Source organism: Castellaniella defragrans (assembly GCF_014203015.1).
Classification (GTDB): domain Bacteria; phylum Pseudomonadota; class Gammaproteobacteria; order Burkholderiales; family Burkholderiaceae_B; genus Castellaniella; species Castellaniella defragrans.
In genome coordinates, this window is the sequence record NZ_JACHIB010000018.1 from 57172 (window position 1) to 112276 (window position 55105).

Here is a 55105-nt window from a genome sequence, read left to right on the forward strand (position 1 = left end):
CAGGCCCGAGCCCAGCGTCAGGCCCGAGAGCCCCAGCATCAGGCGGTTGAACAGGCGCCGGCGCCGGTAGACCGGATTGTCGAGGGCGATGGGGGAGTCGGGGGCGGACATCAGTGTTTGGCGCCTTCCTTGCGCGACAGTTGCAGCAGCATGAACTTCGACAGGGCCAGCACCACGGTGGTGATCAGGAACAGGATCAGGCCCAGCTCCAGCAGGGCCGATTTCTGCAGGCCGCCGGCCTCGTTGAATTCATTGGCCAGGGCGGAGGCGATGGAATTGGACGGCGAGAAGATCGAGGAAGGCAGGTTGAAGGCGTTGCCGATCACGAAGGTGACCGCCATGGTCTCGCCCAGCGCCCGGCCCAGGCCCAGCATGATGCCGCCGATGACGCCGTGCTTGGTGTAGGGCAGCATGATCTTCCAGACGACTTCCCAGGTGGTGCTGCCCAGGCCGTAGGCGGATTCCTTCAGCATGGGCGGCACCTGCTCGAACACGTCGCGCATCACCGCCGCGATGAAGGGGATGATCATGATGGACAGGATCAGGCCCGCCGTGAACAGGCCGATGCCCATGGGCGGCCCGCCGAACAGGTGCTCCAGCACCGGCACGCCCTCGAAGAAGTCGACCACGTACGGCTGGACGTACTCCTGGAACAGCGGCACGAACACGAACAGGCCCCACATGCCGTAGATGATGGACGGGATCGCGGCCAGCATCTCGATCGCCACGCCCAGCGGGCGGCGCAGCCAGACGGGCGCGAGTTCGGTCAGGAACATGGCGATGCCGAAGGACACCGGCACCGCGATCAGCAGCGCGAGAAAGGCGCTGATCACCGTGCCCAGCATCGGCACCAGCGCGCCGTAGCTGTGGCGCACGGGATCCCAGTCGTTGGTCCAGAGGAACGGCAGGCCGTACCGGGCCAGGGATTCCCGGCTGCCGTAGATCAGGGAGACCATGATCGCGGCCAGCAGGATGAAGACGAAGAACGCAAACAGACGGGTCAGATACCGGAAGCCGGCATCCGCCAGGAGGCTGCGCTGCGTAGGGGCCATGAGGGACTCGTCCGTGGCGACGGGACCCCCGGCCGCGCCGGGGATCCGCATCGGAATGTGGGATTCGGAAACCGCCATTTTCCCACAGGCGGCGCGCGGCGGCGCCGCCCTGCCGGGGAAGCGGCGGCCGGGCTTACTTCCAGACCGCCGAGCCGTCCTCGCCGCGCACCTGCTCGGCCCAGACGCCGCGGATCCGGGCGGTCACGTCGTCGGGCAGCGGCACGTAGTCCAGTTCGCTGGCCATGGCGCCGCCTTCGCGCCAGGCCCAGTCGAAGAAGGCCAGGACTTCGCGGGCGCGCTTGGGGTCGGCCTGCTTGCCGTGCACCAGGATGAAGGTCGCCGCCGTGACCGGCCACGAATCCGCGCCCGGCTCGTTGTTCAGGACCAGGCCCATGCCCGGCGCCGAGTTCCAGTCGGCGTGCGAAGCCGCCGCGGCGAACGCCTGCTGCGAGGGCTGCACGAACCGGCCCTCGCGGTTCTGCAGCTGCGCCCAGGCCAGGCCGTTCTGGTGCGCGTAGGCGTATTCCACGTAGCCGATGGAATTGGCCAGCTGGCGCACGTAGGCGGCCACGCCTTCGTTGCCCTTGCCGCCCTGCCCGGTGGGCCACTTGACCGCCTTGCCCTGGCCGACCTGCTCCTTCCAGGCGGGCGATACCTGGGACAGGTAGTTGGTCCAGCCGAAGGTCGTGCCCGAGCCGTCCGAACGGTGCACCACCACGATGCCCTTGGCGGGCAGCTTCAGGTCCTTGTTCAGGTCGGCGATCGCCGGGTCGTTCCACTTCTTGATCTTGCCGAGGAAGATGTCCGCCAGCACCGGACCGGTGAGCTTGAGCTGGCCTTCCTTGATGCCTTCGACGTTGACGACCGGCACGGTGCCGCCGATGACGGCGGGAAACTGGACCAGGCCGTGCTTGGCCAGGTCCTCCGGCTTCATCGGGTCGTCCGAGGCGCCGAAATCGACCGTCCTGGCGATGATCTGCTGCTGGCCGCCGCCCGAGCCGATGGACTGGTAGTTGACGCGGTTGCCGGTGACTTCCTGGTACTTGGCCGCCCACTTGGCGTAGATCGGATAGGGGAAGGAGGCGCCCGCCCCCGTCAGGTCGGCGGCGTGCGCCGCGACGCCCGCGGCGGCCATCATCGCCAGACCGGCGGCGCATTGCGTCAGAATCCGTTTGAGCATGTCGTAAACCCTTTGTGGTTTGCACTATTCGGCGGCCCGGAAGAATTCGCCGGACCGTCAGGACGACATGGTAGAGGGTTGAAGTGACAGTTTAATGACAGATCCCTCCACCTCGCGGCTTGCACGCCGCTCGGTCTGGGCGTCTCTCCCCCACCTCGCGGCTTGCACGCCGCTCGGATTCGACAGGCAAGAAATAGTCCGCAGGGACTATTTCGTGTCCTGTCTCATCCCAACCTCGCCATCAGGTGCTGGTGCAGGTTGAAGGCGGCGCGGCGGTTGCGCACGCGCAGGTAGCGGCCGTCGGGCTGGGCCGCCCAGGCGAGCTGGTTGTCCCGCCAGGCGAAGGTGAAGGCCTCGTCGATGACGCGGCGGCGCAGGGTCTTGTCCAGCACCGGGAAGGCGAGCTCGACCCGCCGCAGGAAATTGCGGTCCATCCAGTCGGCGGAGGACAGGTACAGGGGCTCGGCGCCGTCCTGGTAGAAATAGAACACCCGCGAATGCTCCAGGAAGCGGCCGATGATGGAGCGCACCCGGATATGCTCGGACAGCCCCGGCACGCCGGCCTGCAGCGCGCAGGCACCGCGCACGATCAGGTCGATGCGCACCCCCGCCTGGCTGGCCTCGTACAGCGCCCGGATCACCTCGGGCTCCAGCAGCGAATTCATCTTGGCGCGGATGCGCGCGCGCTTGCCCGCGCGGGCGAACTCGGTTTCCGAGCGGATCAGGCGCAGCACCGTCTCGTGCAGGGTGAAGGGCGACTGCAGCAGCAGCTTGAGCTCGCGGCGCGCGCCCAGGCCGGTCAGCAGGGAGAACACCTGGTCCATGTCCTCGCACATCTGCTGGTTGGCCGTCAGCAGGCCGAAATCGGTGTACAGCCGCGCCGTGCGCGGGTGGTAGTTGCCCGTGCCCAGGTGCCCGTAGCGGCGGATGCGGCCGTCCTCGCGGCGCAGCACCAGGGCCATCTTGGCGTGGGTCTTGTGGCCCACCACGCCGTAGCTGACGTGGGCGCCGACCTCTTCCAGGCGCGCGGCCCAGTTGATGTTGGTCTGCTCGTCGAAGCGCGCCATCAGCTCGACCACCACCGTGACTTCCTTGCCCGCCCGGGCCGCCGACAGCAGCAGCCCCATCAGCTCGGAGTCCTCGCCGGTGCGGTAGATGGTCTGCTTGATGGCCACGACCTGCGGGTCCAGCGCCGCGCTGCGCAGGAACATCAGCACGGGCTGGAAGGACTGGTAGGGATGGTGCAGCAGGTGGTCGCGCGCCGCGATGGCCGCGAACAGTTCCTCGGGCCGCTCCAGGCCGCCGTCGAAGGGCGCCGGCATGCGCGGCCGGAAGACCGGATATTCCAGGTCGGGGCGGTTGACCCGGTTGCACAGCTGCATCAGCCGGGCCAGGTTGACCGGACCGTTGACGCGGTAGGTGTCGGCCGCCCCCAGGCTGAATTCGCGCTGCAGGAACAGCTCCAGGTCGGGCGGCATGGCGTGCGCGATTTCCAGGCGCACCGAGGCGCCGAAATTGCGCTGGGAAAGTTCGCCCTGCAGGGCCTGGCGCAGGTTGGTGATTTCTTCCTCGTCCACGAACAGGTCGCTGTTGCGCGTCACCCGCCACTGGTAGCAGCCCTGGACGTTCATGCCCGGGAACAGGTCGCCGACGAAGGCGTTGATCAGGGTGGTGAGCAGCATGAAGCCGTCCGGGATGCCGGCGATCTCGGCGGGCACCTTGATCATGCGCGGCAGCGCGCGCGGCGCCTGGACGATGGCGATGTGGCCCTCGCGGCCGAAGGCGTCCTCGCCGCTGAGCGCGACGATGAAGTTCAGGCTCTTGTTGTAGACGCGCGGAAAGGGGTGCGCCGGATCCAGGCCGATGGGGGTGAGCAGCGGCATCACGTCGCGGCGGAAGAGGCCGTAGGCCCATTCGCGCTGCAGGTCGGTCCAGCCCGTCGAATAGATCAGGCCCACCCCGTGTTCCATCAGCTTGGGCATGACCTCGCCGGTCAGCAGGCGGTTCTGCCGGTCCACCAGGGCGTGCGCGGCGCGCTGCACGCGGTCGAAGGCCTCGTCGGGCGTCATGCCGTCCACGCCGCGCAGTTCCGGCGTCTGGCGCTGCTGTTCCTTGAGGCTGGCCATGCGGATCTCGAAGAACTCGTCCAGGTTCGAGCCGACGATGCACAGGTAGCGCAGGCGCTCCAGCGGCGGCACGTCCGTGCGCTCGGCCATGGAGAGCACCCGCTCGTTGAATTTCAGCACCGACAATTCCCGGTTCAGGAGAACCGGCATTTCCTCGACGGCCCGCATGCGCGCCTCACAATCCTGTCATGAACCGGCCACTATAATCGCACAGTGTGACATTTCCTGGTAAGGCCATGGACAACCGGCTCGCTTCGATCGACCTGGGCTCGAACACCTTCCGGCTATCCATCGGCCGCGTCGTGCGCCACGGCGGCAGCGCCCAGATCTACGCCGAAGACAAGCTGCGCGAGCTGGTCGCCCTGGCCAACGGCCTGGACGAGCACAAGCGCATCGACGCCGCCACGGTGGAGCAGGCCCTGGCGGCGCTGCGGCGCTTCGGCGAGCGGCTGCGCGGGTTCTCCCCCGCCAACGTCCGCGCCGTGGCCACCAACACCTTCCGGGTGGCGCGCAACGCGGCCGAGATCCTGCCGGCGGCGGAGCGCGCCCTGGGCTTCCCGATCGAAATCATCTCCGGCCAGGAAGAAGCCCGCCTGATCTACCTGGGCGTGATCCAGGACCTGCCGCCCTCGGACCACCGCAGGCTGGTGATCGACATCGGCGGCGGCTCCACCGAATTCATCATCGGGCGGCGCGACCAGCCCCTGGAGCTGGCCTCGCTGGAGCTGGGCTGTACCACCTGGACGCGGCAGTTCTTCCCCCAGGGCCGCGTCACCGAAGCCCGCATGAGCCAGGCGGTGCTGGCGGCGCGCGGCGCCATCGAAACCATCGCCAGCCGCTACCGCGGCACGGGCTGGCAGGAAGCCTACGGCTCCTCGGGCACCGCCAAGGGCCTGCTGGCCGTCCTGGTCGAAAACGGCCTCAGTCCGCGCGACATCACCCTGGACGGCATGGAACGGCTGAGCGCCGCCCTGGCGCGCGCCGGCGAGGTCCGCCTGCAGGACTGGGCCGGCCTGAAGCCCGAGCGCGTGCCGGTGCTGCCCGGCGGCCTGGCCATCATGATCGCCGCGTTCCGGGAACTGGGCATCGAGCGGATGCGGGCGGGCGACGGCGCCCTGCGCATCGGCGTGCTGCACGACCTGCTGGGCCGCGATTCGCACCAGGACCGGCGCGACGAGACCGTGCGCCAGATGCGCGGCCGCTACCAGCTCGACACGGCCCAGGCCGGCTTCGTGCGCAGCCTGGCGCTGCAGCTGTTCGACCAGCTCGGACTGGGCGACGAGCCCGACACGGCCGAGCTGCGGCGCGCGCTGGGCTGGACGGCCGAACTGCACGAAATCGGCCTGGCGATCGCCCGCAACGATTATCACAAGCACAGCGCCTACATCCTGGAACACGCCGACATGCCGGGCTTTTCGCACGACGACCAGCGGCTGCTGGCCTTTCTCGCGCTGGGCCACCAGGGGCGCCTGGCCAAGGTCCGCCGCTACGCGCCCGACCGCGCGCGCTGGCTGGCCCTGTGCTGCCTGCGCCTGGCGGTCCTGCTGCTGCGCCGCCGCGAGGCCCTGGGTCCCCTGGCGCTGCGCCTGCAGGCCCAGGACCTGCGCATCGCCCTGCGCATCCCGGCGGGCTGGCTGGCCGCCCGCCCCCTGAGCGGCTTCCAGTTGAAGAAGGAAGCGGCGATCTGGCGCAAGGCCGGTTTCGCGCTGGACATCATCGAAAGCTGAACGCGCCGGGCGCCGGAAAGCCGGGCCGGTCGCCCTGGCCGGGCGGGCAGCCGGCGCGCCGGTCTCGCCCGATCGGTCCCGAAATGCCTAATCGATCCCGAAATGCCGCCGGTAGCGGGCGTCCAGCCGTTCCAGATCCAGCAGGATCGGGAAATCGGCGGTGTGGAAATCCGGATCCCAGGCGGGCGCGCCGCAGATCGTCGCGCCCAGGGCCAGATAGCCCTTGATGAGCGGCGGCACCCGCGCCGGCAGGGCGCTGTCCAGCCGGTCCACCGGATAGGGATGCAGCGGGCGGATGCGCGGCACGTCGGGATTGCGCGCCATCAGGGCGCGCGCCCGGCGCCAGACCTCCGAGGCCGTGGCGCCGCCGTCGCGCAGGCTGACGCTGGCGCAGCCCAGCATGTAGCGGTAGCCCCCCCGCTTCATCACCTGGGCCAGTCCCGACCACAGCAGCATGATGGCCGTGCCGTGCCGGAATCCGGCATCGATGCAGGAGCGGCCGACCTCGACCAGCCACGGACGCAGCGCCGCCAGCGGCTCCAGGTCGAATTCGGACTCGGAGTAATAGCCGCCCGCCTGGCGCGCGGCTTCGGGCGTGAGCAGCCGGTAGGTGCCCACCACCCGGCCGGTGCCCAGTTCGCGCACCATGAAATGCACGCACCAGGGATCGAAGCGGTCCACGTCGCGGTCGCCCACGGCCTGGGGGAACACCGCGCCCATGTCCTCCGTGAACACCCGGAAGCGCAGGCGCTGCAGGGCTTCCAGGTCCGCCTGCGTGCGCGCGACGGTCAGGGCCAGTCCGCCGGCCTCGGCCCCGGGCCAGTCTATGCGTTTCATCGATCCCGCGTGCAGGGAAGAAGCGAGGGCGAGCATGGCGGATTCCCGGAAGTCACGATATCGGGGATATTCTGCCGATGCTCTGTGTGAATCATGTGACAGCGGCGTTCAGGCCAGCTTGACCGCCACGAGCCGGCGCACGCCTTCCTCGGCCAGGGCCTCGTCGTCGGCCTCGACCATGAGGCGCAGCTTGGGTTCGGTGCCCGAGGCGCGGATCAGCACCCGGCCGCGCTCGCCGAGCGACGCGCGCACCGCGTCCGAGGCTTCCTTCAGGCCCGCGTGCGTCTGCCAGTCCAGCCCCGGCGCGAGCGGCACGTTGACCATCTTCTGGGCGTACATGGACAGGTCGGCCACCAGGTCCGCCAGCGAGGCGCCGGCGTGCCGCATGGCCGCCAGCACCTGCAGGGCGGCCACGATGCCGTCGCCCGTGGTGTGGCGGTCCAGGCACAGCAGGTGGCCGGAGCTTTCGCCGCCGTACAGCCAGCCGCGCTGGCGCAGAACTTCCAGCACGTAGCGATCGCCGACCTTGGCGCGCTCGAACGGGATGCCGAGCTCGCGCATGCGGCGCTCGAAGCCGAAGTTGGTCATCAGCGTGCCGACCACCCCCTGGATGGGCTGCGTGCGGGCGCGGTCGCGCACGATGGCGTAGAGCAGCTCGTCGCCGTTGAACAGGCGCCCGGTGGCGTCCACCATCTGCAGGCGGTCGGCGTCGCCGTCCAGGGCGACGCCCAGGTCCGCCCCCTGGGCCGCCACGGCGGCGACCAGGGTCTCGGGATGAGTGGCGCCGACCTTTTCATTGATGTTGAAGCCGTCGGGCTCGCAGCCGATCACGGAGACCTCGGCCCCCAGCTCGCGGAACACGTGCGGCGCAATGTGGTAGGCGGCGCCGTTGGCCGCGTCCACCACGATCTTCAGGCCCTGCAGGTCCAGTTCGCTGGGGAAGGTGCTCTTGCAGAATTCGATGTAGCGGCCGGCCGCGTCGCTGATGCGCCGCGCGCGCCCCAGGCCGGCCGAATCGGCGCAGCCCAGCGGCTCGTCCAGCAGGGCCTCGATGGCGGCCTCGGTCTCGTCGGGCAGCTTGGTGCCGGCCGCGGAGAAGAACTTGATGCCATTGTCGTAGTGCGGATTGTGGGACGCGCTGATGACGATGCCGGCCGCCAGGCGCCAGGCGCGGGTCAGGTAGGCCACCGCCGGCGTGGGGATCGGGCCGGCCAGCATCACGTCCACCCCGGCGGCCGACAGGCCGGCCTCCAGCGCGGATTCCAGCATGTAGCCGGAGATGCGGGTGTCCTTGCCGATGACCACGGTCGGCCGCCCGGCCGACACGGCCCCGCGCGCCAGCACGCGGCCGGCCGCATAGCCCAGCCGCAGGGCGAATTCGGCGTTGATCCGATCGCCGCCGACGATGCCGCGCACCCCGTCGGTCCCGAAATACTTGCGTGCGCTCATGCACGGACTCCTCGTTCGACGGCCGACCATACCCGCAGGGCATCCACGGTGTCGGCCACATCATGGACGCGCAGGATGTGCGCGCCCCGCACCGCGCCAGCCAGGGCCGCCGCCACGCTGCCGCCCAGGCGCCGGGACGCGGGACGCCCCGTGACGGCGCCGATCATGGACTTGCGCGACAGGCCCAGCAGGCTGGGGTAATCCTGCCCCACGGCCTGCGGCAACTGCCGCAGCAGGGTGTAATTGTGCGCCGCGGTCTTGCCGAAGCCGAAGCCGGGATCGAGCACGATGCGGTCGGCCGCGATGCCGGCCTGGCGCAGGCGCCGCGCGCCCTGGTCCAGGTAGGCGCGGACTTCCGTGACCACGTCCTGGTAGGACGGCGCGTCCTGCATGGTGCGCGGCTCGCCGCGCATGTGCATCAGGCACAGCGCGCAATCGGCATCGGCCACGGCCTCGACCGCCCCGGGCGCCGCAAAGCCGCCGATGTCGTTGATCATGTCGGCCCCCGCCTCCAGGGCGGCCCGCATCACGGAGGGCTTGCAGGTGTCCACGGACAGCGGCACGCCGCAGTCGCGCAGGGCCTCGATCACGGGCAGGATGCGGCGCAGTTCCTCGTCGGCGGGGACCGCCTGGGCGCCGGGCCGGGTGGACTCGCCGCCGATGTCGAGCAGGTCGGCGCCTTCCTCGACCAGGAGGCGCCCATGGGCGATGGCCTCGTCAGCCCGGAAGTGGGCATTGCCGTCGGAAAACGAATCCGGCGTGACGTTGACGATCCCCATGACCAGCGGGCGTTCCAGGGACAAGCGGAAACGCCCGCACTGAAGGTGGTCATGCATAGGAGGCCGGCGGTCGGATCAAACCGGCGTCGCGGCGGCGCCCTTGTCGTTGCTGGCGGCCGGCAGGCCGGCCGACGGGGCCTGCGGCGGCGTGTCGCCCCCCGAGGACGGCGGCTGCGGCGCGCGCGGCGGACGGCCGGCCATGATGTCGTCGATCTGCTCGGCGTCGATGGTTTCCCATTCGAGCAGGGCCTTGGCCATGGCGTGCATCTTGTCCTGGTTGGACTCGATCAGGGTGCGCGCCACGCTGTACTGCTCGTCGATGATGCGGCGGATCTCGGAATCGACCTTCTGCATGGTGGCTTCGGACACGTGCGTGGTCTTGGTCACGCTGCGGCCCAGGAAGACCTCGCCCTCGTTCTCGGCGTACACCACGGGCCCGAGGGAGTCGGTCATGCCGTAGCGCGTGACGATGTCGCGCGCGATGGCGGTGGCGCGCTCGAAGTCGTTGGAGGCGCCGGTGGTCATCTGGCCCATGAAGACTTCTTCCGCGATGCGGCCGCCGAACAGCACCGCGATGGTGTTCAGCAGGCGTTCCTTGTCCATGCTGTAGCGGTCGCCCTCGGGCAGCTGCATCGTCACCCCCAGCGCGCGGCCGCGCGGGATGATGGTGACCTTGTGCACCGGATCGGTCTTGGGCAGAAGGCGCGCCACCAGCGCGTGGCCGGATTCGTGGTAGGCCGTGTTGCGGCGTTCTTCTTCCGGCATGATCAGGGAGCGGCGCTCCGCGCCCATGATGATCTTGTCCTTGGCCTTTTCCAGGTCGGACATGTCCACGGTGCGGCCGTTGCGGCGCGCGGCGAACAGCGCGGCCTCGTTGATCAGGTTGGCCAGGTCGGCGCCGGAAAAGCCCGGGGTGCCGCGCGCCAGCACGTTCGGATCGACGTTCTGGGCGATGGGGACCTTGCGCATGTGCACCTTCAGGATCTGCTCGCGGCCGCGGATGTCGGGCAGCGACACGACCACCTGGCGGTCGAAGCGGCCCGGGCGCAGCAGCGCCGGGTCCAGCACGTCGGGCCGGTTGGTGGCGGCGATCACCAGCACGCCCTGGCCGGTCTCGAAGCCGTCCATTTCGACCAGCAGCTGGTTCAGGGTCTGCTCGCGTTCGTCGTTGCCCCCGCCCAGGCCGGCGCCGCGCTGGCGGCCCACGGCGTCGATTTCATCGATGAAGATGATGCAGGGGGACTGCTTTTTCGCGTTCTCGAACATGTCGCGCACGCGGGCCGCGCCCACGCCGACGAACATCTCGACGAAATCCGAGCCCGAGATGCTGAAGAACGGCACCTTGGCCTCGCCGGCGATGGCCTTGGCGAGCAGGGTCTTGCCGGTGCCCGGAGGGCCGACCATCAGCACGCCGCGCGGAATGCGGCCGCCCAGGCGCTGGAACTTGGTGGGATCGCGCAGGAAATCGACCAGTTCCTGGACGTCTTCCTTGGCCTCGTCGCAGCCGGCGACGTCGGCGAAGGTGATGTTGTTGTTGTTTTCGTCCAGCATGCGCGCGCGCGACTTGCCGAAGCTGAAGGCCCCGCCCTTGCCGCCGCCCTGCATCTGGCGCATGAAGAAGATCCAGACCCCGATCAGCAGCAGCATCGGGAACCAGGAGATGAACAGGCTGGTGAGGAAGGAAGGCTCTTCGCGGGCCTTGCCGGAGACCTGCACGCCGTTCTTCACCAGTTCGGGGACCATCCAGAGGTCGCCCGGCGAGGTCAGGCTGTAGGAACGGCCGGATTCCGGCGACACGTAGATCGTGTCGCCCTGGATGTCGACCTTGTTGATGCGGCCGGCGCGGGCATCGTTCATGAATTGCGTGTAGCTGACCGAATCCCCGCTCGTGACCGGATGTCCGTCGAACTGCTTGAACACCGTGAAGAGCACGAGCGCGATCACCAGCCAGACCGCAACCTTGGAAAACGAGTTGTTCAAAGCCAACCTCCTGGGTATGTACCGCTGCCCGCCCATCGCCCGCGCGCGGCGTCCGGCGGCGCGCAATTACAACAAGCTGACAAATACGTCAATGCTTCATTCTACCTGAATCCGCCGCACGGACGCAGTGGACGGGCCCGCTCAGGAATCGGTCCGCGGGGACCGGTCCGCGTCCGGCGCATCGGGGCGGCCCGCAAGCCGCGACGCGGCGGTTTCCTTCAAGCCGCGGCCGATGAGGAAGGTCTCGGAGGATTCGTCCCGCGACGCCTTGGGCTTGCGCTCGACCACGCGGACGAAATGCTGCTTGAACATCTGCACGATCTGGGAAAACCCGCTGCCGTGAAAGGCCTTGACGATCAGGGCGCCGTCCGGCTTGAGATGGGCGCAGGCGAATTCCAGCGCCAGTTCGCAGACGTGGGCGATGCGGGCGGAATCCGCCGAGGCCACACCCGATAGATTGGGGGCCATGTCGGAAATCACAAGGTCCACGGGCCGGCCTGCCAGACGCGCGTGCAATTGCGCCAGGATGGCGTCCTCGCGGAAGTCGCCCTGGATGAACTCGACCCCGGCGACGGGCTCCATGGGCAGCAGGTCGAGCGCCAGCACGCGGCCGTCGATCGCGCCGCCCGCGGCCAGCAGGCGCTCGCGCACCACCTGCGACCAGCTGCCCGGGGCCGAGCCCAGGTCCACGACCACGTCGCCGCGCCGCAGCAGCTTTTCCGTGTCCAGGATCTCGGTCAGCTTGAAGGCGGCGCGGGCGCGGTAGCCCTTCTGTTGCGCCATTTTGACGTAAGGGTCTTGAATATGCCGCTGGACCCAGGCTTTGGAGAATTTTTTCTTGGCCATTCTCGTACAATTCCACTATGCCGAAACTCGAACTGACCTCTCAGCAGCGCAGCGCCCTGCGCGCCGCCGCTCATCCCCTGCATCCCGTCGTCCTGATCGGCGACCGCGGCCTGACCGCCGCCGTGCTGGAAGAAATCGACCGCACCCTGGCGGCCCATGAACTGATCAAGATCCGCGTCGCCGGCGCCGAGCGCGACGCACGCGACGCGATGCTGGCGGAAATCTGCGAAACGCTGTCTTGCGCCGCAGTGCATCATCTCGGCAAAACGCTGATTATCTATCGGCCCGATCCGCTCGCGCAACAAGCCGCCCAGGCGGCCGAAAACGCCACCCGGGCCGTGCGCCGGAAATCCGAACCCTACGTGCCCAAGAAACAGGCGGCGCAGCCGCGCGCCGCCCGCCCCGCCGCATCCAGGCGCGCCGCCGGCGCGGACAGGGACGACACGCCCGCGCGCGGAGAAAACCGCCCCGGCGGGCGATCCGCCGCCGACACGGGCCGGCCGGCCCGCCCGGCCGACGCCCGGGGCGCCGGCAAGCCGGCGCGGGGCGGCCGCGCGGACGCGGGCCACGGCATCCCGCGCCGCACCGGCAGCGGCAGCGCGCTTTCGCTGCGTGCGGGCGCGCGCCGCGGCGGCCGCACGGGCCGGGGCTGATTATCCGCAGCTGACTATTCGTAGCTGACGGAACAGACCTCGTATTCGCGCACGCCGGCCGGCGCGCGCACTTCGACCACGTCGCCCTCGCTCTTGCCGATCAGCGCCCGCGCCACGGGGCTGGACACGGAGATCATGTTGGCGCGGATGTCGGCTTCCAGGTCGCCGACGATCTGGTAGGTGAGGCGTTCGCCCGATTCCAGGTCCTCGATCTCGACGGTCGCGCCGAACACGGCCTGGCCGGACACGTCCAGTTCGGCCGGATTGATGATCTGGGCGTTGGAGAGGGTGCTTTCCAGTTCCTGGATGCGGCCCTCGATGAAGCCCTGGCGCTCGCGCGCGGCATCGTATTCGGCGTTTTCGGACAAATCACCCTGGGCCCGCGCTTCGGCGATGGCGTTGATGACTTCGGGGCGCTCGACTGTCTTCAGACGATGCAATTCAGCTTGTAAGCGCTCTGCCCCGCGAGCGGTCAAAGGGATCGCAGCCATAGTTCCTGACTCAAAAGTAAAAGACGCCCCATGCGCGGGGCGCCTGACAACGAAAGAAGATGGGCGAAAGGTGGTGGTTCCGGCCCTCTGGGGGCTGCCTGGCCATGCGCGCCCGCTAGGGGCCTATGAGGGACGGTCGTGGCATGGCGCCATCCGCATCCCGACCAGGTGGCCTGCCGGCTCGCCCGTGAAAAACCCCGGCCGAAACCGGGGTGCTTGAGGGGTATTGTGGGCAATCCGGAAAGAAAAAGCAAGCCCCGCGCCGCGCACGCGGCCCCCGGGGTCAGGGCGCGGATCCGCGGACCCGGAGAGCGGATCGGATCACATCGGACCGCGGCGCATCGGATGATCGCGGCCCATCGGATGATCACAGCCCATCAGATCACGGCCGGCTGCCGCTTGCCGCGCAGCAGCGCGTGCAGCAGGATGGCGCCGAAGGTCGCCGTGCCGATGCCGTCGAGCTTGAAGCCGCCGATGGCGATGGAGAAATTGCCCGCGCCCAGGATCAGCGTGACGGCCGCCACGATCAGGTTGCGGTTGTCGCTGAAATCGACCTGGTTGACCACCCAGATGCGGGCGCCCGCGATGGCGATCAGGCCGAACACCACCACCGACATGCCGCCCAGCACCGGCGCCGGGATGGCCTGGATGACCGCGCCGAACTTGGGCGAGAAGCCCAGCACCAGGGCCACCAGCGCGGCCACCACGAACACCAGGGTGGAATAGATCTTCGTCGCGGTCATCACGCCGATGTTCTCCGCGTAGGTGGTCACGCCCGTGCCGCCCAGGGACCCGGAAATCATCGTCGCCACCCCGTCGCCCATGAAGGCGCGGCCCAGGTAGCGGTCCAGGTTCTGGCCGGTCATGGCGCCGACCGCCTTGATGTGGCCGAGGTTCTCGGCCACCAGGATGATGGCCACCGGGGCGATCACGCTGATGGCGTGGGCCTCGAACACCGGCGCCGTCAGCCGCGGCAGCCCCAGCCAGGGCGCGGCGGCGATGGCGGCGAAGTCGATCGGCTTGCCCAGGCCCAGGCCGTTGGCCAGGATCAGGTAGAGCACGCAGGCGGCGAACAGCCCCACCAGGATCAGCAGGCGCTGCACCAGGCCGCGGGTGTAGACGGCCACGCCGCCGACGCACAGCACGGTCACCAGCGCCATCACGGCATCGAACAGGGAGCCGCCCATGGCGCCCTTGGCCGCGATCGGCGCCAGGTTCAGGCCGATCACGGCCACGACGGCGCCGGTGACGACCGGCGGCATCCAGCGGTCGATCCAGTCGGCCGCCCCGCCCTGGCGGGCGTTGATCAGCGCGGTCAGCAGGCCGATGCCGGTGTAGATCAGGCCGCAGACCACGATGGCGCCCAGCGCCACGCCCATGTTCGGGTTCGGCCCGCTGCCCGAATAGCCGCTGACGGCGATCACGCCGCCGATGAAGGCGAAGCTGGAGCCCAGGTAGCTGGGCACCCGGCCGCCGACGAACAGGAAGAAGATCAGCGTGCCCACGCCCGACATCAGGATGGCCGTGTTGGGATCGAAGCCCATGATGAGCGGCGCCAGGATGGTGGAGCCGAACATGGCCACGACGTGCTGCGCGCCCATCGCCACGGTCTGGGGCCAGGGCATGGTTTCGTCGGGCTGGACAACGGCGCCGTCGGCGGTGCCGGACACGCGGCGCCACTGCGGGAAATAGGATGTCGTCATGGAGGAGTCGCGGCCGGGAGGCCGTCCGGAAGAGGATGTTGGAAGGCTGAACGAAAGTGCGCCGCAAGTGTAAGGCGGCGGTCCACGCCCCCGCAAGATGGCGCGATCCCGGATGCCGCACCGCTTACGGGCGTTCGCCCATCCTGGGCTTGCGCTTGCGCCGGGCGGCCGCCCGGTCGTAGAGCGCGTCGGGCACCAGGCGCAGCAGCCGCGCCACCCAGGCCATGGGCCAGGGGATGACGCGGTAGGAGACGCCGGCGTCGATCGCCCGCACGGCCCGCTCGGCGAAGCGCTCGACGGGCATCAGGAAGGGCATGCGATAGGGGTTGCGCGCCGTCATGGGCGTGGCGATGAAGCCGGGGACGATCGTCACCACGCGCACGCCGCTGCCGCGCAGTTCGACCCGCAGGCTTTCGCAGTACGCGCGCACGGCGGCCTTCGAGGCGCTGTAGGCGCCCGCGCCCGGCAGGCCGCGCACCCCCGCCACGCTGCCGATGCCCACCAGCGTGCCCCGCCCCCGCGCGCGCATCGGCGCGACGAAGGGCGCGAAGGTGGCCGCCATGGCCAGGACGTTGGTGTCGAGGATGGCCTCGAAGACCGCATGGTCCTCGGGTGCCTCGGTCAGGGTGCCGGCGCTGATCCCGGCGCTGGCGATCACCGCGTCCACCGGGCCGTGCGCCAGGAAATCCCGCGCCGCCGCGTGCAGCGCCGCGCGGTCGCGCACGTCCAGCGCATAGATCCGGTGTCCCCGCCCCGGCAGGCCGTCGCACAGCGCCTGCAAGGCGTCGCGGCGGCGGCCGACCAGCCCCAGCGCGGCGCCGCGCGCCGCGTAGCGGCGCGCCAGGGCGGCGCCGATGCCGCTGCTGGCGCCCGTGATGAACACGCGTTCGGGGTGTCCGGCGGGGGGCGCCGCCCCGGGAACCGGGGCGGCCGGGCGGTCTGCGGCCCCGGTGTCCGGACTCGTCCCCGCCACGAAGGCCTCAGGCCGCGGTCGCGGCGTGCATGGACTGCAGCGAGTAGACCTTCAGCCCGCCGCCGTGGCGCAGGTACTGCAGGCCCTCGACGGCGGCGCGCGCGCCCGCGATGGTGGTGAAGAAGGTCACCCGGTTGGCCAGCGACTGCGTGCGGATCGCGCGCGAATCGGCGATGGCGTTGCGGCGTTCCTCGACCGTGTTGATGACCATGGCGATCTCGCCGTTCTTGATCATGTCGACGATGTTCGGGCGGCCCTCGGTGACCTTGTTGACGACCTGGACGGCCAGGCCGGCGGCCTCGATCACGGCGGCCGTGCCGCGCGTGGCGATCAGCTGGAAGCCCAGCGCGGCCAGGCCGCGGGCGACTTCCACGGCGCGCGCCTTGTCCTGGTCGCGCACGCTGATGAACACGCGGCCGGATTCGGGCAGCCAGGCACCGGCGGCGATCTGGGACTTGACGAAGGCCTCGCCGAAGGTGTCGCCCACGCCCATGACTTCGCCGGTGGACTTCATTTCCGGCCCCAGGATGGTGTCCACGCCGGGGAACTTGACGAAGGGGAACACGGCTTCCTTGACGCAATAGCGCGCCGGCGCCGGGATCGATGAGACCCCCTGGGCGGCCAGGCTGCGGCCGGCCATGATGCGCGCGGCGATCTTGGCCAGCTGGCGGCCGGTGGCCTTGGATACGTAGGGCACGGTGCGCGAGGCGCGCGGATTGACTTCCAGCACGTAGACGTCGCCGTCCTGGATGGCGAACTGCACGTTCATCAGGCCCTTGACGTTCAGGGCGCGGGCCATCAGGGCCGTCTGGCGCTCGATCTCGGCCACGATCTCGGGCGAGAGCGAGTACGGCGGCAGGCTGCAGGCGGAATCGCCCGAGTGCACGCCGGCCTGCTCGATATGCTCCATCACGCCGCCGATGATGACCTGCTCGCCGTCGGCCAGGCAGTCCACGTCGACTTCGGTGGCGTTGTTCAGGAAGTGGTCCAGCAGCACCGGGGAATCGTTGCTGACCTTGACGGCCTCGCGCATGTAGCGTTCCAGGTCCTGGGGCTCGTGCACGATTTCCATGGCGCGCCCGCCCAGCACGTAGCTGGGGCGCACCACCAGGGGATAGCCGATCTCGCCCGCCAGGGCCAGGGCCTCGCTTTCGGTGCGGGCGGTGCGGTTGGCCGGCTGGCGCAGGCCCAGCTTGGTCAGCAGCTTCTGGAAGCGCTCGCGGTCCTCGGCCACGTCGATGGAGTCGGGGCTGGTGCCGATGATGGGCACGCCGTTGGCCTCCAGGGCGCGGGCCAGCTTCAGCGGCGTCTGGCCGCCGTACTGGACGATGACGCCGGCAGGGTTTTCCTTGTGGACGATCTCCAGCACGTCTTCGAGCGTCAGCGGCTCGAAGTAGAGGCGGTCGGAAGTGTCGTAGTCGGTGGACACGGTCTCCGGGTTGCAGTTGACCATGATGGTCTCGAAGCCGTCCTCGCGCAGGGCCAGGGCCGCGTGCACGCAGCAGTAGTCGAATTCGATGCCCTGGCCGATGCGGTTGGGCCCGCCGCCCAGCACGATGATCTTCTTGCGGTCGGTCGGCGCGGCCTCGTCCTCGTCCTCGTAGGTCGAATACATGTAGGCCGTGGTGGTGGCGAATTCGGCCGCGCAGGTGTCGACGCGCTTGTACACCGGGCGCACGTTCATCTGGTGACGCAGCTTGCGCACCTCGGCCTCGGTGGTGTCCAGCAGGAACGCCAGGCGGCGGTCGGAGAAGCCGCGCCGCTTGAGTTCGCGCATGGTGCCGTCGTCCAGCTCGGACAGGGTGCGCTGTTCGAGCGCGAGTTCGATGTCGACGATTTCCTTGATCTGCGCGAGGAACCAGGGGTCGATCTTGGTCAGGTTGTGGACTTCTTCCAGGGAGAAGCCCTGGGCGAAGGCGTCGCCCACGTACCAGATGCGCTCCGGGCCGGGCTCGCCGAGCTCGACCTGCAGGCGTTCGCGGTCGGTGGTCTTCTGGTTCAGGCCGTCGACGCCGACTTCCAGGCCGCGCAGGGCCTTCTGGAAGGATTCCTGGAAGGTGCGGCCGATGGCCATGACCTCGCCCACGGCCTTCATCTGGGTCGTCAGGCGCGAATCGGCCTGGGGGAATTTCTCGAAGGCGAAGCGCGGCACCTTGGTGACGACGTAGTCCAGCGTGGGCTCGAACGAGGCCGGCGTGGCGCCGCCGGTGATCTCGTTGCGCAGTTCGTCCAGGGTGTAGCCCACGGCCAGGCGGGCCGCGACCTTGGCGATGGGAAAGCCCGTGGCCTTGGACGCCAGCGCGGACGAACGCGACACGCGCGGGTTCATCTCGATGACGATCATGCGGCCGTTGGCCGGATTGACGGCGAACTGGACGTTCGAGCCGCCGGTGTCCACGCCGATCTCGCGCAGCACCGCGATCGAGGCGTCGCGCATGATCTGGTATTCCTTGTCGGTCAGCGTCTGCGCGGGCGCGACGGTGATCGAATCGCCGGTGTGCACGCCCATGGGATCGAGGTTTTCGATGGCGCACACGATGATGCAGTTGTCGGCGCTGTCGCGCACGACTTCCATCTCGAATTCCTTCCAGCCCAGCAGGGATTCCTCGATCAGCAGCTCGTTGGTCGGCGAGGCCTCCAGGCCGCGGCGGCAGATGGTCTCGAATTCCTCGGCGTTGTAGGCGATGCCCCCGCCCGTGCCGCCCAGCGTGAAGCTGGGGCGGATCACCGCGGGAAAGCCGGACGTGCCCAGCTCGGCCGCGATGCGCTTCTGCACGGCCCAGGCCTCGTCCATGCTGTGGGCGATGCCGGACTTGGCCGACTCCAGGCCGATGGCGGTCATCGCGTCCTTGAACTTCAGGCGGTCCTCGGCCTTCTCGATGGCGTGGGCGTTGGCGCCGATCAGCTCCACGCCGTACTTTTCCAGCACGCCGTGGCGATCGAGGTCGAGCGCGCAGTTCAGCGCCGTCTGGCCGCCCATGGTGGGCAGGACGGCGTCGGGCCGCTCGACTTCGATGATCTTTTCCAGGGCCTGCCAGGTGATGGGCTCGATGTAGGTGACGTCGGCCGTTTCCGGGTCCGTCATGATGGTGGCCGGATTGCTGTTGACCAGGATGGTGCGGAACCCGTCGGCCTTCAGGGCCTTGCAGGCCTGGGCGCCGGAATAGTCGAATTCGCAGGCCTGGCCGATGATGATCGGACCGGCCCCGATGATGAGGATGCTTTTGATGTCTGAACGCTTGGGCATGGGAGGCGGGATCTTTTTACTTGGGCGACCGGGCTTTGTGCTGCGCCATCAGGTCGATGAATTTGTCGAACAGCACCAGGATGTCGTGCGGGCCGGGGCTGGCTTCCGGGTGGCCCTGGAAGCAGAAGGCCGGACGGTCGGTGAGCTCGAAGCCCTGCAGGGTGCCGTCGAACAGCGACACGTGCGTGATGCGGGCGTTGGCCGGCAGGCTGTCGCCGTCCACGGTGAAGCCGTGGTTCTGGCTGGTGATGAACACGCGGCCGGTGTCCAGGTCCTGGACCGGGTGGTTGGCGCCGTGGTGCCCGGTCTTCATCTTGACCGTGCGCCCGCCCAGGGTGAGGCCCAGGACCTGCTGGCCCAGGCAGATGCCGAACAGGGGGATGCCGCGGTCCAGCACGGCGCGGCAGGTGTCGGCGGCATAGCCGCAGGCCGCCGGGTCGCCGGGGCCGTTGGACAGGAAGACGCCGTCGGGCGCCAGCGCCAGGACGTCGGCCACGGGCGTGAGGGCCGGCACCAGCGTGATGCGGCAGTCGCGGTCGGCCAGCAGGCGCAGGATGTTGGACTTGATGCCGTAGTCGTAGGCGACGACGTGGTACCGCCCCTGGTCCCGGCGGGTGTAGCCGCGCCCCAGCTGCCAGGTGCCCTGCACCCAGGCGCCGGGCTGCTTGGTGGAGACGGCGACGGCCAGGTCCTGGCCTTCCATGCCGCCGAAGCCGCGCGCCAGTTCGACGGCGCGGTCGGCGTCCTCGCCCACCAGGATGCAGGCGCCCTGGGCACCGCGCTCGCGCAGGATGCGGGTGAGCTTGCGGGTGTCCACGCCCGAGATCGCCACGATGCCCTGGGTCTTCAGGTAGTCGGGCAGCGACTGGCTGGCGCGGAAGTTCGACAGCAGCGCCGGACAGTCGCGCACCACCAGGCCGGCGGCGTGCACCCGGCTGGATTCGACGTCCTCGGCGTTGACGCCGGTGTTGCCGATGTGGGGATAGGTCAGGGTGACGATCTGGCCGCTGTAGCTGGGATCGGTGAGGATCTCCTGGTAGCCGGTCATGGCCGTGTTGAAGACGATTTCGGCCACGCTGGTCCCGTCGGCGCCGATCGAGACGCCCTTGAACACGGTACCGTCAGCCAAGGCGAGAATTGCTGGTGCGAGTCCTGCGGACCCCTCGGGAAAGATTGACGGCAGCAAAATGGAACCCCGGTTATAAAGTCGATATTCAAACCTTCCTATTATACAGCCGCAGCGGCTCCGCTCCCATGCGCCGCATCCGGGCGCCCGCGGGGGTGCCGGCGGGAGCGCGGCCCGGCGCCGCGCCCGGTCCTCGCCGCGCCCGGTCCTCGCGCCTGATCCTCGCCGCCCCCGATCCCCGCTGCGCCCGACCCTTGGCGGGAAATGGTCTACAGTAGGGTTTTCGCAACCCTGCATTCACCGGAATCCCACCTCCATGAGCAATCAACTGGACGCCCTGCGCATGCTGACGACCGTCGTCGCCGACACGGGGGACTTTGAAACCATGCGGGCCTACCGGCCGACCGATGCGACCACCAACCCTTCGCTGATCCTCAAGGCCGTCGAGCAGCCGGCCTACCGTCCCCTGCTGGACCGGGTGCTGCGCGACCATCCCGGCGCGCCGCTGGCCGAGCAGGTCGACCGCCTGCTGGTGGCCTTCGGCCGCGAGATCCTGTCCATCGTGCCCGGCCGCGTCTCCACCGAGGTCGATGCCCGCCTGTCCTTCGACACCCAGGCCAGCATCGAGCGCGCCCGGCAGATCGTCGCGCTGTACGAGGCCGCCGGCATCCCGCGCGAGCGCGTGCTGATCAAGCTCGCCTCGACCTGGGAAGGCATCCAGGCCGCCCGCGCGCTGGAGGCCGAAGGCATCCGCTGCAACCTGACGCTGCTGTTCTCCCTGGCGCAGGCGATCGCCTGCGCCCAGGCCCGGGTGACGCTGATCTCGCCCTTCGTGGGCCGCATCTACGACTGGCACAAGAAGGCGGCCGGCGCCGGCTGGGACGAGGCGCGGAACGCCGGGTCCGCCGACCCGGGCGTGCAGTCCGTGGCGCGCATCTACCGCTACTTCAAGGCCTACGACCTTCCCACCCAGGTGATGGGGGCCAGCTTCCGCAACATCGGCCAGATTCGCGCGCTGGCGGGCTGCGACCTGCTGACGATCAGCCCCGCCCTGCTGGGCGAGCTGGCGGCCTCGGACGAGCCCCTGGAACCGGGCCTGACGGCGGCCGCCGCCAAGGCGGACGCGCCGGAATGGATCGCCAGCAACGAAGTCGCCTTCCGCACGCGCCTGAACGAGGACGCCATGGCGACGGAAAAGCTCGCCGAGGGCATCCGGATCTTCACCGCCGACGCGATCAAGCTGGACGCGCTGGTCAGCCAGGCCGGGACCTGAGACATCCGGGCGGCCTCGCCAGCCGCCCGCGCGGCGGCATTCAGGTCTTGCCCGACTCCCCGGGCCCGGGCTGCCAGACCAGCAGGCGGCGTTCCACCAGCGACACGATCCCGTCCAGCAGCAGGGCGAACACCGTCAGCACCACGATGCCGGCGAACACGGTGTTGACGTCCAGCGTGCCTTCGGCCTGCAGGATCAGGTAGCCGACCCCGGCCGCCGAGCCCAGGTATTCGCCCACCACCGCGCCGACGAAGGCCAGGCCCACGGAAGTGTGCAGGCTGGAGAACACCCAGCTGGTGGCCGAGGGGATGTAGACGTGGCGCAGCAGCTGGCGATGGCTGGCGCCCAGCATGCGGGCGTTGTCCAGCAGCGTCGGGCTGACCTCGCGCACGCCGCGGTAGACGTTGAAGAAGACGATGAAGAACACCAGCGTCACGGCCAGGGCGACCTTGGACCAGATGCCCAGGCCGAACCACATGCCGAAGATCGGCGCCAGGATGACGCGCGGCATGGAGTTGGCCGCCGTGACGTAGGGCTCCAGCAGGGCGCTGGCGCCGCGCGACAGGCCCAGCCACAGGCCGAAACCCAGGCCGCCGATGGTGCCGATGACGAAGGCCAGCACGGTCTCGGACAGGGTGATCCACAGATGGCGGTAGATCCCGGCGTCGGTGACGAACCAGGCCCAGACGACCTGGGCGACTTCCAGCGGCCGGCCGAAGAAGAACGCCACGTTGCGGTTCAGCGAGGCCCAGTGCCAGACCAGCAGGATGGCGGCGAGCAAGGCCAGTTGCAGCACGCGCAGCACGGGTTTGGACAGGTCGGATTTCATCGTGGCAAGCGCTCCGGAGGGAGATTCGGGTCGGAGGACGGGAAGGCCCGCGGGCCGGCGGCGATCATGGGGTCAGGCGCGCCGCTGGCGTTCGTAGCCTTTCAGGACCTCGTCGCGCAGCACCGCCCAGATGGCCTGGTGCAGTTCGACGAAGCGCGGCTGCATGCGCACCTCGGCCACGTCGCGCGGGCGCGGGATGTCGATGGCGAACTCCCCGATGGGATGGGTCTCGGGGCCGGCCGACAGCACCACCACGCGGTCGCTCATGGCGATGGCCTCGTCCAGGTCGTGGGTGATGAACAGCACCGCCTTGCGCCGCGCCATCCACAGGTCCAGGACCTCGTTTTCCATCAGCTGGCGGGTCTGCACGTCGAGCGCCGAGAACGGCTCGTCCATCAGGATGATGTCGGGATCGCGGATCAGCGTCTGGGCCAGCATGACGCGCTTGCGCATGCCGCCCGACATCTGGTGCGGATAGCGGTTCTCGAAGCCGCCCAGCCCCACGCGGCGCAGCCATTCGCGGCTGCGTTCGGCGGTTTCGGCGGCGGCCACCCGGGCGAATTCCAGCCCCGCGGCGACGTTGGCCTGGGCGTTGCGCCAGGGCATCAGGGCCTCGCCCTGGAACATGTAGCCCGCCCGCGCGTTGACGCCCTGCAGCGGCTGGCCGAACACCTCGACCCGGCCGGACGTGGGGCGCAGCAGGCCCGCCGCCATGTTCAGCAGGGTGGACTTGCCGCAGCCCGTGGGCCCCACGACCGAGACGAACTCGCCGGGCGCCACCGCCAGGGTGGCATCGCGCATGGCCGTGTACGGCGTGCCGCCGGGCGAGGCGAAGGTGCAGGTGACCTGCTCCAGCAGCAGGGCGGGACGGTCCGCCCCGCCGCCGGGCGCGCGCGCGTGCCGCTCAGGCATGGGGATATTTCTGGTTGGCCCGGGTGGCGAACTGGTTGGTCCAGATGCGCGAGATGTCGATCGCCGTGCGGTCGAAGTTCGGCACGAACTCGGCCAGGGCGTTGAGGGCCGTCTGCGGGCCGTCCTCCGGCACCAGGCCGTCGGGCGACAGGCCTTCGCGGTTGCCCTTGAGCGCGAGCTTGTACAGGTCCGGGTCGCCCAGCAGATAGGATTCGGGCACCAGCTTGGCGATGTCGTCGACCGACGAGGCCTGGATCCATTTGTCGGCCCGCACCATGGCGTTGGCCAGCGCCTGGGTGGTGTTCGGATGGGCGTCGATGAAGGCCTGGGCCGTGTACAGGCAGCCCGAGGGCATGTTGCCGCCGAAGATCTTCTGCGCGTCGTCCAGGGCGCGGGTGTCGGCGATGATGCGGATGGCGTCTTCCTTGACCAGGGTGCTGATCACCGGGTCCAGGTTGGCGATGGCGTCGATCTGGCCGGAGCGCAGGGCCGTGACCGCGCCGGCGCCCGCCCCCACGCCGATGAAGGACACGTCGGTGGGCTTGAGCCCGTGCTGCGCCAGGAAGAAGCTCACCATCATGTTGGTCGAGGAGCCGGGCGCCGTGACGCCGATCTTCTTGCCCTTCAGGTCGGCGGGCGACTGGTAGCCGGCCATGGATTTCTTCGAGACGCCCAGCACGATCATGGGCGCCCGGCCCTGCAGGACGAAGCAGCGGTAGAACTGGCCCTTGGCCTGCAGGTTGATGGTGTGCTCGAAGGCGCCGGACACCACGTCGGCGCTGCCGCCCACCACGGCCTGCAGGGCCTTGGAGCCGCCCGCGAAATCGGCGATGGTGACGTCCAGGCCTTCGTCCTTGAAGTAGCCCTTCAGGTGCGCCACCGACAGCGGCAGGTAGTAGATCAGCGGCTGGCCGCCGACCGCGATGGTCAACGCCTTCTTTTCGGGCGCGGCGGCCGCGTCCTGGGCGAAGGACAGTCCGGGCAGCGTGCCCAGCAGCCCTGCGGCGCCGGCGGTCTTGAGCAGTTCACGACGTGAAATCGACATGATGGCTTGTCTCCCTGGTGGTCATGCTGCGTTTGAAGTTTCGATGATAGCGCAGCGGAGCGGCCGGGCCCACCGGACCGTACGCCGAAAAAGGGTTTGCGGCGCGGTTCGCGGCGCAGTTCCCGGCGAGGATGTGCGGCGAGGATGTGCCCGGCGACCGGCGCGCGGCGGGCGCCGGCCCTCGCCGGGCCGGCGTTCCATCGGGGCCGGCAGGGGCGGCCCCTAATTGGGCCGGCGTTCCATCAGCGCCCAGGCGATCGTGCCGGCATCGACGTATTCCAGCTCGCTGCCGCTGGGCACGCCGCGCGCCAGGCGCGTCACCTTGACGCCGCATTCGCGCAGCATCTCGGCCAGGTAGTAGGCCGTGGTCTCGCCTTCGGCGGTGAAATTGGTGGCCAGGATGACCTCGCGGACCCGGCCGTCCCGCACGCGCTCGCGCAGGGGGGCGAACCGGACCTGGTCCGGCCCCACGCCTTCGAGCGGCGCCAGCCGGCCCATCAGCACGTAGTACAGGCCCTGGTAGCCGTGGCTGGCCTCGATCATGTTCTGGTCGGCGGGTGTCTCGACGACGCACAGCACGGAGGCGTCCCGCTCCGGATTCTCGCAGGTGGCGCACACCGGCGTCTGGGAAAAGGAATTGCAGCGTTCGCAGTGGCGCAGCCCGCCGACCGCGTCGCGCAGCGCATCGCCCAGGCGCAGCGCACCTTCCGGATCGTGCTGCAGCAGGTGGTAGGCCATGCGCCGCGCGGTGCGCACGCCCACGCCGGGCAACCCGCGCAAGGCGTCGATCAGGGCGCGCAGGGGTTCCGGTTCGGGCAGGCCGGCAGCCATCGGAGCCTGTTCCTGTGACCTGGCGGGACGGCCGGTCAGAATGGCAGCTTCATGCCCGGCGGCAGGGACAGGCCTGCCGTCACGGCGGACATCTTTTCCTGGGCGGTGGCTTCGGCCTTGCGCTGGGCGTCGTTGAAGGCCGCGGCGACCAGGTCCTCGATCATGTCGCGGTCGTCGTCGTACAGCGACGGATCGATGGTGACGCGCTTGACGTCGTACTTGCAGCTCATGGAGACCTTGACCAGGCCGCCGCCCGCGGCGCCCTCGACGATCAGGTCGGCCAGGGCGTCCTGGGCCTTCTTCATGTTTTCCTGCATCTGCTGGGCCTGGCGCATCAGCCCGGCGATCTGACCTTTCATCATGGCGGTGTCCTGGAATTCCGAGAGTTCAAACGGATTCAAACGAAGAGTGGGACTATACCCTAGTGATCCCCGGTGATGCGCGGGCGACGTGCGGAGGGACGTCCTTGCGGCGCCCGGGCGATGCCCTGGCGAGGCCCTAGCGATGCGCGGACGGGGCGCCGCCGGGCGGACGCACCGAACCCGGCACCACCCGGGCGGAAAAGCGCTGCGCCAGCGCGCGCACCAGCGCGTCGCGCTCGGCCGCCTGCTCGGCGGCCTGCTGGCGCCGGGCGCGCTCGGCCTGGTCGACGGCATGGGCGGTGTCGTCGCCCGTCGCGCCGTATTCGACTTCCAGCCGCAGGACGCGGCCGAAATATTCCGACAGCACCGTGCGCAGCCGGTCGTGGCCGCCGCCGTCGGCATAGGTGTGGATGGCGACCCGCAGGCGGATCTGGCGATCGTCGCCGGACAGCCATTCGCTGTTCAGCGCCAGCGCCCGGGCGGCGCCGCCGACCGGCAGGCCGGCCGCCACCGCGGGCCAGTCCTGGGGCGTCATCCCGCCGGGATCGGGGGTTTCGGGCCGCGACGCGGGCGGCTCGGCCGACAGTCCGGCGATGGCCCCGGGCACGCCGGGATCCATGCCCAGGTCGTCCAGCGTGGCGGCGGCGTCGAAGGGTTCGGTCAGGTCGTCGGGTACGGCGTCCGTCCAGTCGTCCGAGGCGGATGCGGCCTCGTCCGGCGGCGCGGGCGGCGCCGGATCGGGGTCCGGGATCGGGTCGCGGTCGGGCGCCGGATCGGGATCGGGCGACGGGATCGGCTGCCGGGGGGGCGCGGCCTCCCAGGCGGGAGTCTCGGCGAGTGCGGCGGCGGAAGCGGCCTGGGCCGGGACCGGCGGCACGGGTGCGGCGGGAACGGGGGCCGGTGCGGGCGCCCACGCGGACGGCGCGGCGGCGGGGGCGGCATGGGCGGCCCGGGCTGCGACCGGCGCGGGCTCGGGCGAATACCTGGGCGCGGCGGTTCCGGCGGGCGCGGACGCTGCGGGCACGGACACGGCGGCTTCAGCGGGCGCGGGCGCTGCAGGCGCAGGCACGGCGGCTTCGACGGGGACGGGCGCCGCCGCGACGGGCGCGGCGGCCGGCCGGGCCTCCGCGCCGGCCGTCGGCGGCGGGCTCATCACCACGGGCGGCACGCGGCCTTCCGGCAGCAGGGCCAGCATGCGCAGGCAGGCCATGACGAAGCCCGCCTGCTCGTCGGGCGCCAGGGCGAGTTCCTGGCGGCTGTGCACCGCCACGGCATAGAACAGCTGCACGTCGTCCGGCGTCAGGGCGCCCGCCAGAGCGGTGACGTCTTCGGCCAGGGGATCGTCGGCCTGGGCATGGCCCAGGCGCTGGGCGATGGCCACCCGCGACAGCAGGACGGCCAGATCTCCCAGCGCCGCCTGGAACGACAGGCCGCGCGCCGCCAGGTCGTCGGCCACGGCCAGGATGCCGGGCGCGTCGGCCGCGGCCAGCGCCCGCAGCAGGTCCAGCAGATGGCGCTGGTCCAGGGTGCCGAGCATCTCGCCCACGGCGGCGGCGGTGAGGTTGCCCGCCGAGAAGGAGATGGCCTGGTCCGTGAGCGACAGGGCGTCGCGCATCGAACCGGCCGCCGCCTGGGCGATCAGGCGCAGCCCCTGGGGGTCGGCCGGCACGGATTCCTGCGCCAGGATGTCCTGCAGGTGGTCGACGATGGCGGGCACCGTCATCTGCTTCAGGTTGAACTGCAGGCAGCGCGACAGCACCGTCACCGGGATCTTCTGCGGATCGGTGGTCGCCAGGATGAACTTGACATGCTCGGGCGGCTCTTCGAGCGTCTTGAGCATGGCGTTGAACGCATGCCCGGTCAGCATGTGGACTTCGTCGATCATGTAGACCTTGAAGCGGCCGGACGACGGCGCGTAGACCGCCTGTTCCAGCAGCTGGGTCATTTCGTCGACGCCCCGGTTCGAGGCGGCGTCGAGCTCGATGTAGTCCACGTAGCGGCCCGCGTCGATCTCCGTGCAGGCCTGGCAATGGCCGCAGGGCGTCGCGGTGACGCCCTGGACGCAGTTCAGGGATTTGGCGAGGATGCGCGACAGGGTGGTCTTGCCCACGCCGCGCGTGCCGGTGAACAGCCAGGCGTGGTGCAGCCGGCCGGACGACAGCGCATGGGTCAGGGCACGCACCACGTGATCCTGGCCGATCAGCGTATCGAATGAACGGGGGCGCCATTTGCGCGCCAAGACGAGATAACTCATGGGCCGCCCTGGAGGGGGAAAAGGAAAGGCGAGCCTGACTTCGGCACTGGTTCCGCGCGGCTGTGGCTGCTTCGTTCCCGACCTGACCAGGTTCACCGCCGAACCATGCGAAGGGGCCCGCCTCACCGATTTTAACAGGGTTTCGGTGCCGGTTCGCCCCCCCGTCCGACGCCCCTCCCGTCCGGCGATCGGGACGGTCCGGCCCACGCGCGGACGGAACGCGCCGCGGGACGCCATGCATCGACGCGGGATGCGAGGCGTCAGAGTCCGGGGCGCGGCAGCACCACCCAGCGCTGCGCCGAGGGCCGGTGCCATTGGCGGTCCGCGTAATCCGCCAGCCGGCGGGGCACGGCGTCGCCGCACAGCGTCAGCCGGCTGATCATGAACGCCAGATCGAAATCGGCGATGCTCCATGCGCCGAACAGGTCGCTGGCGCCCTGGGGCAGCAGGCGATCGACCACCGCGAACAGCCTGTCCGCCGCCTGCCGCGCCGCATCGGACAGGGGCGCGAGCGGCGGCGGCCGGCGAAACAGGTTTTCCGCCGAGCGTTCCTCGCGGATCGGCATCAGGTCGGAACGCAGCCACGCCTGGACCTGGCGCGCCCGCGCGCGGCCCTGGGCATCCGAAGGATAGAGCGCGGGGCCCGGAAAGACCTCGTCCACGTATTCCGCGATGGCGGACGACTCGGCCAGCGCGAACGATCCATGCGCCAGCGCGGGAACCTTGCCCGTCACGGACAGGGAGACGTAGCCGGACTCGCGCTGCGCCCCCGCATCGAGATCGACCGGCGACAGCTCGAAGGACACGCCCTTTTCCTCCAGGGCGACGAAGGCCGACATCGCGTACGGGCTGATGAAATTCGCGTCGGTGTACAGAGTGACGGGTTGCGACATGCGTAAGTCTCCTTGTGCCATTGATCCATGGGCGCGGCCCGATGCGCATCGATCGGGCATCGGGCCGCAGGAAGCATGTTAGTCCCGCCGGCGGACAGCCGCCAAAGCGCGGTCAGGACCGCTTTTCGGGATCCTTGACCGCCTCGTAGGTGTGGAACTCGACGTTCTGCAGCACGCCGTCGACGCGCTCGACCTTGCGGATGTACATGTTCTGCACGATGTCGCGCGTGGCCGGATCGATTTCGACCGGGCCGCGGGGACTGGTCCAGCGCATGCCCCGGATGGCCTCCATCATGGCCGGGCCCTTGGCATTGCCGCCCGTCTTCTTCAGGGCCTCGTAGATCAGATGCATGCCGTCGTAGCCGGCCACGGCGACCATGTTGGGCCGCACGCCCGGATAGGCCTTCCGGTAGGCCGCCACGAAGGCCCTGTTCTCGGGCGAGGCGTGGGCTTCCGAGTAGTAGTAGGAGGTGATGATGCCCAGTCCGTTGTCGCCGATGGCGTCGAGCATGTCTTCCGTGGTGATGTCCCCGGTGGCGAGCAGCCTGATCCCGGCCCCGGCCAGGTCCCGTTCCTTGTAGGCCTTGGTGAAGCCGATGCTCTGGTCGCCGTTGGGAATGAAGGTGAAGATCGCGTCGGGCCTGGCGTCCTTGATCTTCTGCAGGAAGGGCGCGAAGTCCGGGCTGGTGAGCGGTGTGTGGAGCTCGCCGGCGATCTCGCCGCCCAGCGCCGTGAAGGCCTTCTTGAACGAGGCGGCGGCATCGTGCCCGGGCCCGTAGTCCGCGACGCTGACGTACACCTTCTTCAGCTTGTTTTCCCAGGCCCAGGTGGCCATGGGTGCCGCGGCCTGGGGCAGCGCCACGGAGGTGCGCACGATGAAATCCGATTTCGTCGTGATGGAGGAAGTCGCCGCGTTCATGACGATCATGGGCGTTTGCGTCTGCTGGGCGAGCGGCGCCGTGGCGAAGGCGCCCGGCGTCAGGCCGAAGCCGGCCAGGATTTCGGCCCCGTCGTTGATGAGCAGCGTCTGGGCTTCGCGCTTGGTGATGGTGGGGTTGACGCCGGTGTCGTCCTTGACGATCGGCACGATCCTGCGCCCCGCCACGGTGTCGCCATGGAGCTGCATGTAGAGCTTCACGCCGTTCATCATTTGCTGGCCCGTGGTGGCGAACGGCCCCGACAGGGGAACCACCAGCCCGACCTTCAAGTCCGCGGCCCGGCACAGGCCGGGTGCCGCGACCGCCAGCAACAGCGCGGCCAGCCCGTGTTTCAGATGCTGAATCATGTCATGTCTCCTCGCTGAAGGAACGGACGGGCCGCCCGCACCCGCCCGCGTCCTTCGCATGGTATCGGTCTGCGACCGTCGTTCTGGAATGAGAATGAGCAACGCCCCGGCGAGCGGCGCGTCAGCCGACGCGGCTGGTGCGCCAGCCTTCGGCATAGTGCTCGCGCGCCACCTGCGAATAGGGGACGGCGCTGACCACCACCCGGATCTCGGTCTGCCGGTGGCGCTCCACGGTGGCTTTCCGGGTGCCGCCGTCCTCCTCGCCCCAGACGACCCGCAGTTCCGCCCCGATGGGGATTTCATGGTCCACCACCGCCAGCGACAGCCCGCTGCGTTCGTTGTAGCTGTAGCCCGTGAACATGGACAGGCCCACGGTGCGCCCGCTCGCGTCGATGACGCGGTCGTAACTGGAGAACGCGTAGTTGGCCTGGGGCAGGTCGAAATACTTGAAGTTCTGGCCCTCCGGCTCGAACATCGACGCCAGCACCCGGGTGAGGTCCTCGCGGTTCCAGGCCAGGGTGACCTTCTTGCGCTGTGTGGCGGGGTCCAGCGCCTGGAGTGCCTCACGGCCGTAGAACTCGTGGTCGAAATTGATGATGTGGCCGTAGCCCAGCTCGTACGGGTTGAGGTAGTAGTCCTCGATCCTGTCCGAGACGAAGCTGCCGCCGATGCTGCCGGTGGCCTCGTAGCTGTCCGCCCCGAGCCAGCGACGGTAGTCCGCCAGCTTGTCGCCGGTGTAGATGGCGGGCAGCGGGGAAGGAATCCAGCCGGATTCCAGGGTATTGGTGGAATAGGCGCGCGCGCCCACCGGGACCAGGCCGAATTCCGCGCCCGCCTCCAGGATCGCCGCCCGGACCTCGTCGGCCTCTTCGTACGGCCCCCAGACCTCCAGCCCGGGCTCGCCGGCCATGCCGTGGCGCAGGGCGCGCACCGGCCTGCCGTTGATCTTCATGCTGCCGATATGGAAGAACTTGACCTGCTCGAGCGGGCCGCCGTTGAGCTTTTCCAGCACGGGCCAGGCCTTGGGGCCCTGGACCTGGTAGCGGTAGAGGCGGCGCTGGACGGGCTTGCCCATGGGACGGGATGGAGAGCGGGCGTCGCGTTCGATCTGGACGTCGTACTCGCCGGTCTGGCCAAGGTACATCAGCCAGCTCGACACGGGCGCGCGGCCCACGTAGATCAGCGTGTCGTCCGGTTCCCAGAACAGGATGCCGTCGCCGATCACGTGGCCGTACGGCGTGGTCGCAATGAACTGCTTGGCCCGGTTCGGGTTGAAGTTCTTGAAGGAATTGATCGTGGCGTGGGAAATCAGCTTGTGCGCGTCCCGGCCCCGGATGAAGACGTTGTCCATGTGGTGGCTCTGGTCGTACAGCACGGCCGTCTTGCGCCAGGCCGCCTGCTCGTCGCGCCAGTTGGAGAATTCCGGCGCAACCACCGGATAGACGTAGGCGCCGACGCGCGAGTTGCGCAGCATCTGCACGATGTTCTTCTGCTGCTGCAGAATTTCTTCGAGGTTGTGTGCGGTCATGGTCTCTTACCTTTGGTGTGAAGCCTGCGGACAGGCGAAGATGGGGAAAGCCGGCGGCCAGGCTTTCAGAACACGACGGTCTTTCTGCCGTTGAGCAGGATCCGGTCGTCGAGGTGGTGGCGCACGGCGCGCGCGAGCACCCGGCGTTCGATGTCGCGCCCCTTGCGCACCAGTTCGTCGGGGGTGTCCGCGTGGCTGATGGGCTCCACTTCCTGGATGATGATGGGCCCCTCGTCCAGGTCCGCCGTCACGTAGTGCGCGGTGGCGCCGATCATCTTGACGCCGCGGTCGTAGGCCTGGTGATAGGGGCGCGCACCCTTGAATCCCGGCAGGAAGCTGTGGTGGATGTTGATGCAGCGGCCTTCCAGCTGCGCGGCGAAGCCGTCCGACAGGATCTGCATGTAGCGCGCCAGCACCACCAGCTCCGTCCCGGCATCCTCGATGAGGCGCATCATCCGCGCTTCCTGCCGGTCCCGCTGCCCCGGCTCGATGGGCAGGTGATGGAAGGGAATGTCGCCGATCAGCGGGATGTCCAGGGCATCCCTGGGGTGGTTCGACAGCACGCCCACCACCTCCATGTTCAGCTCGCCGACCCGGTAGCGGTAGAGGAGATCCGCCAGGCAGTGGTTCTGGGCCGACGCCAGGATCATGACGCGCCGGCGTTCGCTGCGCGCCCGGATGCGCCAGTGCATGTGCCGCGCCGCAACGGCCTGGGGAAAATCGCGGATCAGGTCCTGCACGCCGGCGCCCTGGCCCAGCTCGAACAGGACGCGCATGAAGAACCGTCCCGAGTCCAGGTCGTCGAACTGCTGCGCTTCGAGGATGTTGCCCCCGTGGCGGGCCAGGGTGCCGGTCACGGCGGCCACCAGCCCCGGCTCGTCGTCGCAGGAAAGCGTCAGGGCGTAGGCGTGGCGCGTGCGCGCCGGGTACGGTTCGCGCGCGAAGGCGCTTGCCGTCGGGGATGAAGGACCGCCGTACGCCGCCGGGACGGCGGATTCCGGTGCGGGCCGGATCGGTGCATCGAGCGAACTATCCATGCTGGGCCTCATGAAAGGAGCGGATCCAGTCGATGGTCTGCTGGAAACCGCCGAAGGTGTAGTAATGCAGGCCGACATCGCGGATGCCGGCGGCGTGCAGCCCGGCCGCCAGATCGGCGATCAGTCCGCCGGGGCCGGCGGAGCGGATCATGCGGGTGAGCGACAGGCCGTAGCGGCTCATGGCGCGCGCCGAGGCGCTGACGCCGCAGCGGGCGGCATAGCGCATCAGGGTGGCGATCTTCGCCGGGCCGGCCACACCCACCCGGACCGGGCAGCGGATGCCGCGCCGGCGCACTTCTGTCAGCCATTCGACGATCACGCCCGGCTCGAAGCCGAACTGGGTGACGATGAAAGGCCGCATGCCGCGCGCCTCGATGGCTTCGCACTTGGCCTGCAGCGCGGCCCAGAGCCGGTCGGACGGAATGGCCGGATGGCCTTCCGGATACCCGCCGATGCCGACCTCGCGGATGCCGTGGCGTTCCAGCAGGCCGGTTTCGATCAGGTCCAGCGCGTCGCGGAAAGGCCCGAGCGGACGATCGGGATCGCCGCCCACGACGAACACGCGATCGACCGCGGCGGAAACCGCGAGGGCTTCGATGAAGGACTCGGCCTCCCGGACGCCGGCCATGCGGCGCGCCGACAGGTGGGGCACGGGCACGAAGCCCAGGCTCCGCAGGACCTGGGCCGCCCGCAGCCGCGCGGGGTAGTCCTCGCCGGGCAGGAACGTGATCGAGAAGGCCGTGCCCGGACGCAGCGCACGGACGGCCGCCTGCGCCTGGTCCACGCCGCCCGCCGTGACTTCCAGCGAATAGTCGGACAGCCCGGAGGCGGCTTCCTCCAGGACTTGCGAAGGGGCGGCTTGCAGCTCCATAATGAGGTCTCCTCGTTCTTGTATACAGGCAGCATACAAGTAAATTTTCCCCCTGTAAATGCTCCCGATCCCGGGGCGGCCGCAGCCGGCTTCCGGCCCGCGCCGGGCCCGGCGCGGGCCACTCCGGAGCGCCATGCAACCTATAATCTTCTGCGATTGGGTCCCCTTCGCCCCCGCGGCCGGCGGCGCCGGACGCCCGGCCGCCGCCCCGGCCAGCATCCGGTCCAGGCCGGAATTTCATTTCATGGTCATGACTGATTCCACACAGACACTCCCCAGCCAGACGACGCGCGCCCTGCTGGAGCTGCGCAACCTGATCCTCAACGGCGAACTCGCATCCGAGGAGCGGCTCTCCGAACTCACCGTGGCCGCGCGCCTGAACGTGTCGCGCACGCCGGTGCGCGCCGCCCTGCAGCGCCTGGCCGAGGAAGGCCTGCTCGAGGAGATCGTCGGCGGCGGCTACGCGGTCAAGACCTTCACGGAACGCGACGTGCAGGACGCCATCGAGCTGCGCGGCACGATCGAGGGGATGACGGCGCGCTTCGCGGCCGAACGCGGCGCCTCGCCGATGCTGCTGGCCAAGGCGCACGAACTGATCGACGCGGTCGACGAGATCCTGCGCCAGGAGGAGGTCTCGGAAGAGGACTTCGAGCGCTACATCCAGATCAACGAGCAGTTCCACAAACTCCTGATCGTCATGTCGGACAGCGAGCTGCTGGCGCGCGAATTCAACCGCATGACGCGGCTGCCGTTCGCCTCGCCCAGCGGTTTCGTCAAGGCGCAGGTCCGCGCGCCGCACGCCCACCTGATCCTGACCCTCGCGCAGGAAGGCCACCGCGCCGTCATCGAGGCCATCGAACTGCGCCAGGGGCAGCGCGCCGAGGCGCTGATGCGCGAGCACGCGCGCCTGGCGCTGCGCAACCTGCGCTACGCGCTCGCCGACGCCAAGGCCATCAAGCGGATCCATGGCGGCGCGCTGATCAGGATGGTCGCGGACATCTGAGCCTGCCGGCGTCCGGCCACCTTGTATACAATGTGCTCAGGACTCCAGGGGAACCGTCTCATGAACGCACTGCCCGATTCTTCCATCGCGTCGCTGGTGGACGTGCAAAGCCAGGCGGATCCCCGCCAGGTCGCCATCCAGCAGGTGGGCGTGCGCGGCGTGCGGCATCCGGTGCGCGTGGCGGCGGATGCCGGCGCTGCGCAGGAGACCGTGGCCTGGTGGACGCTGACGGTCGCCCTGCCCGCGGAGAAAAAGGCCACGCACATGTCGCGCTTCATGGAACTGCTGGCAACCCATCGCCACGAGGCGATGAAGCCGGCGCGCCTGTGCGCCATGGCCGAATCCATGCTGGACCTGTTGCAGGCCGGTGCCGGCGACATCACGGTGGATTTCCCCTACTTCATCGACAAGGCGGCGCCGGTGACCGGCGCGCGCAGCGTGATGGACTACCAGGTGTGCTGGGAAGCGCACGCCCGGCAGGGCCGGCGCACGAATTTCAGCCTGCGGGTCGTGGTCCCGGTGACCAGCCTGTGCCCCTGCTCGAAGGCCATCTCCAGATATGGCGCCCACAACCAGCGCTCCCAGGTGACGGTCCGGCTCGACTACGCCGCCGCGCCGGCGCTCGACCTGGACCGCCTCATCGGCGACATCGAGGCGTGCGGCTCGTCCCAGCTCTGGGGGCTGCTCAAGCGCGCCGACGAGAAGTTCGTCACCGAGCAGGCCTACGAAAACCCGAAGTTCGTCGAGGACCTGGTGCGCGACGTGGCCATCGGGCTGCGGCGGCTGTCCGGCGTGACGGCGTTCGAGGTGGCCGTGGAGAATTTCGAGTCCATCCACAACCATTCCGCCTACGCGGTGGTGCGGGGCGTGCCGCAGGCATGAGCGGCGAGTGAGGCACGGCGCGGCCGTGAGCGGCAAAAAGCCGTTTCCATGCCCGTGGAAACGGCTTTTCCAAATGGTGCCCGGGGCCGGAATCGAACCGGCACGCCTTGCGGCGGGGGATTTTGAGTCCCCTGCGTCTACCAATTTCACCACCCGGGCGGGGTCGGCGCGAGAGAGACTCGCGCCGCGAAAGGACCGTCATTATACGGTGTTTTCCTGGGGGTCCCGGCGGCCCGGACCTTGCCCGCCCGGGCCCCGCGCACCCGGCCCGGCGCCCGGATCTTCCGGACCTTCGGGGCCCGCTCCGCCCCGCCCGCCCCTGCCCGCCCGGCGCCAGGCGCCGGGCGCCATGCCGTGCTCGGCGCGGAAGACCCGGCCCATGTGGGCCGCGTCGGAAAAGCCGCAGTCGGAGGCGATGGCGGCGATGCTCTTGCCGGTGTGGCGCAGCATCCAGGCCGCTTGGCGCAGGCGCACGCCGCGGGCATAGGCCTGGGGCGTGGTGTCCAGGTGCTGGCGAAACAGCCGCTGCAGCTGGCGCGGGGACAGGCCCAGGCGGTCGGCCAGCTCGCCCAGGCTGGGAATCTGGCCCGCGTACTGCTCGATGACCAGGGCGGCGCGGCGCAGGGCGGGCGGGCTGTCGGCCGGAACGCCCGGCGGCGGGGGCTGGATCTGCCCGCCCCGCCCTCCTTCCGCGTCGATCTGCAGGCCGCGCAGGGCGCGCCGGATGTCGGCCTGCGGCAGATGGCGGCGCAGGATGCGCACGGCGACGTCGGTGACGGCGGTGCCGCCGGCGCAGGTGATGCGGCGCCGGTCGAACACCGCGGGCCGGTCGGTGACGATCCGCTCGGGCGGGATGGCGGGGAAACGGTCGGCGAAGTCGCGGTACTGGTCGCCGCCGACGCACAGCCGATGGCCGGCGAGCACGCCAGCCCGGGCCAGGACATGGACGCCATTGCCCAAGCCGACCAGATGGCGCCCGCCGCGCGCCGCCTGGCGCAGCCAGGCAAGCAGCGCCGGGCCGGCCTCGGCCGCGGGCGGCAGCGGACCACCCACGACCACCACGTAGTCGAAGCGCAGAGGATCGCCCAGCAGGTCGGTGGGCACGACCTGGATGCCGCTGGCCGAGCGCACGGGAATCAGAGTGCCGGCCACGACTTCCCAGGCGCAGGGGCCCGCCGTGCCGGTCTGGGCGTCCAGCAGGCCCAGCAGATCGGCGAACGCGGCGAAGGCCCCCATGGCGAACTGCGGCAGCAGGACGAAGCCGATGCGCAGGCGGATGTCGTTTTTGTTCATGATTAAGGAATTTTATGACGTATGCATTCTATTCTTGCTCATGTTGTCCAACCTGAACTCTACCCGAAACAGCACGGCAATGAGTCAATGGGCATTCCATTCCTGATGGATGTCGTTTTCATTCAATCAAGAATCCGCCAAATCACTAGAATCCGAGGAAACGCTCCCCGGCCGCGCGCCGGGGACGCGAAGCAGCCACGCGCACCATCACGCGCATCATCACGCGCACAAGGAGGACGATCATGGCGCTGTCGGTCTTCGACATTTTCAAAATCGGCATCGGGCCGTCCAGCTCGCATACGGTGGGGCCGATGCGCGCCGCGCGCAATTTCGCCCGCAATCTCGACGCCCGCGGGCTGCTGCCCTGGGTGGCCAGCCTGAACATCCATCTCTACGGCTCCCTGGCCGAAACCGGCGCCGGCCACCGCACCGACATGGGCATCATGCTGGGCCTGATGGGCGAGGCGCCGGACACGGTCGATCCGGCCGCCATCGGCGCGCTGGTCGATGCCGTGGCGCGCGACCACCGCCTGACGCTGTGGCGCAGCCGCACGATCGACTTCGATCCCCGGCGCGCGTTCTCGGGGCGGGTCAAGCCGATGCCGGAACACCCCAACGGCATGCGCTTCGTCGCCCTGGACGCCGACGGCGACACGCTGCTCGACGAGCGCTACGTATCGATCGGCGGCGGCTTCATCCGCGCGCTCGACAGCATCGAGACGGACGAGACCGTGCCCGAGCACGCGCCCATGCCCTATCCCTTCTCCACCGGCGCCGAGCTCATGGCGGCCTGCCAGCGCCACGGCCTGACCATCGCCCAGCTAATGATGGCCAACGAATCCACCCTGCGCCCGCCCGCGGAGGTCCGCGCCGGCGTGCTGCGCATCGCCCAGGTCATGGACGAGGCCATCGACCGGGGCTGCGGCCTGCACGGCCCCGTCACCGACGAGATCCTGCCCGGCGGCCTGAAGGTCCGGCGGCGCGCGCCGGCGCTCTATGCGCAGCTGAAGGCAGGGCCGAAGAAAGAGGACGACGTGATGTTCGCCATGGACTGGGTGAACCTCTACGCCATGGCCGTGAACGAGGAAAACGCCGCCAGCGGCCGGGTGGTGACGGCGCCGACCAACGGCGCCTCGGGCCTGCTGCCCGCCGTGCTGCGCTATTACCGCACCTTCGTGCCCGGCTGGTCGGAGGACGGCGTGGTGGACTTCCTGCTGACGGCGGCGGCCATCGGCTTCCTGTACAAGGAAAACGCCTCGATTTCGGGTGCCGAGGTCGGCTGCCAGGGCGAGGTGGGCGTGGCCTGTTCGATGGCGGCGGCGGGGCTGACGGCGGTCCAGGGCGGCACGGTCGCCCAGGTCGAGAACGCGGCGGAAATCGGCATGGAGCACAATCTGGGCCTGACCTGCGATCCCGTGGGCGGGCTGGTGCAGATTCCCTGCATCGAGCGCAACGCGATGGGCGGCAACAAGGCCATCAACGCCTCGCGCCTGGCGCTGCACGGCAACGGCAAGCACCACGTCTCGCTCGACACGGTGATCGAGACCATGCGCCAGACCGGCGCCGACATGAAGTCGAAATACAAGGAGACTTCGCGCGGCGGCCTGGCCGTGAACGTGGTGGAATGCTGATCCACGGCGCGGCTCGCAGGCCGCGCCGATTCGTCAGGCACCGGGCAGTCCGCAGGGACTGCCCGGTGTCCTGACTCATCCCAGGGCGGCGACGGCGTCGGCGCGGGTCGCGCAGACCTTCAGGATGGCGAGAAAGCCGCTGATCTCGAAGACTTCGCGCACGTTGGGCTGGATGTCGCACAGCACCAGCGCGCCGCCCGCCTGCTTGAGTTTTTTCGCCAGCAGCAGCACGACCCGCAGGCCGGCGCTGGAGATGTAGTCGAGGCGCGCCAGATCGAGCACGATGCGGTGTTCGCCCTTGTCGACCTGGGTCATGAGATCGGCCTCGAAGGCGGCGGCGTTGGCGCTGTTGACCTGGCCCTCGGGCTGGAAGATGAGCGCGGATCCGGACTTGTCGATGGCAAAAGGCATGGCAGGCTTGGAGGGAGATGAGAAACGGCGTACGATCGGACCTCATCATACGCGAAACGGCGGCCCCATGGCACAGGCAAGCAGACGCCGCCCGCGCACGCGGGCGTCGGATCGGGCGGCGGATCAAAAGTCAATTCCGGCAAGATTCCGGATACACCGGGCCGGAACCTTTGCGCTACCCTGTGTTACTCAGCGTGCAAAGGCCTCTCTTCGCCCGGTGGCCCCGCCATCGCAGTTGCTCGAACCGACTTCCCTATGAATACCCTTCCGCCCGTCTCGTTTCCTTCGCACGAGCTGCCGAACCTGGACCGGTTCGCCGCCGCCACGCGCGGCGCCGAATCGGTCTACATCTCCGTGTCGGGCCAGTCGATGCAGGTGCTGGGCACCGGCACGACGCCGGGCGGGCGCAGCGTGGCCTGGGTCGCCCCCGACGTGGACACCACGCGCCTGTTCACCGCAGCCCTGGAACACAGCTACGGCGCCGGCATCGCCCGCAGCGTGGCGCGCGAACTGGGGCTGGAGCCCAGCCCGGGCAAGCCGCTGTCCTCGCGCACGGTCATGCAGGCACTGGACATGGCGCGGACGGCCAGCCAGGCGCTCTCGGGCGTGGACTTTGTCACGCGCCTGGATTGCTCGGCCAGCGCCCAGGGGACCGGCTTCAAGGCCGCCTGCCAGGCGCTGGGCCTGGATCCATCCGGCCTGGATCCGCAGCGGCGCCAGGACATCGACCAGGCCATGCAGCTCAGGTTCGAGCAGGCCGCCGCCCAGGGCCGCAGTCCCGTGGCGCCCGAAGCCGCCCAGGCCTGGCTGCGCGAGCTGCTGCGCGCCTGATCCCCTGCCCATTCGCAGCGATCCGCCGGCCCGGCCGGGCCCCGGGAAGCAGGTTCTTATAAACCTAAGGTAATTTCTTGTAAGACCTCGTGTCCTGGTCTAGAATCCCCTGGATCAGCGCCGCCTCTTGCTCTCCGTCCCGCCTCATGAACCTTCCCTCCGACCCTGACGGCATTGTGCCGGACTCCGCGCAGCAGGCAATCCTCCCCGACCCTCCCGAATCCCCCAGTCCCGCCGACGAACGCCTGTTCCGCGACCTGGTCCAGGAACACAGCAGCCGCCTGCAGCGTTTCATCGTCCGGCACATCGGCAGCATCAGCGAAGCCGAGGACATCGCCCAGCAGGCCTTCACCGAGGCCGCCCGCTCGTATCGGACCTTCCGCGGCGAATCGCAGCTGTCCACCTGGCTGTACGGCATCGCGCTGAACCTGATCCGCAACCATCTGTCGCGGGCACCCGAACGCCGCTACGACTTCGTCGGCGACAGCGGCCTGGACGACCTGGCCGCCGAATCCGTCACCCCCGAGGAAGCCGCCGAGCAGGCCCAGTCCATGCGCCTGCTGCAGGAATCCCTGGACGAGCTTCCCGAAAGCATGCGCAGCATCCTGCTGCTGGTGGGGCTGGACAACCTTTCCTACGAAGAAGCGGCCGCGCTGCTGTCGGTGCCCATCGGCACGGTCCGCAGCCGCCTGTCGCGGGCGCGCGGCGCCTTGCGCGACCGGCTGGAGCGCAAGGGCCTGACGCTGAATTTCTGACGGCGCCCGGACCGGGGCACGCCGCCGTCAGACGTCCTTTGGGGGCGTCCGCTCGAAGTGGTGGCGGAACTGGGGCGGCTCGGACATGCGGAAGCGCAAACCGTCGGACGAGACATCCAGCGTCACCTGCGCCAGCGCCCAACTGGCCGAACGGTCCATCGATACCAGCACGGTGTTACCGTCCCTGTCGAGCGCAGGGACGGTATCGAGCGGCAACTTCATCGTCGCCACGACGCGGAAGCTGCCATCCTCCTCCTTCTCGAGGTCGCAATGGAAGGAACCACCGTGGGCGCCCGGCAAGACGGTGGTGCCGTCTTCCAGCCTGAACGGCCCGTCCTTGCCCATGCTAAGCACGCCGTTCAGGATGCCTCCTCCCAGTTGCTGGTTCATCAGGCGCGTCAGAGGCTCCGCGGCGGGGCCGGCGACCGCGAACAGCGCATCCACGGCTTCGCCCATGTGAGCGGCATGCTGGTCCGCGGCCACGGTGCGGGGCCATGTGGTGCGCACCGGAGCGCCGCTCGCATCGGAGCCCCGGACCGACAGCGAAAAGGTGACCCGTTCGACGCTGTCATGGAAGAAGGCTTTACCGACGGGGAATGTCATGTGGGTGCCATGTACCGGCAGGGTGACCATATACGTGGGGTGCAGGCCGGGATCGACGGGCTCTTCCACGTGCGGCGCCATGCTGGCCCCCATGGCGTCGGTCAGCACCGGCATCGTCCGGTGGGCGGCCGGATCGTAACGGACGCCATATTGCTCGGTCACCATGGTGTAGAACGAATCCGGAGGCATGATGGGCTCGATGTGGTCGAAATCCCCGGTCGACCCGGCCTGGCGGGCGAGTGTCTCCTGCAAACCATGGCGGATGCTGCCCAGCAGTTGCTGGGTCAAGCTGAGCCGCTTGAACGCGGCCATCGCCCCGGACGGGCAATCGCGCAGCTCTGCCAGAACCGCGCCCAGACCGGCAAACGCGTTGCCGAACCCTTCTTCCAAGCCCCTCAGCAGTCTCAGATGCCGGCCCGCCCGCTGGCCGATCTCGTCCCGGATGTCGCCCAGGGAGTCGAGCGCCTGCCGGACGGTCTGCCGGGCCGTTCTGCCGAGGTCGTCCGCGCCGGCCCTGCCGCCGTAATGGCCCAGCCGGGTCAGATGCTGCTCGTACCGAAATTCCAGTTCGGCCAGATCGCGCAGTTGCTGCACCAGCACCTGCACGTCCGGCGAGTCCGCCGCCAGGGTCATCAGGACGTCGCCCACGCTCTCGGCCACCTGCTGACTGAGCGCCTGGACGCGCGCCAGACCCTCGGCGCGGGCATCCTCGCGGTCCAGCCGCAGGCCGAACGCCGACAACTCGCCGCAGAGGCGCAGCCGGCCCAGGGTGACGTCGTCCAGGCGCGCGAGCGAACCCCGCGTCAGCGGCCCCGCGGGATTGGATCCCGGGTCGCGCAGCGCGTCCATGGCCAGAGCGACCTGTTCGCGCACGGCGCGCGCGGTCGCCGCCGGCGGAGCGCCGAAGCCGCAATTCATCTGATCGACGCCCCAGCTCAAGTGGAGCAGCGCCTTGCCGATGGCGACGCGGTCGCCCTGTCCGATGGCGGCCGCCAGATCGGGAATCAACGCGGGCCACTTGCGATCGACTCGCGCCTGGATTTCCTTGTCCAGCGCCTTGCTCAGGTGGTCCACCGTGGCCGCGCCCTGCCGGCTCAGGCCGGCCGGGCCGGCATGCAGCCCCCCTTGCAGACTCCTCAGGTCGTTGTTGGACCAGGACTGCAGATGGACATCGAGCGTGTCGTGGCCCAGCATGGACAGGTGGGACGACAGGCGGACGAGCGGTTCATCCAGGGCCTGGCCGTCAAGCGGGCTGGCGGCGAGCAGGGAGCGGATCTGCGCCAGGGGTTCCTGCAACACGCGGCCAGCCAGTTCCGCCTTCATGGCGCCGTCGATCTGGTCCAGCACCTGGGCCGCCTGCTCGCGCAGCCGGGGCGGAGCCATCTGGCCGATCACCGCCTCGCGGTCCTTGGCGGTGCCCAGCACGCCGCCGCGCAGGGCGCTCAGGTCCATCACGCTCAGTTCGCGCAGATAGGTGTTCAGGGATTCCTTGCCGCCGGGCAGCCTGGACAGGTCCCCGCCCGACAGCGCGCCCAGCCGGGCCAGGTCCGCGGCGATGCGGGACCGGGCCTTCGGATCGCCGGACGGCGCCGTCAGATGGCCCAGCAGATTGCCGATGCGGCGGCTGTTGTCGCGCGTCTGGTCCAGCACGCGCTGCTGGGCCCGCAGTTCGGGACTGGCGCTGACGTGAAACGCGATTTTCGACAGCAGCTGACCGACACGCTGCGAGAAATTCGGGCCGGGTGCGCGCGGCGTGGCGCCCGGCTCCGCCTTGAAGCGCAGATTGCCGACCCGGCCCAGAGGGCCGTCATCGAGCAGTTGCCGCTGCGGGTCCTGGACGGCGGATCGGGCGAGGTTCTGGATGGCTGGCATGGGGTCTCCTTGGGAACGAGCGCGGCTCAGACGCGCAGGCCGAAATCGGGCGGCAGGACGCTGGCCGAGGCGGGGGCGCCGCCAAGGTCCGGCGCGGCATCCTGGACGCTCCCGTCCAGGCGCCGCTGCCAGTCGGCCGCCACCGCCGCCATGGATTCGACGGTCGCGCGCAGCCAGGCCGTATCGGCGCGCGCAAGCTCCAGCCGGCGCGACAGCAGCAGTTCCCCCGTGACTTCGTCCAGGCCCAGCGCCGCGCCGTCGGTGTCGCGGCCGAAGGCATTGGCGGCCAGCATCTGCTGGTACACGGCGTGGCGGCGCGCGGGATCGGCCGGCGCCCGCCCCAGCACCACGTAGCAATGCAGCGCATCGAGCTGCGGGTCATGCTCCAGATGCAGCACCGGCCCCGACTCGAAGGCCAGGGAGGCCGTTCCGGCCTCGTTCAGTGCCAGGGGGGTGCCGGCCTCCTGGCCGAACAGTGAAATCAGGCTGGATGCGTCCATGGATGTCCTCGCGGTCTGCGGGCGCGGCACGGCCGCCGCGCCCTACTGCCGCTTCAGTAACGCCGCGAGACCGGACGTTCCCTGGAGAGCCGTCCGCGCGGCCCGCTTCAGGGCTCGACGGGACGCAGCTCGACGTGCACGGCGGGCCCGCCCGCCACCGCGGCGGCGCCGCCGCGCGGCACGTCGGCATCGCCCAGCGCCCGGGACTCGACGTAGGACGGCCCGACCCGCACGGGGCCGGTCACCACGGCCTCGCGCACGGCATCGAAGCGCACCCGCGTCTGCTGCCCCCGGATCAGGTCGAGGTATTCGCCCGCGCTCATGGGCTTGCCGTCGTCCGGCCAGGTGGCGCTCAGGGCCGGGCCGGTGTCGCCCGACTGCAGGCGCGGCGGCGCCACGGGATTGCCCTGGATCGACACCACGCGCGGACGCAGCAGGAACAGCCGCTCGCGGCGCTGCATGGTCTTGCTCTTGCTGGAGAACAGCGCGCCCAGCACGGGAATGTCGCCCAGGCCGGGGACCTTGTCGACCTGCTGGCTGTCCTGGCTGCTGTTGTAGCCGCCGACCAGCAGGGTCTGCCCGTCGCCCACGATGGCCAGGGTGCTGATGCTGCTCTTGCGCACCGTCGGCAGCGCGCCGATCTTGCGCTCGTCCTGGATGCGGCCGTCCTCGATGTCCACCGTGAGCTCGACCCGGCGCCGGTCGGCGCCGCCCTCGATGTAGCGCGGCGTCACGCGCAGCGAGGTGCCCACCGTGACCGGCGTGACGGTGGCCACGCGCTCGCCCGTGGTCTGGATGTAGAAGGTGTCCGACAGGTCGATCAGGGCGCCCATGTTGTCGGCCGTCAGGATGGAGGGCTGCGACAGGATGTTGGCCGCTCCCTTCGTCTCCAGCGCGTGCAGGCGGGCCGCCAGCACGTTGCTGACGGACAGCCCCAGGGTGCCCGGCGCCAGGGCGGTGGCCGCGCTGTCCACCGGCAGCCCGTTGCTGGGGCTGAGGCCGAAATCGCTGTAGCCGAAGGTCGCGTTGCCGGCCTTCGCGCCCCAGGTCACGCCCAGTTCGCTGACGTTGTCGGAATTGACGTCGACGATCATCGCCTCGATTTCGATCAGGGTGCTGGGCACGTCGAGCTGTTCGATGAGCTGGCGGTAGATGGGGATGCGGTCGGGGATGTCCTGCACGATGATGGCGTTCAGGCGGGGATCGGCCTGCACCGTGGGCTCGCGGAACCGCAGCCCCTGGCCGGCGGAGCGCCGCCTGGACTCCGGCGCCGCCGCACCGGCCGCGCCGCCCGTCGCCGGCGCCTCCGCGCCCGATGCGCCGCCGGCCTCCCCGGCGGGGCCGGCGAAGACGGGCGGATTGTCGCGCAGCGGGGCGGCCACCGCCGCCAGCGTCTCGTTGTTGGCGCCCGATCCCGAGCCCAGGATGAGGTTGCGCAGCACCGTCGCCAGGCCGGGCGTGACCACGCTCTGCGTGCGGTAGCTGACGGTGCGGTCGTTGACCGAGGCGTGCTTGAGGCGGAACACCGCCACCTGCTGCCCGCCCGCCCCCAGGGGCAGCGCGGCCACCATCTTCTGCACCAGCTTGACGTAGGCGGGCGGCCCCGAGACCAGGGCGATCCCCTGGTCGGCCAGCTCGCCCCAGCCGAAGCGCGCATCGAGCACGCCCAGCTCCAGCAGGGCGTCGCGCAGCGCCGTGATCGAACTGCCCATGGCGCTGATCGAGCGCGTCACCATGGCGCTGGCGGGGCTGACGAACAGGGTGCCCGAATAGACGAACCAGTTGAAGCCGTACACCCCGCCCAGGCGGTCCATGAACTCGGTGGGCGTGGCCGTGTTGAACTTGCCGTTGACCGTGCCCGTCACGCCGGGCGCCAGGTCCAGGGCCAGGCTGAAGCCGCCCGCGAACTGCCGCAGCACACTCTGCAGGCTCTCGTTCTCGGCGTAGTAGCTGTAGGCGGCCATCGGCCAGTTGGGCGCGGCCCGCACGGGCGTGCCCGCCAGGCACAGGGCCAGCGCGCAGGCCGGCAGCCACCGGTTCAACAAGGCGCATCCTCTCCGTGCCGCATGCCGCGCCGCCCTCGATTTCACGGGATGTCTCATGCCGCCCGCCGGGCCGTGCCCGTCCAGAACGACAGGGCGTTGGCGAACCGGCCCACGGCCTCGTCCACCCCGGCGGCCTCCGTATCGGGCCGCACCATCTGCTGCAGCCACAGGGCGTCCTCGTCCGGATCGACCACGCAGGCCGAGGGGTAGCGGCTGAGCATGCCGGCGGCCTGCCGGCCGATCTCGTCGAAGAACCGGTCGCGTGCCAGGCCCGCCGGCGGCAGGGTGCGCAGCCGCGCGCTGATCGCCAGCCAGCCATTGCGCGCGCCCCGCAGGTGCACGCGGTATTTGTCGTCGATCAGGACCGTGAGGCGGCCGTCGGCGCGCACGCCGTCGGCCATGCCGTGGCGGGCGGCATAGTCCGCGATCAGGGGATGGGAAGGGACGTTCATCGTTCTACTCCGGTGATTCCGCCGCCAGCTTGCGCACCAGGCGCAGCACTTCGGCGACGGGTTCTATGAGTTCGCTCGGGATGTACTGATCCGGCTGGGCGTCGGCCATCAGCGCCCGCGCCAGGGGGATGTTCTGCATGACGGGCACGCCCGCCTCGCGCGCGGCGCGCATCATGTCCAGCGCCAGGGCGCCCTCGCCCTTGGCGAGCACCACGGGCAGCGGCGTCTCGTCCTGGTCGTAATACAGCGCGATCGCCAGGTGCGTCGGATTGGTCACCACCACCGTGGCCTTGCGCGCGCTCTGGACGGCGCCCTGCATCGCCATTTCCTGGTGCAGGTGCTTGCGCTTGCCCTTGATGTGGGGGTCGCCTTCCATTTCCTTGTATTCCTGCTTGACCTCCGCCTTGCTCATCATGAGCTGCTTGCGGTGCTGCATGCGCTGCCAGACGAAATCGGCCAGGGAAATGACGACGTAGGCGACCGCCACGTGGGCGAGCAGCGTGCGCAGCATGCCGCCCACCCCGGTCTGCAGGCCGGCCAGGCCGCTGTGCGGCACTGACATGAGCTGCGGCAGCGCATCGCGCACCACCAGCGTGACCAGCACCGAGAGAAAGACGATCTTGAGCGCCGACTTGAGGAACTCGACCAGGTTCTTCTTGGAGAAGATGTTCTTCAGGTTGCTGAGCGGATTGAGCTTCTGCCCCGAGGGGATGAGCTTCTTGAAGGCCAGCACGATGCCCACCTGCAGGAACTCGCCGAACAGGCCGATGCCCAGCACGATCAGCACGAAGGGCAGCAGCAGCGCCAGGGCTTCGCGCAGGACGGCCTCCAGCGCGGTCTTGAGCGCGATCTCGAAGGGCATGCCCGCCAGGGCCGCCGGCACCAGCAGGATGCGCCCGAGCGATTCGATCAGGTTCGAGGCGTTGCCCAGCATGTAGCCGAACAGGGCCAGGATGAGCAGGGTCTGGGTGAAGTCCTTGCTGTGCGCGACGTCGCCCTTCTGGCGCGCCTCGCGCAGCCGCTTGGCGCTGGGCGGTTCGGTCTTCTCGCCGCTCATGGATGCCTCCATTGTCCGTCGAGGAAGGGCAGGATGCCGGGAATGCCCCGCACCGTCTCGCCGGCATAGCCGAACAGGGTGTCCATGTACAGCACCAGCACCAGCAGCGCCAGGGCGCTCTTGATGGGCATGGCGAGGAAGAACACCTGCAGCTGCGGCGCGAAGCGGCTGACCAGGGCCAGGCCCAGCTCGGCCAGGAACATCGCCACGACGGCCGGCGCGGCGAACAGCAGCACCAGGCGCATGAAGCGGCTGAGCTGGTCGAGCATCAGCGGGATGCTGTCGGCGCGCAGCGCCGGCGACCAGGACCACAGGTCCCACAGCCGGAAGCTGTCGTACAGCAGCGTCAGCATCAGCGTGAAGCCGCCGCCGACCAGGAAGAACACCAGGAACGCCTGGTTGAAGAGAATGCCCAGGGGCGAGGAATCGTTGCCCGTGGCCGGATTGATGACCGCGCCCAGGCTGGCCCCGCGCTGGTTGTCCACGATGAAGCCCACCGCCTCGAAGATCCAGAAGGGCAGCGCCACCATGAAGCCCAGCACCAGGCCGACGAAGACTTCCTTGGCGACCAGGAGCAGCAGGCCCGCCGCGCCCAGGTCCAGCCCGGCGTAGCGCGGCATCACCATGGGCACCAGCACCAGGCCCAGGGCGGCGCAGAGGGCGTAGCGCAGCAGGCCGGGCAGCAGTTGCCGGTTGAACAGGGGCAGCATGCCGCACAGGGCCAGCAGCCGGGGCTGCGTCAGCGCCCAGGAGCCCAGGAACACGTGGATTTCCGCGGTGGCCGCACTGTTGAACATGTCTCGTCCGTCCTCAGCGTATCTTGTGGAACAGCTCGAACACCGAGACGGCGTAGTTGTAGAGCTCGCCGCTGAGCCAGCGCGCCGTGAGCAGCAGGGTGGCGAACACGGCGATCAGCTTGACCGCGAAGGACAGGGTCTGTTCCTGGATCTGCGTGAGCGCCTGGAACAGCGAGAACAGCGTGCCCACGATGGCCGCCACGGCGATCGGCGGCAGCGACAGCCACAGGGTCAGGTAGAGCGCCTGGGTCATGTAGGAAACGATATCGACGGTGCCCATGCGCGCCTCAGGAATAGGACAGGACCAGGCCCTGGATCAGCCGCGTCCAGCCGTCGATCATGACGAACAGGAAGAGCTTCAGCGGCATGGAGATCGTCACCGGCGACACCATCATCATGCCCATCGCCAGCAGGATGTTGGACACGATCAGGTCGATGACGACGAACGGCAGGTAGAGCAGGAAGCCGATCTGGAACGCCGCCGTGAGCTCGGACACCAGGAAGGCCGGGATCAGCACGATCAGGTCGTCCTGGCGCAGGTCGCGCGCCTGCTCCTCGCCCCACAGGTGGCGGGCGGTGCGCACGAAGAAATCCCGCTGCTCGGGCCGGCTGTTCTTCAGCATGAAGGCGCGCAGCGGCTCGGTGCCGCGCGCCACGGCATCCAGCATGGCCCCGACCGGATCGGCGCGCGGCGCGCCGGCCGGCTGGCTGGCGGACGTGCCCGCCGCGCGCAGCTCATGGCCGACCTGCATCACGACGGGCCCCATGACGTAGGCCGACAGGATCACGGCCAGGCCGTAGAGCGCCATGTTGGGCGGCACCTGCTGCACGCCCAGGGCGTTGCGCACCAGCGCGAACACCACGGCCAGCTTCAGGAAGGAGGTGGTCATCACGGCGGCCAGGGGCAGCAGCGCCAGCAGCGCCAGCGCGATCGCCAGGCTGACGGGATCGAAATTACCGCTCATGCCGCCCCTTGCCCAAAGTGCCGACGCGCACGCCGATGCGGCCGTCGATCTCGACCAGTTCGCCGGTGCCGACCAGCGCGCCGTTGGCGCGGATCATGACCGGGCCGCCGGACAGCGGCCGCTGCAGGTCGAACACCGCGCCTGGCTGCAGCTGGCGCAGTTCGGCCAGGGTCATGGCGCGGTCGCCCAGGTCGAAGCTCAGCCGCACCGGGATGGCGTCGAGATCCAGCGGCCCGGCGGCCGGGGCGTCTGCGTCGGGGGGTACGGTCTGAGTCATGAGGGAGGTCCAGCCTTGGGTCACGAGATAAGAGGAACGGTCGGCGCGCACGCGCAGCCCCTGGCCCTGGGGAATCCCCAGCCAGAGCTCGCCCTCGGGGCCGACCAGGTATTCGTCCAGCAGGATGACGTCGCCGCCGTCCAGGGCGCGCAGCTCGGCGGCCGGCAGGGCGGCCCGGCCGATCTCGGCGCGCAGGCGCACCGGCAGGGCCGCTTCGTCGATCGCGCCCGCGGCGGCCGGCGGCACCCGGCTCAGCAGGCCGGCGAGCAGCATCAGCCCCAGGTCGTCGGCCTCCAGCACCGCCAGCGCGGTTTCGCCGCGGGCCTCGGCGCGGGCGGCCAGGGTCCAGGCATGGGGCAGCGCCGCATCGCGGGGCTCGGCCAGCACGAGCAGCGGCCCGCCCGGAGAGACCGGCGAGAGCGCGGCCACGGCTTCGGCCAGCAGGGTTTCCAGCGCGGCCGCCCGCAGCGGCTCGGGCAGTTCGCCCGGCCCCAGGTCGGGCAGCCGGGCGTCGGTCCAGGCCGTCAGAGCGCCCGGCGCCAGGCTCAGCCGCAAGGCGGCGCCGGCCCATTCCAGGTCGGCCCGGTGGGACGCCGCCTGCCGCAGGGCCGGCGGCACGCCGGCCGTCAGGCTCAGGCGCCAGGCGCCCGGGCCAGCCTCGGCGCCGTCGAGCGCGGGCAGCTCCACCCGCAGGTCGGCGCCGTGGGCCGCGACCAGCGTCAGCGCCTCGGCCTGGCCGGCGCTCAGGCGCGGCAGGACGGCGGTCCCGGGGGTGGGGAAATTCATCGCATCCACTTCATCGCATCCATGTCACAGCCCCGCTCATGCGTCCGCGTCCGCTTCCAGCAGGCAGGGGTCTTCGGGATCGTCGGTGCTCACCCGCACCCGCACCGGGCGCGCCAGCGATCGGGCGAGCTCCTCGGCCAGGGCCCGCGCGCAGCGGTTCAGGGTCTCGCGCGAGGCCTCGCTGGCGCAGGCGAACGCGGCCATCAGGCGGCCCTCTTCCTCGTAGACGGACAGCGTCACGCCCGGCAGGACCTCGGCCTTCAGGTCCAGGCGCACCTCGCGCCGGCCGGCCCCGCCGTCGCCCACCAGCATGCGGTCGGCGGCCTCGCTCAAGGCCTGCGCCAGCCCGGCCGGCGCGGCGGCCGGCGCCGGGGCCGGGGCGGGCGCCGCCGGCCCCGGCCCCGCGAACAGCGCGAAGGGACGCGGCGTCTGCGCCGGCGCATCGGCCGGTGAATCGGCAGACGCATCGGCGGCTTCCCCGGACGCTCCGCCGCCGTCCCGCGCCAGGGCCTGCTCGAAGGCGCGGCGGTCCGCGTCGGAGGCCTCGCGGCGCGGGCCGCCGGCGCCCGGCTGCCCCAGGTCCGGCATGCCCCCACCCAGGCCGATGTCCAGTTCGATGCGGCGCTCAGTCATGCTCATGCGGGCTCGTATTCTTCATGCTGCTGCCAGTCGTCGCGGTCGCGCGACACGGACGCGGCCTCTTCCATTTCCAGGTCTTCCCTGCGTTCCAGCTCGCGCAGTTCGTCGGCCGCGTGCAGGCTGGCCAGCTGGACGAATTTCTCGACCAGGCGCGAGGCCTCGCGGTGCGCCTGGCGGCGCCCGGCCAGCGCCTCGGCCTCGTGGCGCGCCTGCTCGGCGGCCTGCTCGGCGCGGGTTTCGCGGTCGCGCTCGCCCTGGCGCAGGTCGGCCACGCCCTGCATCACGTCCTCGATGTCGCGCACCCGCACCAGGCGGCCGCACAGCTCCCGGTACATGTCCAGTTCCCTTTGCCGCGACCAGGCGCGGTACTCGTCGAGCTGCTCCCGCGCCCGGGCCTGCTGCCGCTCGGCGTCGGCCAGCGCCTGGCGCTGCCGCGCCACGGCCAGCTCCGCCTGTCCCTCGCGGAAGCGCTTGATGGCCAGCAGTTCGCCGAACACGTTCATGCGCGCGCCTCGCCGACGATGGCGGCCATGGCTTCCAGCGCCTCGGGCAGGGTCGAGTGCTCGTCGGTCTTCTGCCGCAGAAAGCGGTTGATGGCGTCGATCTTGTCGATGGCCTCGTCCGTGACCGCGTCCCCGCCGCGCTTGTACTCGCCGATCTTCACCAGCAGCTCGACCTCGTGGTACTTGGCCATCAGCTCGCGGATGCGGCCCGCCAGCCGCCGGTGCTCGTCGGTGACCACGGCGTTCATGACCCGGCTGGCCGAGGCCAGCACGTCGATGGCCGGATAGTGGTTGGCCGCGCCCAGCTTGCGCGACAGCACGATGTGGCCGTCCAGGATGGAGCGCGTCTCGTCGGCGATGGGCTCGGTCATGTCGTCGCCTTCGACCAGCACGGTGTAGAGGGCGGTGATGGAGCCGTGCTGGTTCATGCCGACCCGCTCCATCAGCTTGGGCAGGGTGGCGAACACCGACGGCGGATAGCCCCGGCGCGTCGGCGGCTCGCCGGCCGCCAGGCCGATCTCGCGCTGCGCGCGCGCGAAGCGCGTGACCGAGTCCATGAGGAACAGCACCCGCTTGCCCTGGTCGCGGAAGTATTCCGCGATGGCCGTGGCGACGTAGGAGGCCTTGGCGCGCTCCATCGAGGACTTGTCGCTGGTGGCGCAGACGATGACGCTCTTGCGCCGGCCTTCCGCACCCAGCTCGTGCTCCAGGAATTCGCGCACTTCCCGGCCGCGCTCGCCGATCAGCGCCACCACGGTCACGTCCACGTCGGCGCCCTTGACCAGCATGCCCATCAGCGTGGACTTGCCGCCGCCGGCCGCGGCGAAGATGCCCATGCGCTGGCCCTCGCCGCAAGTGAGCACGCCATCCAGCGCCCGCACCCCCAGCTCCAGCGGCTTGTCGATGATGCGGCGCTTGAGCGGGTCGGGCGCCTCGGCGAAGACCGGATAGAACTTGCTCGCCTCCAGCGGGCCGCGCTCGGCCTCGTCCAGCGGCCGGCCCAGGCCGTCGAGCACCCGCCCCAGCAGCCCCGGCCCCACGGGCACCATGTGCGCCCGGCCGGTGGGGATGACCTCGGTGGCCGAGGAAATGCCGTACATGTCGCCCAGCGGCGTCAGCAGGGCGGCGTCCCGGGCGAAGCCCACGACCTCGCCCTTCATCTCGAAATCCTCGCCCGGATTGCGCAGGATGCAGACCTCGCCGATCTTCACCGTGGGCACGACGGCCTTGATGATGGTGCCGATGACCTGCGTCACCCGGCCCTTGATGCGCAGGGTCGGCGTGTCGTGCAGCGCCATCTCCATCATTTCGGTGATGTAGTCGAACTGACGCATGATCCCGCCCCCGCCCCTACACCCGGCTGCCCAGCGTGCGCTGGAACGCGCGGCGCACGGCCTCGATCTGCCCTTCCAGGCTGGCCTCGACCATGCCGATCTCGCTTTCGAGGATGCAGGCGCCGCGCGCCAGCCGGGCGTCGGGCAGCAGGTCCAGGTAGCCGACGCCCGGGTAGGCGGCCAGGATGTCGTTGATGCGCGCGCGCACCACCTCGACGTCGTCCGGATGCAGGCGCAGGGTCATCTGCTTCTGGTTGCGCACCACGGCCAGCGCGTTGCGCACCACGACCATGACCTTCTCGCGGTCGTCGAAGCCGTCGACGACCTTGCGCACGGCCGCCATGACCAGATCGACCATTTCGTTTTCCACGCCCGCGAAATAATCGACCGTGCGGCTGACGGTCTCGATCATCTTTTCGGCCTGGTCCAGCAGGGCTTCCTGGCGGCCGTCCTCGTAGCCGCGCCGGCGCTCGGCCTCGAAGGCTTCCTGTGCGCCCGCGAGGATGGCGTCGGCCTGGGCGCGCGCCTGCGCCAGCAGGTCCTCGGCCTGGACCAGCGCGGCATGGTCGGCCGCGCGCAGCACGCGGGCGCCCGGCTCCGGGGCGGCCGTCAGGGTGCGCGGGTTCAGCGCGTCGCGGGAAACGAGGAATGCCATGTCGGTTCGATCCGTTCGAGAACGGCCAGGGCCAGTTCCAGGGGCGCCGGGCAGTCGTCCGGCGCGTCGCCGTCCGGCTCGGCCGCCAGCCTGAGTTCGGCGCGCAGGCCGAGTTCCGGCCCCGCCGCCCGGAAGACGGCGCGCAGGGCCGCGCGGCCGATCCGGTCCACCCGGCCCGCCAGCGGCGCGGCCGGGCCGTCATCCTGGTCCGCGGGCCGGGACCAGGGCCCGGCTTCCGCGCGCCGGGCGAAATCCAGCACCTCGGCCCCCAGGGCCGCCGCCAGCTCGCGCACCTCGCCGCCCGCGACGATGCGGCGCAGGCGCGGCGCGCAGCGCGCAGCGCCCACGTGGCGCGCCAGCCGGGCCAGCCGGTCCGGCGGCAGCAGGGCCAGGGCCAGCTCGGGCCGGGCCGCATCGGCCACGGGCCGGTCCCGCAGGTTCAGCCGGCGCAGGATCGCGCCCGACCAGTGCCGGTGCCAGGCGGCCGCGCAGGCCGCCGGCACGGGCCGGGACGGCGCGCCGAAGGCCGCGTGCCGGCTGGGATGGAGCGTGAGACTGGGCAGGAGATTGAATTCCAGCAGCCGCGCGCCGAACAGGGCCGGGTTCGACAGGACCGGGCTCATTCGGAGCCCTCGCCCGCCGGCCGGCGGACCGCCGGCTCCCGGCGCTCGCGGACCGCGGCGCCCAGGGGCGGCCAGCCGCCGCGCCACAGCAGATAGCCCAGCCCGCCGGCCAGGGCCAGGGCCAGCAAGACCAGCCCGCCCAGCAGCAGCCCCAGGCCGCCGGCCGAAGCCTGGGTGACCTGGAATCCCAGGACCGAAGCCAGGGCGGGCGCCGGGCGCTCCGCGCCCGTGCCGGGCTGGGCGGACACCAGGGTGATGGAGACCCGGTCCTCGGTCAGGCCGGGGATGGCGTGGGTGACCAGCTGACGGATCTGCGGCCCGAGCGCGTCGAAGGAATAGCCGACCCGGTGCTTGATGAACACGGCCGCCGTCGAGGGGGTGGCGGCCTCGCCGATCTCGCCGCGCTCGGGCAGCACCACGTGCACGCGCGCCGCCAGCACGCCGTCCATCTGCGACAGGGTGTTGGTCAGCTCCTGGGACAGGGCGTAAACGTACCGGGCGCGCTCTTCGAGGGGCGAGGACACCAGGCCTTCCTTGCGGAAGATCCGGCCCATGCCGTCGAAGCGTTCGCGCGGCAGGCCCTGGCTGCGCAGGATGTCCAGGGCGCGGGCCACCTGGGCGCCGTCCACCGAGACGGCCACGCCGTCCTTGCCGGCGACCTTCTCGGCCTGGATGCCGGCGTCCAGCAGCACCGACAGCAGCTCGTTGGCTTCGCCCTCGCTGGCGGAGGCATACAGCGTGACGCTGGAGCCGCAGGCCGCCAGGGCCGAGAGGACCAGCGCGGCCAGCGCCAGCCGCAGCGCGCGGGCGCGGAAACGCCGCAGGAAAATCGAGTGTGGAAAGGCCATCAGGACATCCTGACCAGGGTGTCGATGTTCTGGGTGGAGCGCGACACCGCCTTGCCCACCAGTTCGTACTGCACCGAGACCTGCAGCAGCTCCGTCTGCAGGCGCAGCATGTCGCTGATCGCGGGTTGCGCCCCCAGGCCGTCCAGGCCGCGGGCGATGTCCCGCCACTTGCCGGAGAAGTCGGTCGCCACGCCGCGCAGCCCCGCGAGGATCTCGCCGCCCAGCGTGGGCGGCGCCTCCGGCGGCGCCGCGAACGCTGCCTGCAGCGCGGCCGCCACCCCGCCGGCCGCGGGCGCCTCGGGGGCGGCCATCAGGGCGCTGAAGCGCTCGGTCGCCAGGCGGGCGGGCTCGGTGCGCACCACGGGGTCGGCCGCAGGCAGGGCCTGGGCGCCCAGGGCGGCGGTCAGGGCAGTGATTTCCATCAGTCAAGCTCCTCGATCAGGCATCGTCGTTCGGCATGTCCACGGCCAGCCCCAGCATCTGCCGGGCCAGCACGCCGCCGTCGCCCGGCAGCGCGGCGGCTTCGGCCAGGGCCCGGCGGCTTTCGGCGCCGCGCCCGGCCAGTTGCAGCGCCAGGCCGCACCAGGCCCGCGCCACGGCGCGCTCCTGCGGATCGGCGAGATCGGCGTCTTGCAGCAGGCGGGCGGCCTCGGCCGCCCGGCCGCTGTTCAGGCGGGCGACGGCCAGCCCCACCAGGGGGTAGGCGCGGTCCGGCCGCAGGCGGCGCAGCGCGTTGAAAATTGTATCCGCATGCGTCACGTCCCCCCGGCCGGCGGCGAGCATGCCGATCTCGGTGAGGAAGCGGGCGTCGCCGGCCTCAAGCACAAAAGCCGTCTCCGGAGAGACGGCTTGGGATCCGGTCGCGGACGCGCCGGAAGGTGGTGTTCGGTCCGCCGGCATCAGGCGGTCCCGCGCCCCGCCAGGTCGCGCAGCAGCTGGGCGCGCGGCCGCAGCGCATCGTAGCGGCCGCCGGACTCGGCGATGCCGCGCAGCACGCGGTCCAGCTCCTCGGCCGCCTCGGCGGTGCGGCCCAGCATGAGCAGGCATTCGGCGA

The 55105-nt window shown here is 70.1% G+C and carries 53 protein-coding genes, 1 tRNA gene and 1 other RNA gene (2 of these 55 running past the window's edge); 8 read left to right on the forward strand and 47 right to left on the reverse strand.

Annotated features, from left to right (window positions below):
• The 4 genes from pstA to ppk1 form a co-directional block, all read right to left on the reverse strand.
• Positions 1-111, reverse strand: partial view of a phosphate ABC transporter permease PstA gene (pstA, locus tag HNR28_RS14700; protein WP_052355598.1) — the 5' portion only. It extends 750 nt beyond the left edge of the window; 111 of the gene's 861 nt are visible here — the first part of the coding sequence; its start codon is at positions 109-111; the stop codon falls past the left edge of the window.
• The gene (pstC, locus tag HNR28_RS14705) at positions 111-1052 is read right to left on the reverse strand and encodes a phosphate ABC transporter permease subunit PstC (protein WP_043685828.1); all 942 of its coding nucleotides are present in this window, start codon (positions 1050-1052) and stop codon (positions 111-113) included. The genes pstA and pstC overlap by 1 nt, the downstream gene beginning before the upstream one ends.
• 133 nt (positions 1053-1185) lie before the next feature.
• Positions 1186-2232: a phosphate ABC transporter substrate-binding protein PstS gene (gene pstS, locus HNR28_RS14710; RefSeq protein WP_043680544.1), complete on the reverse strand. Its 1047-nt coding sequence runs from the start codon at positions 2230-2232 to the stop codon at positions 1186-1188.
• A 224-nt stretch (positions 2233-2456) separates the two neighbouring features.
• Positions 2457-4526 (reverse strand): polyphosphate kinase 1, encoded by a 2070-nt coding sequence (ppk1, locus tag HNR28_RS14715; RefSeq protein WP_151023759.1) that lies wholly within the window; start codon positions 4524-4526, stop codon positions 2457-2459.
• A gap of 68 nt (positions 4527-4594) precedes the next feature.
• Between ppk1 and HNR28_RS14720 the strand changes: the two genes are divergently transcribed.
• Positions 4595-6085 carry a Ppx/GppA phosphatase family protein gene (locus tag HNR28_RS14720; protein ID WP_151023758.1) on the forward strand — a complete coding sequence of 497 codons (1491 nt, stop codon included), beginning with the start codon at positions 4595-4597 and terminating at the stop codon, positions 6083-6085.
• 87 nt (positions 6086-6172) lie between these two features.
• Here HNR28_RS14720 and HNR28_RS14725 read toward each other — a convergent pair whose 3' ends face one another.
• The 5 genes from HNR28_RS14725 to HNR28_RS14745 form a co-directional block, all read right to left on the reverse strand.
• On the reverse strand, positions 6173-6922 hold the full coding sequence (locus tag HNR28_RS14725) for a GNAT family N-acetyltransferase (protein ID WP_148304882.1): 750 nt from the start codon (positions 6920-6922) through the stop codon (positions 6173-6175).
• Between the two features lie 108 nt (positions 6923-7030).
• Positions 7031-8371 carry a phosphoglucosamine mutase gene (gene glmM / locus HNR28_RS14730; RefSeq protein WP_043680532.1) on the reverse strand — a complete coding sequence of 447 codons (1341 nt, stop codon included), beginning with the start codon at positions 8369-8371 and terminating at the stop codon, positions 7031-7033.
• Positions 8368-9207, reverse strand: coding sequence for a dihydropteroate synthase (gene folP, locus HNR28_RS14735; RefSeq protein WP_151023757.1), 840 nt, complete (start codon positions 9205-9207; stop codon positions 8368-8370). The genes glmM and folP overlap by 4 nt, the downstream gene beginning before the upstream one ends.
• Before the next feature lie 18 nt (positions 9208-9225).
• Positions 9226-11130, reverse strand: a complete 1905-nt coding sequence (gene ftsH / locus HNR28_RS14740) for an ATP-dependent zinc metalloprotease FtsH (RefSeq protein WP_043680526.1) — start codon at positions 11128-11130, stop codon at positions 9226-9228.
• Between the two features lie 141 nt (positions 11131-11271).
• The gene (locus HNR28_RS14745; protein ID WP_151023756.1) at positions 11272-11976 is read right to left on the reverse strand and encodes an RlmE family RNA methyltransferase; all 705 of its coding nucleotides are present in this window, start codon (positions 11974-11976) and stop codon (positions 11272-11274) included.
• A gap of 17 nt (positions 11977-11993) precedes the next feature.
• Here HNR28_RS14745 and HNR28_RS14750 point away from each other — a divergent pair, with 17 nt between their 5' ends.
• Positions 11994-12629 carry a YhbY family RNA-binding protein gene (locus HNR28_RS14750; RefSeq protein WP_184142998.1) on the forward strand — a complete coding sequence of 212 codons (636 nt, stop codon included), beginning with the start codon at positions 11994-11996 and terminating at the stop codon, positions 12627-12629.
• Between the two features lie 14 nt (positions 12630-12643).
• Here HNR28_RS14750 and greA read toward each other — a convergent pair whose 3' ends face one another.
• The 5 genes from greA to carA form a co-directional block, all read right to left on the reverse strand.
• Entirely contained in the window at positions 12644-13120 is a 477-nt protein-coding gene (gene greA, locus HNR28_RS14755; protein WP_043680523.1) for a transcription elongation factor GreA, read from the reverse strand.
• 377 nt (positions 13121-13497) lie between these two features.
• Entirely contained in the window at positions 13498-14823 is a 1326-nt protein-coding gene (locus HNR28_RS14760; protein ID WP_043680520.1) for a solute carrier family 23 protein, read from the reverse strand.
• Between the two features lie 124 nt (positions 14824-14947).
• Complete coding sequence (locus tag HNR28_RS14765) at positions 14948-15706, reverse strand: SDR family oxidoreductase (RefSeq protein WP_322789944.1); 759 nt, start codon at positions 15704-15706, stop codon at positions 14948-14950.
• 97 nt (positions 15707-15803) lie between these two features.
• Positions 15804-19043, reverse strand: a complete 3240-nt coding sequence (gene carB, locus HNR28_RS14770; protein ID WP_043680514.1) for a carbamoyl-phosphate synthase large subunit — start codon at positions 19041-19043, stop codon at positions 15804-15806.
• A 16-nt stretch (positions 19044-19059) separates the two neighbouring features.
• Entirely contained in the window at positions 19060-20229 is a 1170-nt protein-coding gene (gene carA, locus HNR28_RS14775) for a glutamine-hydrolyzing carbamoyl-phosphate synthase small subunit (RefSeq protein WP_170288517.1), read from the reverse strand.
• A 256-nt stretch (positions 20230-20485) separates the two neighbouring features.
• Between carA and tal the strand changes: the two genes are divergently transcribed.
• Positions 20486-21442 carry a transaldolase gene (gene tal, locus HNR28_RS14780; RefSeq protein WP_151025315.1) on the forward strand — a complete coding sequence of 319 codons (957 nt, stop codon included), beginning with the start codon at positions 20486-20488 and terminating at the stop codon, positions 21440-21442.
• Between the two features lie 40 nt (positions 21443-21482).
• On the opposite strand, the gene HNR28_RS14785 is transcribed toward tal, so the two are convergent.
• The 12 genes from HNR28_RS14785 to HNR28_RS14840 all read right to left on the reverse strand — a co-directional run bounded on the left by HNR28_RS14785 (position 21483) and on the right by HNR28_RS14840 (position 33289).
• Positions 21483-22271 carry an ABC transporter permease gene (locus tag HNR28_RS14785; protein ID WP_043680507.1) on the reverse strand — a complete coding sequence of 263 codons (789 nt, stop codon included), beginning with the start codon at positions 22269-22271 and terminating at the stop codon, positions 21483-21485.
• A 72-nt stretch (positions 22272-22343) separates the two neighbouring features.
• Positions 22344-23183: an ABC transporter ATP-binding protein gene (locus HNR28_RS14790; RefSeq protein WP_151025316.1), complete on the reverse strand. Its 840-nt coding sequence runs from the start codon at positions 23181-23183 to the stop codon at positions 22344-22346.
• On the reverse strand, positions 23176-24228 hold the full coding sequence (locus HNR28_RS14795; protein ID WP_043680504.1) for an ABC transporter substrate-binding protein: 1053 nt from the start codon (positions 24226-24228) through the stop codon (positions 23176-23178). The genes HNR28_RS14790 and HNR28_RS14795 overlap by 8 nt, the downstream gene beginning before the upstream one ends.
• A 222-nt stretch (positions 24229-24450) precedes the next feature.
• Entirely contained in the window at positions 24451-25059 is a 609-nt protein-coding gene (gene recR / locus HNR28_RS14800) for a recombination mediator RecR (protein ID WP_151025317.1), read from the reverse strand.
• A gap of 35 nt (positions 25060-25094) precedes the next feature.
• Entirely contained in the window at positions 25095-25421 is a 327-nt protein-coding gene (locus tag HNR28_RS14805; protein WP_043680496.1) for a YbaB/EbfC family nucleoid-associated protein, read from the reverse strand.
• 136 nt (positions 25422-25557) lie between these two features.
• The gene (locus tag HNR28_RS14810; protein ID WP_184143005.1) at positions 25558-27675 is read right to left on the reverse strand and encodes a DNA polymerase III subunit gamma/tau; all 2118 of its coding nucleotides are present in this window, start codon (positions 27673-27675) and stop codon (positions 25558-25560) included.
• Positions 27676-27699: 24 nt separating this feature from the next.
• An RNA gene (gene ffs / locus HNR28_RS14815) (signal recognition particle sRNA small type) lies at positions 27700-27797 on the reverse strand.
• 138 nt (positions 27798-27935) lie between these two features.
• On the reverse strand, positions 27936-28568 hold the full coding sequence (gene yfcF, locus HNR28_RS14820) for a glutathione transferase (RefSeq protein ID WP_151024715.1): 633 nt from the start codon (positions 28566-28568) through the stop codon (positions 27936-27938).
• A gap of 112 nt (positions 28569-28680) precedes the next feature.
• The gene (locus tag HNR28_RS14825) at positions 28681-29853 is read right to left on the reverse strand and encodes an ABC transporter substrate-binding protein (protein WP_151024716.1); all 1173 of its coding nucleotides are present in this window, start codon (positions 29851-29853) and stop codon (positions 28681-28683) included.
• 121 nt (positions 29854-29974) lie between these two features.
• A complete protein-coding gene (ligM, locus tag HNR28_RS14830) occupies positions 29975-31381 on the reverse strand; it encodes a vanillate/3-O-methylgallate O-demethylase (RefSeq protein WP_043680439.1) in 1407 nt (468 codons plus the stop codon).
• A 65-nt stretch (positions 31382-31446) separates the two neighbouring features.
• The gene (gene purU / locus HNR28_RS14835; protein ID WP_151024717.1) at positions 31447-32418 is read right to left on the reverse strand and encodes a formyltetrahydrofolate deformylase; all 972 of its coding nucleotides are present in this window, start codon (positions 32416-32418) and stop codon (positions 31447-31449) included.
• Positions 32411-33289, reverse strand: coding sequence for a methylenetetrahydrofolate reductase (locus tag HNR28_RS14840; protein WP_052355593.1), 879 nt, complete (start codon positions 33287-33289; stop codon positions 32411-32413). The genes purU and HNR28_RS14840 overlap by 8 nt, the downstream gene beginning before the upstream one ends.
• Before the next feature lie 250 nt (positions 33290-33539).
• Here HNR28_RS14840 and HNR28_RS14845 point away from each other — a divergent pair, with 250 nt between their 5' ends.
• On the forward strand, positions 33540-34292 hold the full coding sequence (locus HNR28_RS14845) for a GntR family transcriptional regulator (RefSeq protein WP_244978320.1): 753 nt from the start codon (positions 33540-33542) through the stop codon (positions 34290-34292).
• Between the two features lie 60 nt (positions 34293-34352).
• Complete coding sequence (gene folE2 / locus HNR28_RS14850; RefSeq protein ID WP_151024719.1) at positions 34353-35174, forward strand: GTP cyclohydrolase FolE2; 822 nt, start codon at positions 34353-34355, stop codon at positions 35172-35174.
• Between the two features lie 74 nt (positions 35175-35248).
• On the opposite strand, the gene HNR28_RS14855 is transcribed toward folE2, so the two are convergent.
• Positions 35249-35333 (reverse strand) — tRNA-Leu (locus HNR28_RS14855).
• 42 nt (positions 35334-35375) lie between these two features.
• Complete coding sequence (locus tag HNR28_RS14860) at positions 35376-36467, reverse strand: GlxA family transcriptional regulator (protein ID WP_151024720.1); 1092 nt, start codon at positions 36465-36467, stop codon at positions 35376-35378.
• Positions 36468-36709: 242 nt separating this feature from the next.
• On the opposite strand from HNR28_RS14860, the gene HNR28_RS14865 reads away from it, so the two are divergent.
• On the forward strand, positions 36710-38098 hold the full coding sequence (locus HNR28_RS14865) for an L-serine ammonia-lyase (RefSeq protein WP_043680428.1): 1389 nt from the start codon (positions 36710-36712) through the stop codon (positions 38096-38098).
• Between the two features lie 75 nt (positions 38099-38173).
• Here HNR28_RS14865 and HNR28_RS14870 read toward each other — a convergent pair whose 3' ends face one another.
• Entirely contained in the window at positions 38174-38509 is a 336-nt protein-coding gene (locus tag HNR28_RS14870) for an STAS domain-containing protein (RefSeq protein ID WP_151024721.1), read from the reverse strand.
• 255 nt (positions 38510-38764) lie between these two features.
• On the opposite strand from HNR28_RS14870, the gene HNR28_RS14875 reads away from it, so the two are divergent.
• Both HNR28_RS14875 and HNR28_RS14880 read left to right on the forward strand, forming a co-directional pair.
• Positions 38765-39340 carry a BspR family type III secretion system anti-sigma factor gene (locus HNR28_RS14875; RefSeq protein ID WP_151024722.1) on the forward strand — a complete coding sequence of 192 codons (576 nt, stop codon included), beginning with the start codon at positions 38765-38767 and terminating at the stop codon, positions 39338-39340.
• 146 nt (positions 39341-39486) lie between these two features.
• Complete coding sequence (locus HNR28_RS14880) at positions 39487-40095, forward strand: RNA polymerase sigma factor (protein WP_151024723.1); 609 nt, start codon at positions 39487-39489, stop codon at positions 40093-40095.
• A gap of 27 nt (positions 40096-40122) precedes the next feature.
• Here HNR28_RS14880 and HNR28_RS14885 read toward each other — a convergent pair whose 3' ends face one another.
• The 18 genes from HNR28_RS14885 to HNR28_RS14970 all read right to left on the reverse strand — a co-directional run.
• Positions 40123-42570, reverse strand: coding sequence for a hypothetical protein (locus HNR28_RS14885; RefSeq protein WP_151024724.1), 2448 nt, complete (start codon positions 42568-42570; stop codon positions 40123-40125).
• A 26-nt stretch (positions 42571-42596) separates the two neighbouring features.
• Positions 42597-43070 carry a type III secretion system chaperone gene (locus HNR28_RS14890; RefSeq protein WP_151024725.1) on the reverse strand — a complete coding sequence of 158 codons (474 nt, stop codon included), beginning with the start codon at positions 43068-43070 and terminating at the stop codon, positions 42597-42599.
• A 107-nt stretch (positions 43071-43177) separates the two neighbouring features.
• Positions 43178-45112: a type III secretion system outer membrane ring subunit SctC gene (gene sctC / locus HNR28_RS14895; RefSeq protein ID WP_322789574.1), complete on the reverse strand. Its 1935-nt coding sequence runs from the start codon at positions 45110-45112 to the stop codon at positions 43178-43180.
• A gap of 56 nt (positions 45113-45168) precedes the next feature.
• Positions 45169-45567 carry a CesT family type III secretion system chaperone gene (locus HNR28_RS14900; protein WP_151024727.1) on the reverse strand — a complete coding sequence of 133 codons (399 nt, stop codon included), beginning with the start codon at positions 45565-45567 and terminating at the stop codon, positions 45169-45171.
• 4 nt (positions 45568-45571) lie between these two features.
• The gene (gene sctU / locus HNR28_RS14905; protein ID WP_170288466.1) at positions 45572-46624 is read right to left on the reverse strand and encodes a type III secretion system export apparatus subunit SctU; all 1053 of its coding nucleotides are present in this window, start codon (positions 46622-46624) and stop codon (positions 45572-45574) included.
• Positions 46621-47421, reverse strand: coding sequence for a type III secretion system export apparatus subunit SctT (sctT, locus tag HNR28_RS14910; protein WP_151024729.1), 801 nt, complete (start codon positions 47419-47421; stop codon positions 46621-46623). Before sctT ends, sctU begins: the two co-directional genes overlap by 4 nt.
• Before the next feature lie 13 nt (positions 47422-47434).
• Complete coding sequence (sctS, locus tag HNR28_RS14915; protein ID WP_151024730.1) at positions 47435-47701, reverse strand: type III secretion system export apparatus subunit SctS; 267 nt, start codon at positions 47699-47701, stop codon at positions 47435-47437.
• Between the two features lie 7 nt (positions 47702-47708).
• The gene (gene sctR, locus HNR28_RS14920; RefSeq protein WP_151024731.1) at positions 47709-48386 is read right to left on the reverse strand and encodes a type III secretion system export apparatus subunit SctR; all 678 of its coding nucleotides are present in this window, start codon (positions 48384-48386) and stop codon (positions 47709-47711) included.
• Positions 48376-49449: a type III secretion system cytoplasmic ring protein SctQ gene (gene sctQ / locus HNR28_RS14925; protein ID WP_244978321.1), complete on the reverse strand. Its 1074-nt coding sequence runs from the start codon at positions 49447-49449 to the stop codon at positions 48376-48378. Before sctQ ends, sctR begins: the two co-directional genes overlap by 11 nt.
• A 36-nt stretch (positions 49450-49485) precedes the next feature.
• Positions 49486-50088 (reverse strand): type III secretion HpaP family protein, encoded by a 603-nt coding sequence (locus HNR28_RS14930; protein WP_184143008.1) that lies wholly within the window; start codon positions 50086-50088, stop codon positions 49486-49488.
• Positions 50085-50591 carry a type III secretion protein gene (locus HNR28_RS14935; RefSeq protein WP_151025624.1) on the reverse strand — a complete coding sequence of 169 codons (507 nt, stop codon included), beginning with the start codon at positions 50589-50591 and terminating at the stop codon, positions 50085-50087. Before HNR28_RS14935 ends, HNR28_RS14930 begins: the two co-directional genes overlap by 4 nt.
• On the reverse strand, positions 50588-51925 hold the full coding sequence (gene sctN / locus HNR28_RS14940) for a type III secretion system ATPase SctN (RefSeq protein ID WP_151025625.1): 1338 nt from the start codon (positions 51923-51925) through the stop codon (positions 50588-50590). The genes HNR28_RS14935 and sctN overlap by 4 nt, the downstream gene beginning before the upstream one ends.
• 16 nt (positions 51926-51941) lie before the next feature.
• Positions 51942-52580, reverse strand: coding sequence for an HrpE/YscL family type III secretion apparatus protein (locus HNR28_RS14945; RefSeq protein WP_151025626.1), 639 nt, complete (start codon positions 52578-52580; stop codon positions 51942-51944).
• Positions 52550-53203 (reverse strand): SctK family type III secretion system sorting platform protein, encoded by a 654-nt coding sequence (locus tag HNR28_RS14950; protein WP_184143011.1) that lies wholly within the window; start codon positions 53201-53203, stop codon positions 52550-52552. Before HNR28_RS14950 ends, HNR28_RS14945 begins: the two co-directional genes overlap by 31 nt.
• A complete protein-coding gene (gene sctJ / locus HNR28_RS14955) occupies positions 53200-54051 on the reverse strand; it encodes a type III secretion system inner membrane ring lipoprotein SctJ (RefSeq protein WP_151025426.1) in 852 nt (283 codons plus the stop codon). Before sctJ ends, HNR28_RS14950 begins: the two co-directional genes overlap by 4 nt.
• Complete coding sequence (gene sctI, locus HNR28_RS14960; RefSeq protein WP_151025427.1) at positions 54051-54473, reverse strand: type III secretion system inner rod subunit SctI; 423 nt, start codon at positions 54471-54473, stop codon at positions 54051-54053. Before sctI ends, sctJ begins: the two co-directional genes overlap by 1 nt.
• A gap of 16 nt (positions 54474-54489) precedes the next feature.
• A complete protein-coding gene (locus tag HNR28_RS14965; protein WP_249043919.1) occupies positions 54490-54876 on the reverse strand; it encodes a tetratricopeptide repeat protein in 387 nt (128 codons plus the stop codon).
• Positions 54877-54950: 74 nt separating this feature from the next.
• On the reverse strand, positions 54951-55105 hold the final stretch of the coding sequence (locus HNR28_RS14970) for a SycD/LcrH family type III secretion system chaperone (protein WP_151025428.1). It continues 322 nt past the right edge of the window; only the last 155 of its 477 coding nucleotides appear in the window; the start codon falls outside the window, past its right edge — the gene reads right to left on this strand; it ends in the stop codon at positions 54951-54953.

What these genes read in the sequence shown, in the direction of transcription:
- pstC (WP_043685828.1), bottom strand. Translation starts at nt 1,052, where the DNA reads ATGGCCCCTACGCAGCGCAGCCTCCTGGCGGATGCCGGCTTCCGGTAT.
- pstS (WP_043680544.1), bottom strand. Translation starts at nt 2,232, where the DNA reads ATGCTCAAACGGATTCTGACGCAATGCGCCGCCGGTCTGGCGATGATG.
- ppk1 (WP_151023759.1), bottom strand. Translation starts at nt 4,526, where the DNA reads ATGCGGGCCGTCGAGGAAATGCCGGTTCTCCTGAACCGGGAATTGTCG.
- HNR28_RS14720 (WP_151023758.1), top strand. Translation starts at nt 4,595, where the DNA reads ATGGACAACCGGCTCGCTTCGATCGACCTGGGCTCGAACACCTTCCGG.
- HNR28_RS14725 (WP_148304882.1), bottom strand. Translation starts at nt 6,922, where the DNA reads ATGAAACGCATAGACTGGCCCGGGGCCGAGGCCGGCGGACTGGCCCTG.
- glmM (WP_043680532.1), bottom strand. Translation starts at nt 8,371, where the DNA reads ATGAGCGCACGCAAGTATTTCGGGACCGACGGGGTGCGCGGCATCGTC.
- folP (WP_151023757.1), bottom strand. Translation starts at nt 9,207, where the DNA reads ATGCATGACCACCTTCAGTGCGGGCGTTTCCGCTTGTCCCTGGAACGC.
- HNR28_RS14745 (WP_151023756.1), bottom strand. Translation starts at nt 11,976, where the DNA reads ATGGCCAAGAAAAAATTCTCCAAAGCCTGGGTCCAGCGGCATATTCAA.
- HNR28_RS14750 (WP_184142998.1), top strand. Translation starts at nt 11,994, where the DNA reads ATGCCGAAACTCGAACTGACCTCTCAGCAGCGCAGCGCCCTGCGCGCC.
- greA (WP_043680523.1), bottom strand. Translation starts at nt 13,120, where the DNA reads ATGGCTGCGATCCCTTTGACCGCTCGCGGGGCAGAGCGCTTACAAGCT.
- HNR28_RS14760 (WP_043680520.1), bottom strand. Translation starts at nt 14,823, where the DNA reads ATGACGACATCCTATTTCCCGCAGTGGCGCCGCGTGTCCGGCACCGCC.
- carB (WP_043680514.1), bottom strand. Translation starts at nt 19,043, where the DNA reads ATGCCCAAGCGTTCAGACATCAAAAGCATCCTCATCATCGGGGCCGGT.
- tal (WP_151025315.1), top strand. Translation starts at nt 20,486, where the DNA reads ATGAGCAATCAACTGGACGCCCTGCGCATGCTGACGACCGTCGTCGCC.
- HNR28_RS14785 (WP_043680507.1), bottom strand. Translation starts at nt 22,271, where the DNA reads ATGAAATCCGACCTGTCCAAACCCGTGCTGCGCGTGCTGCAACTGGCC.
- HNR28_RS14790 (WP_151025316.1), bottom strand. Translation starts at nt 23,183, where the DNA reads ATGCCTGAGCGGCACGCGCGCGCGCCCGGCGGCGGGGCGGACCGTCCC.
- HNR28_RS14795 (WP_043680504.1), bottom strand. Translation starts at nt 24,228, where the DNA reads ATGTCGATTTCACGTCGTGAACTGCTCAAGACCGCCGGCGCCGCAGGG.
- recR (WP_151025317.1), bottom strand. Translation starts at nt 25,059, where the DNA reads ATGGCTGCCGGCCTGCCCGAACCGGAACCCCTGCGCGCCCTGATCGAC.
- HNR28_RS14805 (WP_043680496.1), bottom strand. Translation starts at nt 25,421, where the DNA reads ATGATGAAAGGTCAGATCGCCGGGCTGATGCGCCAGGCCCAGCAGATG.
- HNR28_RS14810 (WP_184143005.1), bottom strand. Translation starts at nt 27,675, where the DNA reads ATGAGTTATCTCGTCTTGGCGCGCAAATGGCGCCCCCGTTCATTCGAT.
- yfcF (WP_151024715.1), bottom strand. Translation starts at nt 28,568, where the DNA reads ATGTCGCAACCCGTCACTCTGTACACCGACGCGAATTTCATCAGCCCG.
- HNR28_RS14825 (WP_151024716.1), bottom strand. Translation starts at nt 29,853, where the DNA reads ATGATTCAGCATCTGAAACACGGGCTGGCCGCGCTGTTGCTGGCGGTC.
- ligM (WP_043680439.1), bottom strand. Translation starts at nt 31,381, where the DNA reads ATGACCGCACACAACCTCGAAGAAATTCTGCAGCAGCAGAAGAACATC.
- purU (WP_151024717.1), bottom strand. Translation starts at nt 32,418, where the DNA reads ATGGATAGTTCGCTCGATGCACCGATCCGGCCCGCACCGGAATCCGCC.
- HNR28_RS14840 (WP_052355593.1), bottom strand. Translation starts at nt 33,289, where the DNA reads ATGGAGCTGCAAGCCGCCCCTTCGCAAGTCCTGGAGGAAGCCGCCTCC.
- HNR28_RS14845 (WP_244978320.1), top strand. Translation starts at nt 33,540, where the DNA reads ATGACTGATTCCACACAGACACTCCCCAGCCAGACGACGCGCGCCCTG.
- folE2 (WP_151024719.1), top strand. Translation starts at nt 34,353, where the DNA reads ATGAACGCACTGCCCGATTCTTCCATCGCGTCGCTGGTGGACGTGCAA.
- HNR28_RS14860 (WP_151024720.1), bottom strand. Translation starts at nt 36,467, where the DNA reads ATGAACAAAAACGACATCCGCCTGCGCATCGGCTTCGTCCTGCTGCCG.
- HNR28_RS14865 (WP_043680428.1), top strand. Translation starts at nt 36,710, where the DNA reads ATGGCGCTGTCGGTCTTCGACATTTTCAAAATCGGCATCGGGCCGTCC.
- HNR28_RS14870 (WP_151024721.1), bottom strand. Translation starts at nt 38,509, where the DNA reads ATGCCTTTTGCCATCGACAAGTCCGGATCCGCGCTCATCTTCCAGCCC.
- HNR28_RS14875 (WP_151024722.1), top strand. Translation starts at nt 38,765, where the DNA reads ATGAATACCCTTCCGCCCGTCTCGTTTCCTTCGCACGAGCTGCCGAAC.
- HNR28_RS14880 (WP_151024723.1), top strand. Translation starts at nt 39,487, where the DNA reads ATGAACCTTCCCTCCGACCCTGACGGCATTGTGCCGGACTCCGCGCAG.
- HNR28_RS14885 (WP_151024724.1), bottom strand. Translation starts at nt 42,570, where the DNA reads ATGCCAGCCATCCAGAACCTCGCCCGATCCGCCGTCCAGGACCCGCAG.
- HNR28_RS14890 (WP_151024725.1), bottom strand. Translation starts at nt 43,070, where the DNA reads ATGGACGCATCCAGCCTGATTTCACTGTTCGGCCAGGAGGCCGGCACC.
- HNR28_RS14900 (WP_151024727.1), bottom strand. Translation starts at nt 45,567, where the DNA reads ATGAACGTCCCTTCCCATCCCCTGATCGCGGACTATGCCGCCCGCCAC.
- sctU (WP_170288466.1), bottom strand. Translation starts at nt 46,624, where the DNA reads ATGAGCGGCGAGAAGACCGAACCGCCCAGCGCCAAGCGGCTGCGCGAG.
- sctT (WP_151024729.1), bottom strand. Translation starts at nt 47,421, where the DNA reads ATGTTCAACAGTGCGGCCACCGCGGAAATCCACGTGTTCCTGGGCTCC.
- sctS (WP_151024730.1), bottom strand. Translation starts at nt 47,701, where the DNA reads ATGGGCACCGTCGATATCGTTTCCTACATGACCCAGGCGCTCTACCTG.
- sctR (WP_151024731.1), bottom strand. Translation starts at nt 48,386, where the DNA reads ATGAGCGGTAATTTCGATCCCGTCAGCCTGGCGATCGCGCTGGCGCTG.
- sctQ (WP_244978321.1), bottom strand. Translation starts at nt 49,449, where the DNA reads ATGAATTTCCCCACCCCCGGGACCGCCGTCCTGCCGCGCCTGAGCGCC.
- HNR28_RS14930 (WP_184143008.1), bottom strand. Translation starts at nt 50,088, where the DNA reads ATGAGCATGACTGAGCGCCGCATCGAACTGGACATCGGCCTGGGTGGG.
- HNR28_RS14935 (WP_151025624.1), bottom strand. Translation starts at nt 50,591, where the DNA reads ATGAACGTGTTCGGCGAACTGCTGGCCATCAAGCGCTTCCGCGAGGGA.
- sctN (WP_151025625.1), bottom strand. Translation starts at nt 51,925, where the DNA reads ATGCGTCAGTTCGACTACATCACCGAAATGATGGAGATGGCGCTGCAC.
- HNR28_RS14945 (WP_151025626.1), bottom strand. Translation starts at nt 52,580, where the DNA reads ATGGCATTCCTCGTTTCCCGCGACGCGCTGAACCCGCGCACCCTGACG.
- HNR28_RS14950 (WP_184143011.1), bottom strand. Translation starts at nt 53,203, where the DNA reads ATGAGCCCGGTCCTGTCGAACCCGGCCCTGTTCGGCGCGCGGCTGCTG.
- sctJ (WP_151025426.1), bottom strand. Translation starts at nt 54,051, where the DNA reads ATGGCCTTTCCACACTCGATTTTCCTGCGGCGTTTCCGCGCCCGCGCG.
- sctI (WP_151025427.1), bottom strand. Translation starts at nt 54,473, where the DNA reads ATGGAAATCACTGCCCTGACCGCCGCCCTGGGCGCCCAGGCCCTGCCT.